The organism is Myroides odoratimimus, from assembly GCF_030326305.1.
Classification (GTDB): Bacteria; Bacteroidota; Bacteroidia; order Flavobacteriales; family Flavobacteriaceae; genus Flavobacterium; species Flavobacterium odoratimimum_A.
Map to the genome: position 1 here is coordinate 57672 of NZ_JACAKB010000002.1, position 57671 is coordinate 115342.

Sequence of the window (57671 nt, forward strand, 5' to 3'; positions counted from 1 at the left end):
AGATCCTTTGTAGGTTTTATCGTTTTTTTCTTATCATAAGCTCCTGCTCCTACTAGTGTAAATGCAGGTTGATAGTAATGTAATTCTGAAGCATCTATAATCCCAACTTCTATATTGCGATTACGCTTCTTTAGCTGAGCTGCTGTCATTATACCAGCAGTTCCTGCCCCTATAATAAGAATTTGATAATGAGTTTTCATGATTTACAATATTGTTTCGGTTAATATACTAAAATATCAATCATTCACAGAATGCATTGTAACAAATGTTACAATACTGTTTATAATTTATTAATCGAAATACATTATGTATCACGCAATACATACCCAATAAAACAAAAAAAGAGAGATGATCTCTCATCTCTCTTCATATATAAATAGAATAGCCTAATTCTTATTCCCCTTTTTTAGCTCTTCTAGATCTAGCTAATAAAGTATTCTTTAATAACATCGCTATTGTCATTGGTCCTACACCACCAGGTACAGGAGTGATAAAAGCAGCTTTCTTACTAACTTCGTCAAAGTCTACATCTCCTGCGATAACGTATCCTCTAGGATTAGTCTCGTCTGGTACACGAGTGATACCTACGTCTACTACAGTTACCCCGTCCTTCACCATATCTCCTTTTAAGAAGTAAGGCACTCCTAGTGCTGAAATGATAATATCTGCTTCTCTAGTAATCTCTGCAATATTCTTAGTGCGACTATGCGTAAGTGTCACAGTAGCATCCCCAGGATAACCTTTGCGGCTTAACAAGATACTCATAGGGCGACCTACAATGTGAGAACGACCGATAACTACTACGTTTTTACCTGCTGTCTCTACTTTATAACGCTCTAATAATTCCATGATTCCATAAGGTGTAGCTGGCAAGAATGTTTCCATCTCTAGTGCCATACGACCGAAGTTCGTTGGGTGAAACCCATCTACATCTTTATCCGCATCGATAGCTAATAAGATTTTTTGCTCATCAATGTGTTTTGGAAGAGGTAATTGAACGATATATCCATCTATAGCAGGATCAGCATTCAATTCTTTTACTTTAGCTAAAAGTTCTTCTTCTGTCGTCTCTTCTGGCAAAGAAACTAATGTAGATTCAAAACCTACTTTCTCACAAGACTTAACCTTACTTCCTACGTAAGTTAAACTTGCTCCATTAGTACCAACAATAACTGCTGCTAAGTGAGGTACTTTTTCTCCACGAGCCTTCATCTGTTGAACCTCAACAGCGATCTCATTCTTGATATCTTCCGATACCTTTTTTCCGTCTAGTAGTTGCATTAAAATAAAATGTGTGTTGTGTGTATGTAAATAAAGAAGGTTTAAACCTCATAATGAACCTTAAACCTTCTTCTTTAATTATCTTTGCATGCCTTTCATTTGCCCCATCATTCTCATCAAATTCTTTCCTTTTGCCCCTTGCATCATCTTCATCATTTTGCTCATTTGATCGAATTGCTTAAGCAATTGATTCACTTGTTGTATATCTGTACCCGATCCTTTAGCGATACGGTTCTTGCGTTTTACATCTATAATAGATGGTTTAGAACGTTCTGCAGGAGTCATTGAGTAGATAATAGCCTCGATATGTTTAAACGCATCATCTTCTATCTCTACATCTTTCATTGCTTTTCCAACTCCAGGTATCATCCCCATCAAGTCTTTCATATTCCCCATCTTCTTCACTTGCTGAATCTGATTTAAGAAATCGTCAAAACCAAACTCATTCTTCGCGATTTTCTTCTGGATTTTACGAGCCTCTTCTTCGTCGTATTGAGCCTGTGCACGCTCTACTAACGAGATAACGTCTCCCATCCCTAAGATACGGTCTGCCATACGATCTGGATAGAACACATCTATCGCCTCCATCTTCTCACCAGTACCGATAAACTTAATCGGTTTATTTACTACTGATTTAATTGAGATTGCAGCTCCTCCACGTGTATCCCCATCTAACTTAGTAAGGATTACCCCATCGAAGTTTAATCTATCGTTAAAAGCTTTCGCTGTATTTACGGCATCTTGTCCTGTCATAGAGTCCACTACGAATAGCGTCTCATGTGGTGTAATAGCTTTGTGGATATTAGCGATCTCCGTCATCATCTCCTCGTCTACTGCTAGACGACCAGCTGTATCGACGATCACTACGTTGAATCCATTTGCCTTAGCATGCTTAATAGCATTCTCTGCAATTAGTACAGGATTGTTATTTCCTTCTTCTGAATATACTTCTATACCTAATTGATCACCTACTACGTGTAACTGATTAATAGCCGCAGGACGATATACGTCACACGCTACCAATAAAGGTTTCTTATTTTTCTTTGTCTTTAAGAAGTTTGCTAGTTTACCAGAGAATGTTGTTTTCCCTGACCCTTGCAAACCTGACATTAAAATAACTGAAGGATTACCAGATAAGTTAATACCTGCAGCCTCACCTCCCATTAATTGAGTCAACTCGTCCTTAACGATTTTGATCATCAATTGTCCTGGTTGTAAAGTTGTAAGTACCTCTTGTCCTAAGGCTTTTTCTTTTACTACATTAGTAAAATCTTTAGCAATCTTAAAGTTAACGTCGGCATCTAATAGAGCTCTACGAACCTCTTTTAGAGTGTCTGCTACATTGACTTCTGTAATCTTGCCGTGTCCCTTAAGGATATGAAAGGCTTTATCTAATTTATCACTTAAATTATCAAACATATCGGTATTATTTTAATACTTTGAGTCGCCAAAGATACTATTTAACTCGTTAAGTCACAAAAAGCAAAAGCAACAAAACATACTTTTTTAAAAATTATTTGTTATTTCGGTTATTTATCACCAATTACCTTCTCTCTACCAAATCTTTTCAAAGGAGAAAAACTTATTTATAAACCGAATATCATTACCTTAGTTATTATAATAAATCCAAAACATGAAAAAACTACTTATACTAACCTCTGCCTTCATATTATCATATAGTCAAACGATATACAGTCAGGACTTACACACTAAAATAGATAGTATACGCAACCTGTACAACGTACCTGAAGTGGCCTTTGCCATTGTAACAAAAGATCAGACTGTTCAAAAAGGCATCTCTGGACATCACAAATTCAGTGAAAAGAACACACCTTCTAATGCTGACCTAAAAGACTACTTCCACTTAGGTTCTAACTCTAAAGCCATTACAGGGTTTATAGCTGCCAAACTAGTAGAACAAGGCAAAATCAAATGGAATACTACCTATTTTGATCTATTCCCAGAAGCAAAAGAATCTGCTAATCCTGCATACTATAACGCTACGCTGAAGGACTTCTTCTCTCATAGAGCTAAAGTACATGCCTTCACTAGTGGTACGGAACGCATTGGTCTGCCTAAATTTGAAGGAACAAAGCAACAACAGCGACAAGCTTTCGCTCAACATGTATTAACGATGTCTCCACTAGAGGCTCCTGATGGATATACCTATTCTAATGCAGGGTATAGTATAGCAGCTTCTATGTTAGAGAAAGTAGCTAACAAATCTTGGGAAGAACTAGCAAAAGAAATTCTAACCAACGAACTAGGTATAGACTTCGTCATCGGCTGGCCAAATCGCAATCTAGAAAACCAACCTTGGGGACATGCCCTACAGTATGATGTACTAGAATCTGTACCTCCTACTTATAACTATGCATTAACCCTTATAGAGCCTGCTGGTGACTTAAGTATGAATATAGAGAATTATATCAAATACATTCAACTCAATCTACAAGGTCTTGCAGGTCAAAACAACGCTCTTAAGGCAAGTACTTATGACTTCTTATTTAACAGTCAAAGCAAATATGCCATAGGTTGGGGGAATCTTATCAATGAGACTACTAAGCTATATGACCACGCCGGTTCTGATGGTACATTCTTTACCTATACACAGATAGACGGAATATCGAATACTGCCTATATCATTATGGCAAACAGCGGTACTGCTAATGCTCAACAGGCTGTAATGAAAATAGTGCAAGTGATGAAAGACGCTAATAAGTAAATACAATAAACATTAGCTTTAATTTTAAAACAATGCTCTTTCCCATTTCCCTTTTATCCTTAATTTTGCAGTCTAAAAATTAGAATTACATGTCTCAGCCTAAAGCTATCTTCAGAAAGTTTACCAGTGATGTGCAGTCTATAGCACTGCCGACTAAGTTTACTTTCCCTTTTTATTACGAACCTCATCCCCTAACCGTACTAGCAGCAGAAGAGTTACAACGCGAACTAAGTACACATCCTCTTATAGCACCGCTATTTGACACAAAGGATGAGAACTGTCTACCTACAGGTAAGATGTTTGGTGTACTAGTAGTAAAAAATGAAAAAGGAGAACTAGGCTATTTAGCAGGCTTCTCTGGTAAGCTAGGCAGTCATACAGACCTAGAAGGATACGTACCTCTAATCTTTGACCTGTGGAATGAGAACGGCTTTTTTGCAAGAGAAGATGTAGAGGTAAAAGCAATTAATGCTATCAATGCCAAAATAGAAAAACTAGAAGCAGATACTGTATATAGCAATGCCAAAACTTTGTTGAAACAACAGATAGCTGAAGAAAAAACAGCCATCGAAGAGAAGAAAGCACAGCATAAAAAACAAAAAAACGAGCGAAAAGCCATCCGAAAAGAACAGGAAGCTATACTTTCTCCTGAAGAATTTCAGCTTTTAAATGATGACTTAGTCAAACAGAGCTTAAGAGATAAATATGAGTTGCGCGTACTGACAGAATATTGGCAAGAGCAAATCACTACGACTAGAGATATCACGACAAGTATAGAAGAAGAGCTAAATAACCTAAAAGAAGAACGCAAACAAAAGTCTAATGGACTACAGCAAAAACTATTCGCTTCTTACAAATTCTTAAATTACAAAGGAGAAGAACAAAGCTTATTAGAGATCTTCGAAAAGACAGTATTACAACAGCCGCCTGCTGCTGCAGGAGACTGTGCCGCTCCTAAACTGATGCAATACGCCTATGAGCATAATTATACGCCTATTGCCTTAGGAGAATTCTGGTGGGGAGAGTCTCCGAAGTCAGAGATTCGCAAGCATCAGCACTTCTACCCTTCTTGTCGCAGTAAATGTGAGCCTATTTTAGGACATATGCTAGAAGGCTTAGAAGTAGATGATAATCCACTATTGATCAACCCTGCTCTTAACAGACCTATTGAGGTAGTCTATGAGGATGAGTACTTCGCTATTGTAAATAAGCCTGAAGACTTCTTATCTGTACCTGGTATTTATATACTAGACTCTGTATATGAACGTATGAAACTTCGCTACCCTAATGCTACAGGTCCTCTTATCGTACACCGCTTAGACATGCCTACATCAGGTATCTTAATCATTGCTAAGGATAAAGACTCGCATAAAGCACTACAGAGCCAGTTTATAAAGAAGAGCTTAGAGAAGAGATATGTCGCTATACTAGATGGTATCATAGAAGAAGACGAAGGGACTATAGAACTACCGTTGAGAATAGACTTTGACGATAGACCTAGACAGATGGTCTGCTATGAATATGGCAAGTATGCCAAGACTAGATACGAAGTGATAGAACGAAAAGATGGTAAGACGAAAGTGTACTTCTATCCTATCACAGGGCGTACACATCAGCTGCGTATGCATGCCTCACACCCAAAAGGACTAAACACACCTATAGTAGGTGATGACCTATATGGTACCAAAGCAGACAGACTATATCTACATGCAGAAAGTATTACTTTTAGACATCCAAAGACATACGAATTAATGACATTTACCATAAAAGAGAGCTTCTAAGCTCTCTTTTTTCATTACATTAGCTATAAATACAGCACTATGAATGAAAAGAAAAAACAGTTACAAAAGCATAAACGCATAGCTACTGGACTATTTATACTTATGGCTATCCTCTATATCTCTATGGTATATGTCATCAGACATTCACCTGCTTCGTGGATGGGATATGTCAAGGCATTCTCAGAAGCTGCGATGGTTGGGGCACTAGCAGACTGGTTTGCGGTGACAGCTCTTTTTAGACATCCGATGGGCATGCCCATTCCGCATACTAATCTTATTGTGAATAGCAAAAACAAGATTGGAGATAACCTAGGAGACTTTGTCACAGATAACTTCTTGACTTCAGATAATATCAGACCTTATGTAGAGAAAGTTGACTTAGCGAATATGATTTCTACTTGGTTAAACAAGCCTAATAATCAAATCATTTTGGAGCATGAGATTACTTCACTTGCCAAACGAATACTCGCTGAACTAGAAGATGAAACAATCATCGCACTGATGACTTCAAAAGCGAAAGAAGGCATCGCAACTATTAATATTCAAAGCTTTGTATCACAAGGGGTCACCTATGCTATCGAAAAGAATGAACACAACAGATTATTAGATATTATCTTGCCTAAGGCACAGCTCTATGTAGAAGAACACCGCCAAGAAATATATGATAATGTCGTAGAAAAAAAACCTATCTTAGGGCTTATCGGAGGTAAAGCGGTGACGAATCAACTTATCAATGGTATCAATACCTTCTTAAGTGATATAGAAAAAGACCCTAATCACAAAATAAGAAAAGAGATCACCCTGAGGTTAGAAATGCTAGCTGTAGATATAGAAGCTTCTCCTATGTGGAAAGCTAAGTTCGATGAAATCATAGGTCAATTCATTACTGATGATACTATTCATACGTATATGCAAGATCTATGGCACTCTACGAAGGAGAATCTACTCGTACAACTAGAGGACAATAACTCAGTACTGCGCAAGTATATCTCTAATAGCCTGTCTAAAATAGCACTAGACTTAGAAAATAACGAAGAGAATAAAATCAAGATCAATAAGTGGATACAACACACCATCTATAAAGTAGCTCTTAAAAACACAAAAGAAGTAGGGCAACTAATCAGAAATACTGTAGATAGCTGGGATGGTCGTGAACTAAGTGATAAGCTAGAACTAGAAGTAGGTAAAGACTTACAATATATCCGTATCAATGGTACTCTAGTGGGAGGGCTAGTAGGGCTACTTATTTATATTATTACTTCCTTGTTATAGTTACATTTTACTTATAATATCACTAGTCTATTTAAAGTATATTTGACTATAATCTATATACCTAGTTAACATTACTCTACGTCCTGTCTTCTCCTAAGATGATTTGAATTGAGTCCGTTATGCGTCCGCTATGTATCCGTAGTGTATCCGTTAAATCAAGTAAAAAAACGGAGACAATACCTACTTAAATCCTAAACAATAGCGAAATATCTGCAATAAGACTAAACTTAGAGTACTATAAAGCTAATACTAAAGGACAAAAAAAGCTGTAACATCACTGTTACAGCTTCATTATATTAGATAGTTTAGGATCTAATTATCAGATTGTCCTTTTAGGCTTACTTCATTTCCTTCATTATCTGTTATTAGGATAGTTACTTCATGTTCTACGTCAGACTCAGGATTATCCATTAAGATCGTAATCACATCATTCGTCTTTTTATCTTTAAAGTACAGTACTCTATTACCCATTGTACCTTGTATATCTTCAGTTCCTTCTAAGATTAGGTCTGGGATATCAGATACTAGCTTACCATCGTTCCATATTGTTAAGCGCATTACTTTCTCATCTTTTCTATCTATACGCCAGATATCTTGTCCTGTTTTTATAATAGCATATGGTTCTAAAAACTTATTCACACTTCTGTGCAATCTCTTCTTATCTGCCTGAATCATTTCTTCTCTTATCTTCTTCTCTAGTTCAGTCTGATCGATAATGCGATAAATATCTCCGCTCTCTGTCAACCACATTCTACCCAAGTCAAACATAATACCGCGCCATCCCATATGACTGTATTCTTCTATTACAGAGTTCGCTATCTTAGCTGAAAACTCTGGCACAAAAAATTCTTCAAAACGACTCACAAATTCGAACTCGGAAGTCACTGGTGGCAAAGGGTATTCTCGCTTCAGAGGATAGACTATTCTCTTGGCAATACCTTCTCTATCTTCATTCTCAAACAAAGTGATTAAGGATTTTATTCGTTCTACCGAAGCATCAGATAGATTACTCTCCTGACTATACCCACTTAATCCCATCATTAGGAATAAAACTGCTAATATTCTTTTCATATTTTTATTTTCTTTTTTAATCCTTCTAATCTATCGCGCATGTGCTCTGACAGTAGTTTCTGTACTTCTAGATCTGACTCCGTTTCTTTTAAATAATCGAAGTGCACTAATAATTCTTCTATTCTCTCTTGACTCAATTCTATATTAGCTGTACTCAAAAAAGTATCAAAAGAAATATGAGCTGCACATAGATAATCAAATAAATACTCTTTCCCTCCTCTTTCTAATAAAGTCTGTGCTAATAAATGAAACTTATTATACACTGAAAAGTTAAGTTTAGACACTGTCCCAATATGGATAAATAACTCTCTTAATAGAGGCAAATCTACAGTATCTAATTGCTGACAAACTAACTCTGCTATCTGAATTCTAAAAAGGTAATTATCATCTTTAAACTTAGCTCCATACTTTCCGTTCCAATCTAGGGCTAACCACTCACTATCAGATGAAGAATAATTATCTATAAAACTTTGAAAATCAACACTACTCACTTCCATATCTCCTTACTTTTTTTATTCTAATACGAATGATAAAAATACAATTAAAAATAAAAAAGCGAACAATTACTTTTCTACTATTTAAAAAGTAATTGTTCGCTTAGGATTATATCCTTATTCTTTACTGTAAGAGTGAGATCATCTCTTTATTATCTTGTAATACGGCATGGTCTAATGCTGTCTTGCCTCTGTTATCTTTTACTGTCTTATCTGCACCAGCCCTTAGTAAAGCACCTACAATATCAGTAGTCCCAAAAGTTACTGCAAAAATAAGAGGACTAGCATCATTACTATTCCTTCTATTGACATCTGCACCTGATTCTAACAACCAATTAACCAAAGTCAAATTCTTTTTAAACACAGCTCCTATCAAGGCTGTATTGCCCATAGCATCTTGTTTTTCTAGGTCTACTCCTGCTTCTAGTAGTACCTTCACTACCTCCTTACTATCGTTATACACAGCTATCGTCAAGGGAGTAAAAGAACGATCATTGACTTGATTTAAATCTACCTTTTGGCTGATCAGCTGCTTTACCTCCTCCGTATTATTCTCTCTTGCGGCTGTAAATATATCTTGTCCAAAACTAATATGAACACTACATAACAACAGTCCTATTATCATCCATTGTTTCATCACTAACACTAAAAATAGATTCAACACAAATACATATCCATAGAAGCAAATCTAGGTACAGAACAATGGTAGAAAGTAAATAATATAAAAATATAAGCTTGTACCTAAATCTGTTCTTCTATACTCTTTATAAAATATGATGTGGGGCTATATAGACTAGATAATGTATCTATGCTGAATCCTTGTTTATACTATATCTATTATTGAGCTAAATAAGGTTTAATCTCATCTAGCTTCATATCTACTGCTTTTAATAAGCGCGTACCATATTCTTTATCAGCTTGATAAAAATAAGCAATCATCTTATGTACAATCACCTTATTCTTAATCGTCTTAAATGCTCCGCTCAAATTCTTAATTAAATTATCTTGGTCTTTTTTAGAGAACGAGCGATATAGATCACCAGCCTGTTTAAAGTTATTCTCCTTATCTATCACATGCTGTGTAGTACTAACAGGTTTAAAGAACTCAGACTTAGAGTACATAAACTTAGCATTATCTACCACTTCAGGTTTATTAGTAGATGGCTGATAGTTCACATCACCAGACTGTACACGTGTAGACATATACCCATTCTGATTATAAGTAGTCGCTGTATTCTTAGGTGCATTAACAGGTATTTGTTGGAAATTCCCTGTTAAGCGGTGACGTTGTGTATCTGCGTAAGAGAATAGTCTTCCTTGTAACAGTTTATCCTCAGAAGGTTCTATACCAGGTACTAATGTACTAGGTGCAAAGGCAGCTTGTTCTACCTGTTGGAAATAGTTCGTAGGATTAGCTTTCAATGTCATCGTACCTACTTTTACAGACTTCGCGATCTCTTCTGGCCAAATCTTCGTTACATCTACAGGATTAAAGTCTAAGGCATCGAAGTCTTCTCTCTTTAACATCTGTACATATAAGTCCCAGATAGGATAATCACCTCGATCTATCGCGTGATATAAGTCTAAAGTCGCGTGCTCTACTGAAGTTGCTTGGATAGCGTTAGCCTCTTCTTGTGTCAAGTTTTTAATCTCCTGACGAGGTACCCATTTATACTTTACATACGTTACTTCTCCTTTATCATTCACCCATTTATATGCGTGTACTCCATTCCCTTCCATCTGTCTAAAGTTAGCTGGTATACCGTAATCAGAAAACAGCCAAGTAAACATGTGAGTAGATTCTGGCAAATTAGAAAAGAAGTCAAATACTCTATTCGGATCTGATGCTCCATTAGTCAAAGGAGACGGTTTAAAAGCGTGTACCATATCAGGAAACTTAATCGCATCTCTGATAAAGAATACAGGAAGGTTATTTCCTACTAAGTCATAGTTACCCTGCTCTGTATAGAACTTTACCGCAAAACCACGTGGGTCTCTATACGTCTCTGGTGACCCTTGCTGATGTGTCACAGTAGAGAATCTTACCATCACAGGTGTAGTCTTACCTGCTTGTGATAAAAAGTCTGCCATCGTCACATCCGAAAAATCGGCACTCGCTACAAACTCTCCGAAAGCTCCAGCTCCACGAGCGTGTACTACTCTCTCAGGAATACGCTCTCTGTCAAAAGCAGCTAACTTCTCTATTAAATGGATGTCTTCTAATAATACTTGTCCATTATTACCAATGGTTTTAGAATGTTGATTACTTCCTACAGGACTACCTGTATTCGTAGTCAAAACTTGAGCTTGAATAAATGATGATACTACTAATGCAGATATCAAAAAACTACGTTTAAGCATAAAATTAATATTTGTTGTTTAGATTTTTTCTTTACATCACAAATATATTATGCTCCTCCACGGTACGTCAGCCTTTACTAACGATAGATTTTATTCTATCATAGGTACTATTTATCATAAATACTATCTATTATAGATTCTTCTATATCACCTACCTTTTATTCGTAAAAAAACAAGTATAGTTCTAAATGTACTATAATACCTACGATCTATGTATCATATTCCTTCTCTATATAAACAAAAAAGGAGCAATAATCTTTTTAAAACTATTACTCCTCAGGGTTCAATTATATATATTCAATTGTAAGTGTCTACTTTTCTGACTAACTCATGACTACATTGATCACTGTTCTTCTAGGTTGAGATGAAGAGAACTCCTTATGACAAGTCCATTTGCTCCCTGACTCAAACCCTTCTATTGTATTTCCGTCTTCTATAACATCCCCTGCTTCCATTAAATAATAAGCATAATCCCATAGACGACCTGCTACCTCATTCACTATCGTATCATCATCAAAGAAAAACTGAAAATCAGAAATACCTAACGCATGTAACCCTACTGTATCCATCAATAAACTTCCATACTCAGGCTGATTCACATTATATAAACGGACATTAATCATTAAGTCTAATGCAACATAGTTAGGATCTAGACAGTCTCTCATAAATACTACTGGATCGATCAACTTCTCACCGTGCTCTGAAACAATGATAGTAGGCTGAGCTACCTTAGCCATCGCAAAGAGCATCTGCTGCATTAATACAATTCGTATGCGAGGCTCTAAGCTTCTACTCAAAAAATCAGTCACCAATACTTCATATTGACAATTCTTCAATACCTCTGCTCCCTCTTCCCAATGCCAATTCTGTTCTGTATATTTCTGGTCGATCTTCTTAATACTGTCATCCTCTGCATGCATCACGACACACTGTGCAGGTACAATACCCTCTTCGAACTCTACTTCACAATCAGGGAAAGTAAACACATTAGCCTCTTCTGCAAAGGTTACATTAGGAAACACTTGTTTTAATTCTTCTAATACTGCTTGTAAATCTATAGAAGGCTTCTGTTCAAATAACAATCTAAACATCATCATCTTTGGGTTATTACCTAGTTTTTTACTTCCCATATCTTATTGAAATATTATTATTGTATTGCAATTTTAAAATTACGGAATTACAACAATTAAAAGATGAGTATTATCACCTTATTTGCTATAAGTTTTTTTTAATAGCTTATCGATCTGATAACCATGCTGTACTAATAGGTCTAAACCGTCTAATTCTAATCTTACTTGCATTGGCTTCCACCCTTGTTCTAATCCATAATCTAAAGCTAAACGGATAAATAATGGTCGATTTAAATTCACCACTATTTCTTTTTCTAACGCTGTATTATACAATAGTACACCATGATTTAGTGGATTTCCCACATAATAGTCATCTAACACACGGAAGTGGAAGAGTAAAGCATACTTACTATATTTATCTACAAAGATACGCATAGTAAAAATGCTCTCCTCTGTATCTGCGATATAAGTAACTCCTATACTATATAGATACTCCGAGTTATCTACTCTTAATGTTCTTAGCTTCTTCTTCATAGGTATAAAAAAAGGTATGTGTAAGTAAACACATACCTTCTATATTTCAAAATAAACTATTCGTTATTTTAATTTAGCAATCAGTTCTTCTAATGATAATACCTCCTGCTCACCTGATGCTAATTCTTTTAGTGTATATTTCTGATCTGCGATTTCTTGAGATCCTACTAACACTGCATAAGGAATTCCCTTCTTATCTGCGAATTGGAATTGCTTACCTACTTTAGCTTTATCAGGGTAAACTTCTGTACGGATACCAGCATCTCTTAGCTTCATCACTGCCTGTACTCCATAGCTCATCTCTTCTTCTCCCATGTTTAAGAACATCACTTTAGAAGATGCACTTACTGTCTCTGGGAATAAATTTAACTCTTCCATCACTAAGTAGATACGGTCTAAACCGAACGAAATACCTACCCCACTCATATCCTTAAGGCCAAAGATACCTGTAAGGTCATCATAACGACCACCTCCACCTATAGAACCAATCTGTACTGTATCAGGTGCTCCAATCTCAAAGATCGCTCCTGTATAATAATTAAGTCCTCTAGCTAAAGTCACATCTAAGTTTAGCTTCGCTGTCTGTAGCCCGATAAGCGCTACTTTTTTTCCTACGAATGCTAATTCTTCTACACCTTTTAATCCTTCTTCTGATGATGCTAACATCGCACGTAGTTTCGCTAATTTCTCATCAAAGGTACCTGTGAAGTTAAACAATGCTTTTACTTTTTCAATAGACTCTGCAGCAATTCCCTTTTCGATCATTTCTGCTTTTACTCCATCTTCCCCGATTTTGTCAAGTTTATCAAGAGCTACTGTGAAGTCTATTAGTTTATCACTTGCATCAATCACCTCAGCAATACCAGCTAATATCTTTCTATTGTTTAGTTTTATAGTTACCCCATTTACTCCTAATGCGGTGAATACTCTGTCATATAAAGTAACGAACTCTACCTCTTGCCACAGTGATTTAGACCCGATCACATCAGCATCACACTGATAGAACTCTCTATATCTACCTTTCTGTGGACGGTCTGCACGCCATACAGGCTGCATTTGGTAACGTTTAAAAGGGAAGTCTAACTCATTCTGGTGCATTACTACATAACGAGCAAAAGGCACAGTCAAGTCATAACGCAATGCCTTCTCCGAGATCTGATTCGTTAGTTTTAAACTATTCTTACTCTCTAATACAGTCTCATCTACTTTACTTAAATAATCTCCTGAGTTTAAAATCTTAAAAATTAAACGATCACCCTCTTCACCATACTTACCAAGTAGTGTATCAAGGTTTTCGAAAGAAGGAGTCTCGATGGGATGGAATCCAAATTTCTCAAATCCATGTCGGATAGTCTGCATGATGTATTGTCTTCTTGCTACTTCTGTTGGAGAAAAGTCTCTTGTACCTTTTGGAATTCCAGGTTTCTTTGCCATCTCTAATTAATTTTTATGTATTATTATTAGACAAAACTACTACTTTTTTTAAAATCCTCCTATTGAATCAGAGGGGTAAGTATGAGTATTTGTCACTTATTTTAAGAAAAGAAGGTAACTGTGAAGTTTAAACTTTTTTTGTGTATTTTTACTTCTAACAACTATATTAATTACTCCTACCTCTATATGTTTAAAATCGGAATCGAAAACATGAGAATTGCCTTGACAAGTATTAAGAGTCAGATACTCCGTACTTGTATTACTGTGTTTATCATAGCGATCGGTATATGGGCATTAGTAGGAATATTAGCTGTAGTATCTGCTCTGCGCAATACAATATTAGATGACTTTGCTTCTATGGGGGCGAATACATTTACGATATTGAGATATGATGTCGCAGATAGAATGACAAAGAATCAATCTATAAAAAAAATTAACCCTGTTATTACCTACAGTGAAGCACAAGCATTTAAAAAAGAATTCTTATTTCCTTTCGCTAATGTGTCTCTGTCTTTTAACGCTGCTTCAAATATTGAAGTCAAAAATGACTTCATGAAAACAGATCCTGAAGTCCCTATTATTGGATGCGATGAGAACTACTTATCCAATAGTGGATTAACTGTCACAGAGGGTAGAAATTTTAGTTACACTGATATTGCTAATGATCACTTCGTATGTATTATCGGTTCTGACTTTTCTAAAAAGATGTTTAAAGACCAAAGTCCTATAAGTCAAATTATCTCTATCCGAGGGTACAAATTTAGAATAATAGGTATGCTGAAAGAGCAAGGAAGTACTTTTGGTCAAAATGAAGACCAAAGAATCTTTATCCCAATAAAGATTGCTCGTTCTATATTTAATACTGCACATGGTAATTATGATATTAAAATAGGTCTATTACAAGATAACTTGCTTAATCAAGCCATAGATCAGGCTACTATAGACTTTAGGAATATCAGAAAACTAACTCCTGCACAACCTTCTAATTTTGGTATCGAACGCAGTGATGATTTGATACGCTCTATGATGAAACAAGTGAATATGCTGAATGTAGCAGCCTGGGTAATTGGTCTAATCACAATACTAGGGTCGTCTATAGCGCTGATGAATATCATGCTCGTATCTGTCACTGAACGTACACGAGAGATAGGTGTACGCAAATCTCTAGGTGCTAAAAAGAAAACAATAGCAATACAGTTCTTTACTGAGACGATTATCATTGGTCAGTTAGGTGGGCTATTAGGCACCTTACTTGGTATCCTAACAGCTTATGCTTTAGCCCAAGTCATGAACTTTAGTTTTACAGTGCCGTGGACAGCTATCATAGCTGCTTTTACTACTACCTTTATCGTTGCTATAATCTCAGGACTGTACCCTGCTATGAAAGCTGCTAAGCTAGATCCTGTAGAAGCATTGAGATATGAGTGATGTTTATTTGTGAAATCGTGAAATCGTTTTTTTGTGATGGTGTGATGGAGAAATATCTCACTGACTTTGCGCCTTTATAACACTATTATCTTATTTACTATGACACGTAAGATATTGCCTCTACCTTATGTAGTGGACGTAATATACACAGTTAACTGTCAACCTAATAATACTGTTCTAAGTCAAAACCTAGTACAGCGTTATACTTGCGATACTGATCATCAATAGTGGCTCTAAGTTCTATGACCTCTTTCGTAACAGGATGTGTGAATTTCAGTTCTAAAGCATGTAATAACATCGCTCCTAATCCATGTGTATCAAGCCAAAGCTTATTCTGTTTATTACATCCATGTGGGCGACTACCTAGAATAGGATGAAAGATATGTTTAAAATGTTTACGCAATTGGTGTTGTCTTCCTGTCTCAGGATAAGCTTCTACCAAAGAATAACGAGAAGTCAAATGCTTTCCAAATGGCATTTCTATCTCTACTCTTTGCAAGGTTTTATAATATGTTTTTGCTTCTTGATTTTGGCCATTGTCATTCGTTAGAGCATAATCAATTGTCTCTTCATCTATCGTAAATCCCCTGACGATAGCAATGTACTGCTTCTCTACACTACGGGTAGCAAAGTCATCATTTAGTTGTTTTAAAATCTCTTTATCCAAAGCAAACAATAATACTCCTGATGTCTTTCTATCTAAGCGATGCACAGGATAGACATACTGCCCTATCTGATCTCTTAAGATCTGGATAGCATACTCCTGGATGTCACTTGCTATAAAAGATTTGTGTACTAATAAATCACGTGGTTTATTAATAGCTACAATATACTCGTCTTGGTAAAGAATTTCTAACATCTTGCAAAGATAAAAAAGCAATAAAGACAATCACTAAAAACAATACAACCTTATTAGTATTACTATAAAAATCACAAGCAACAAATAATTAATCAAAATAAAACACAATTAAATAAATAAACAATGTTAATTTTATTAATTTATACATATATTTACTTCTTTAATATAAAAAATATGATAGAAGAAGAAAAAACAGAAACAAGAAATACAACGTCATCTAGTACTACTAATAGAGTACACTTACAGAGTGACACTATTAATCTAGAGAGATTTAAACCTTCAGCGATATACATATTAGTAGCTTGGATAGCTTTAGGACTTGGAATCACTAGTTATTGCGTAGGTCTGTGGAATGCAGAGATTTTATTAAGTGAGAAAGGATTTTACTTTACACTTATATTATTTGGGTTATTTGCAGTAGTTGCTCTACAAAAGAGTGTTAGAGATAAGATAGAAGGTGTACCTGTTACCCCTATTTTCTATACGTTAGGATGGATTGGTACCATGGCAAGTATAACATTACTAACTATTGGACTAATTAATGCAGAAATGACTTTAAGTGAAAAAGGATTCTATGCTATTTCTTACTTATTATCTCTTTTCGCTGCTGTGAGTGTTCAAAAGAATGTACGTGATTTAGAAAATTTCAATAAATAGTTTTTATAATATCACTTTACCACAAAAGAAAACCTCCAATCTTAATTATTAAAGATTGGAGGTTTTTTATATTCTATTTAAAAATTAAATCTTACTGATACTAAGAATTGTGAAGGTCTTAGTTTAAAGTTAGTTGTTGATGTCTGTATACTATTGATTACTACTTGTTCGTATTCTTTTGTATTCAGGATATTATTCCACTCGAAGTCAAAGTCTATCTTCTTCTTATTCCACTTAAAGCGGTACATAACATCCATAAATCGATTAGTAAACTTCTGATTATTAAATACATTTTCTTTATAATCTAGCTTCCAAATAAAACTATGTGATTTAAAAGGGATAAGGTCTATACGCAAATTATGTGAGTTGCCATAAGAATGTGTTGACTGCTTCATATCCTTTCGCTCTGTCTCCATATAATTAAAATCATAAGTAAAGTTTAACCAATCAAAATAATTATTCGTCAATTGTAATCCATAATTATAGTTATAGGTATTCACATCTCTTAGATACTCATTTACTAATATCTCTGACTTACCTTTATTAACTGAGAAACTTCCTTTAATATTAGAGCTATACTCACTAAAGAACTTACCTAGGTTAATATTAGCACTTTGATTATTTGAAATGTTCTTTTGCTCTAAAGCTTCTAAAACAGACTGTCCATTCTCATCAATTGTCTGTGATAATATAATCTTTCTCTCTTGGTAGTTATTATTTAAAGACCCATTAAAGAATATTCCATTAAAAGGATTTTTAAACTCAAACCTAAACCAAGAAAAAATACTCTGTGTGTCTTCTATCTTCGCCTTATATGCTGTAAAGTTTAGTCCACTAAAAATATAGTGACTGTACAGTTGGTCAAGAGGGGTATAACTAGTACTCAAGTTACTTCCTCCTCTTAATGTCCACATATTATTAATCTTATATGACAGGTATAGTGATGGTGAGAAATCTACTGCATTCTTTGTAGTCTTCGTATCTATAGACTTATCATCTAGCTTCATAGATGACCATATAATAGGCACAGTAAATGTCATATCCCACGACACTCCCTTAAAATTAACACTAGAGTTTAAACGATTTACAAATCTATTGTAAGTCAAATCATTCTGATAATTATCCCCTAGCCAAACAGACTGAGCATTATATCCGTATAAGTCTGTCTCAAAACGCTTATTCTCATACAATAAACTATACTCTTCTGTAAAGGTCCACTTTCTGTACTTCCACGAAAGTGATAAAGCATTCTGTGTATAGAAAGTATTGTCTAAGAATGACTGATTTAATAAATCGTATTTCTTCAAATCTTGATCTGGGAAGTTCACATTGCCATTCGCTACCACATCATAATCTTGTTTATCTCTTGTAAAGTCAATGATAGACTTAAAGTTAGCAAACTTATTACTACCTACTGGTACTAAGGTACTCAAAGAATTCTGTAAGGTAAAAGAAGGAGATAATACACTCTGATTTATAGGATCGTTATTCTGCAATAATAGTCCTCTTTCTTTATTTCTACTTACATTAATCGTTATATAATCTTTTAAGTAATTATCTTTTGTATTCTTCGTAATCGTAAACTTAGAGTTAAATGCTTCTTTAAAGTATCTGTTCTCATCTTTTCTACTATATCTAATTACATCACTGACATTGCCATTTGCGTCTAAGTTTCTAATCTCTGTAGATTGTGCTCCTGATTGCTTAACCTCATCATTGTTATAAAAAGCATTCGTATTCATCTCTATCTTATCTGTAAACTTCACTAAGAAGTTAGCAGAAACATAATGAGATCTATTGTCTAAATAACGTGATTTAGCAATACCTGGAGCTGACGTTGTACTCATAGACAGCGCTTGGCCTGTACTCTTTGTATAATTATAAACATCAAAAGAACCAAAAGAGCCAAATGCTCTAAATTTATTAGTAAGGTCTTCTCCAGTATTATTAGTATCATAACTTACTAAGTACTGTAATCCTTTACTAAAAAACATCGGAGATATAGTACTATTCCATAAGAAGGGATCACCACCTACTCCTATCTTAGCACTACCACTTAAACTTATTTTATTCTTTAATCTAATATTAATAGCAGGACTCTCTGAAGGTACTTTTCCCTCTAGCATCTTAATCGGTTGATGATTTTCTATTACCTCTAGCTTGCTAACATGAAGATTAGGCAAGGCTTTAGTAATAGCACCATATCTTCCTTGCATCAAGTCTTTTCCTTCAACATAAAATTTATTTAGAGGCTTACCTTGATATTCTATTTCTCCATTACTCTTCACCTCCATTCCTGGCATCTTCTTTATCACATCTTCTAGTACTCTATCATTCTTCCCTGCAAATTTGCTAAGATCAAATACTAGGGTATCATTGTGTTGAGTAATAGGAGAAGCTTTAACGAATATTTCTTCTAATTGTGTAAACTCATCTACTAACTGAATTTGAATATCCTGAGACTTATTCTCAATCACTTTTTCAAATACACTGTAGTTCACTATAGATGCCTTGATCTTTAATGTTGTTAGAGAAGACTTGATAGGTATCTGATAAGTCCCTTTGCTATCCGTCATCTCATAAGCTATTACAGCATTAGTCTCTGGATTAAGTATAGAAACAATGACATTAGATAATGCTTGTTTATTCTCACCATTTACTTTTCCCTTTAGAACTACTTGTGCCTGTAAAGGCAGTACTATCATAAAGAAAAGTATATATATTACATATTTCATCGTTAATAAGGTCGTTTGGTTAATTACTAATAAAGCTCTATAGGGTTAGGCTCTTTGCCAAATTTCTTAGTCATAAAATCAGAAGGTTCTTTATCATCATTCATTAACTTCCCCCCTCTTTCTTGCATGAGTTGCATATAAGTTTTATTGGCGTTTAATGTTTTTAATCGATTTAATTGTTTACCTGTTACTTCCTTAAAAAAATCTAATTCCTTTAATTCAATCCAGTAATTATGTACTCTCATACTCTCAGTAAACTCAAATACATAGTCTTTATTTTTATCCTCTGCTTTTACTACAAAACCTGGCAGATTTTTAAACTTATAAGGTCCTTCTATTATAGGTATCTCAGTAGTAAACCATACTGTCCAATTACGCCCACTTAGTTCTCCAGTTGCCTTCTGTACTTTCATACCATGATACTCTTCTATCTCACTTGAGATAGTCCATTGAATAAGATTAAGAGGCTGTTTTACTTTATAAGCTTCTAGCGAATTAATCATCTCATAAAGAATAATGCTACCTGAGTCTTTAGAAACCATCCAAGGCACTTGAGAATTTTGAATATCTATTTCTATCTCTTCTAATTCAGCAACAAATTCTTGGTAAGTAAACTCATCATAGAACATAGAATTACTCCCGTCTATATCCAGATAGAACTTCTCTGTGATAGGAAGACTATCAGGCATTACTTTTACATCATAAGGCTTAAAAGTCAATGAGTACTCATACCGCATAAAGTCTTTTTTCTCTTGAGCCATACTATGAATAGATATTAAAAATAGTACAACACATCCTATTAAATACTTCATAAGTTTACTTTTTTAACCATTCAAGGTAATTACTACTATTTTCCACTTTCTTATTTAACATCTGTTGATTCTCAACAGTATCTTCAAAATAAACAATCATACCTTGACTATCTAAATTCTGCTTAACTGTCATATTCGCCTTAACCTCTCTTAGCTTGACTAACTCACTAGTTTTATATAATCCAGCCTGTTTATATTCGTTGAAGTCTACTGGTATTTCGACTTTCTCACTCTTTCTAAACTCAAAAACATAATCTTCCTTATCATCCTGTGCTTTGACTACAAAACCTGGCAGGTTCTTAAACTTATAAGGCCCTTCTATGATAGGAATTTCAGAAGTAAACCATAGTGTCCATATACGCCCATTCAGTTCACCTATAGCCTTCTGTACCTGCATACCTTCAAACTCCTCTACAGTATCATCTATATTCCATTTGACCTGATTAACTGGACTTTCTATCTTCAACATAGTACCACTCACATTCTGAACATAGAATAATTTATTAGCTTCCTTTACTAATACCGCTTCAAGCCGTGTCTGTTCATCAGCCATACTAAACAACTTACCTATTAATCCACTATTCTCTTTTTTAGCTAAACGTTCTACACGGCTAGCATATCCTTTAGAATAAAAACGAGAAGAAGTATCCCATACATCTAAGAATACAGAATCTGTAAAGATTTCGTCTGACTTAATAGATGGTTTAAACGTTGCCTCATATTCATATCTCATGACCTCTATTTTCTCCTGAGCTAATGTTCCTAAAGCAGTTAAAACAGTAACTGTAATACTAAATAAATACTTCTTCATAACTTAATCACTTTAGACTAATAGAACTCAATAGGTTTATCCTCTTTGCCTATTTTTCTATTCATTTCTTCTTGAACCGTTTTATCTTTTATTGAACTAATATCAATCTTAGTACCTCTTTCTTCAAGCATTTGAATCAAGTTTTTATTTGTTATAGCATTTCTAAGTTTGTTCCATTGTTCTTTAGTAATCTTTTGTGCACTACTAGATGATTTTGGCAACCAATAAGAAGTAATTACTTTTTCACTCTTTAAGAATTCAAATTTGTAATCTCCTGTACTATCCTCTGCTTTGACTACAAATCCAGGTAAATTCTTAAACTTATAAGGTCCATCTATCAATGGAATATCTTGAGTAAACCACACAGCCCAGGTACGTCCACTCAATTCCCCTACTGCCTTCTGTACCTTCATACCATTATAATCTTCTATATCTCCAGAAATATTCCATTTGATTAGATTATTAATTTCTTCTACATTATACATATTTAAACCAGTACTAAGATAGGTACTCAATTTTCCTTGATTAGCATAAACAGACCATCTAACTTTAGTATTATATTGTTTTAAATTACTTTTATTAGCAAAACCTCTTCCACCCTGTTTAATTTCTAATAGTTCTTCTACGTTATTACTTCCTTCACTAATACATCTAGATTTATTATTATAAATATCTAAATAAACAACTTCCCTTTTTCCAATTTCTGATTTCTCTGAACCTATTTCCCATGATGGAAAAACTAACTGATATTCATATCTCATTACCTCAATTTTCTCTTGAGCCACTCCACTTATACTAGTTATAAACGCAACTATACTAATCACTAACAATTTATTCATAATCTATAGTTTTTTATTATATGTGTTCCCCCATCTACTAATAGAACTCTATGGGTTTACTTTCTTTACCCATCTTCTTTTTAGTCATTTCATCCGTTATATCCTTTCCTTTTTCATCTACCATTTTAAAAGTCGCTGTACCTCCTCTTTCATTCATAATCTGTGAGAAGCTTTTATTTGCATTTACATTTCTAATCTTATCCCACTGCTTCTTATCTATTTTCATCGCTTTCTCTTGTTTATTTGACAACCAAAAATCAGTAGTAGCTCTCTCGCTCTTTAAGAACTCAAACTTATAATCACCTGTACTATCCTCTGCTTTGACTACAAATCCAGGTAAATTCTTAAACTTATAAGGTCCATCTATCAAAGGGATATCCTGAGTAAACCACACTGTCCAAGTACGTCCACTCAGCTCTCCTACCGCTTTCTGTACCTTCATACCATTGTAATCTTCTATATCTCCAGAAATATTCCATTTCACTAGATTATTAGCCTCTTCTACATTATAGGACTCTATACCAGAAGATGCATGGGTATTTAATGATGTACCATTCTTATATACCGTCCATTTTACTCTACTCTTAAATTGACTTAAAGCCTGCATACGAACTGCAAAATCAGCATCCTTCTTAGCTCCTGTAGAGAACTCCATTAATGTTTCTTCTCTGCCAATATTTCCTTCACTAGCACATCTAGACTCACTTCCTTTTATATCTAGATAAATAATTTCTGTGCTACTCTGAAGTGCTTCCTCATCTCCAGTAGCACTAGTAGTTGGTAATGTTAATTGATACTCATATCTCATTACCTCTATTTTTTCTTGTGCATTAGCTAACATCACACTGCATAATGCTGTTACTGATATGTACATCGTCTTAATCATATTCTCTAGTTATTTATGGTTTATACTAACTACGATTTGATTTTATTAACATTTTAAACCCTTTCGTAATGATCTAATTAAATAAATATAACACTAATAAGTAAAAATTAACAAACATAATCAAATCATTAAAACAAAATACTAACTTATTATCACCAATATTTAACAACCCAAACTAACAACTATTTATTTAGTTTTACAACTAATTAAATAGTTTATATACAAAATAATTATCCTTATAAAAATAAAATACTGTATTTCAATTACTTAAAAAAAATAAAAACACAAATAAAATATTCTATTTATAAATACCATTGGAATAAAAAAAGTGCTAAATCATATCTTAATTACATAATCAACTTATATTTGAATCCTAAAAATTCCCTAGGCAATTCATTAAGTATGTCAACAACAACATTTAAATCAAAAAACAATATATTTTCTCTGATCAAACAGTCCTTCTCTAATGAGAACTTTGATTTGACTAATATGTCTATTAATAAAGCTGTTTTTCTATTAGCCATTCCTATGATGTTTGAGATGTTAATGGAATCAGTATTTGCTTTAGTTGACTTATACTTTGTAGGACATTTAAAAGAGAGTGCCTACGCTATACAAAGTGTAGGATTAACAGAGTCTCTATTATCTATTATTTACGCCATATGTATAGGGATTAGTATGGCGGCCACAGCTATCGTAGCTAGACGTATAGGTGAAAAAGATAAAGAAAAAGCGGCACAAAATGCAGCACAAGCCATCACACTATCAATATTAATCACTATTGTATTAAGCGTATTAGGTTTTATCTATGCAAAAGACTGGTTACTGTGGATGGGGGCATCAGAAGCTTCTGCAGAATATGGATACGGATATACCAGAATTTTATTAGTCAGTTGTGTATCCATCATGCTATTATTCCTTATTAACGGAATATTTAGGGGTGCAGGGAATGCGGCCATAGCCATGAAAAGTCTTGGCTTTGGTAATATTATCAATATCATCCTATGCCCTATTATGGTTAGAGGCTGGTGGATATTTCCAGAAATGGGATTAGAAGGAGCTGCTTACTCTACAGCTATAGGACGTAGTATGGGAGTTGTGTATCAGTTGTATTATCTGTCTAAAAAAGATTCTCTTATCCAGTTAAAATTAAAGTACTTCAAAATACAATGGGATATGACCTGGAATATCATTAAAATCGCAGTACCAGGTATGGTACAGTATATGATATCCACTTGTAGTTGGGTTATTCTTGCCCGTATAGTAGCACAAAGCGGAGGAGAAATAGGCTCTTCAGGTTTCTTGACATGTTTACGCCTTCTTGTTTTCTTTATTCTTCCTGCATGGGGATTGAGTAATGCTGCCTCTACTTTAGTTGGTCAAAACTTAGGAGATAACAATCCCGACAGGGCATATAAATCAGTGATTGCAACTTTAAAATACAATGTCTTCTATATGGCTATTGTCACGATTATATTCTTTAGTATGGCCGAAATTTTAGCTTCATTCTTTACAACTGATGAAGCTATTAAAGCAGTTGCTAAGGAAGCAATGTATATAGGAGCTATCGGTTTTATAGCTTATGGAGCAGGAATGACCTTGATGAATGCCTTTAATGGAGCTGGAGATACTGTTACCCCTACAATAATAAATATAGTTGGGTTCTGGTTATTTCAGATACCTTTTGCTTATTTAATGACTTATCATTTTAATTTTGGTTCTACAGGAGCTTTTATAGCTATTCCCTCTGCCGAATTAGTAATCGCTATTCTTGCCTTTATTTTATTTAGGCGAGGTAAATGGAAGAAGAAAAAAGTATAATAAAAATGCCTTAACAGATGATGTTAAGGCATTTTATCTATTTAGTATATTCTGATGCTTTTCTAATCATATCCACATGTGGAATACCATCTTCTAAATACTCTTCAGAAGAGGCTACAAATCCAAATGAACTATAAAATCTCTTCAAATAACACTGAGCTCCAATCTGAATATCTTGAGCTCCAAACTCCTCTTCTATCTTATCTATAGCATGTTGCATTAAGATACGACCATAACCATCCTTGCGATAATCTGCATGTACAGCTACTCTTCCTATAGCTATTTCTGGATAACTAAGTCCAGGAGGGACAATACGAGCGCAAGCAACGACTTGATCTAACTTCGTCGCATAAATGTGTAAACATTTCTTATCCTTACCATCTAATTCAGGATAAGGACAATTTTGTTCTACCACAAATACATCCGTACGTAAACGCATAATATCATATAATTCACTCACTGTCAACTCATCAAAAGCTTTGGTATGCCAATGGATACTATTCATAACTCAATATTTTAAAGTCTATTACTCAAAGATAATTATTACAAATTAACATATCGTAATTTTTATTTAAAACACATTAATCATTTATAGTTAAATCCTCTTCACTTAATGTAACCTTCTAAGAACACCTATCTATTTAATAACACCAGTCACATACAATAATAACATAGGAATAGTATTATAGATTATATGTATCATACAATTATAACCAAAACCAAATCTCATCCGTATATATCCGAGTAGAAGTCCTCCTATGAACTGAGGAAGAAACAACAAAGGGCTATATACAAGTACTTCAGTATTAATTGTATAAAAGTTACTAATATGCATAATCATAAACAAAAATGTGTAACTGTAAAACACATACCCAAAATACTTCTCATGTCTCTCTTTAAGTATCACTATATTATTTCTATGTAGATAAAGATAGGTACACAGTATCACGTAGAATACCCCTCCTACTATGAAGGCTATACTCAGATTAATCCTATACAAGATCCAAAGGCTATATACTAATGTAAGAGGAGTACTTAACAACAAATACCAACTCTTAAACCTTAGAGCTAATCTAAAAGCAACCTCCTCTGCTAAAGGTCCTAATAATACAATAAACAACACAGCGACTAATAGTCCTTTGTCAGCTATAAAATCAAACAATCTAGCTGTCTTAGGTAATGGAACTATTTTATTAATACTGAATATATAAACTGTTATCACTATTAATGTAAAAACAACTAATACCAAGCTTCTTCTTACTTTCTCTTTCTTGCTAATATCTAACACTTCAGTATGAGGTTGTCGTATATAATGGATAAAATCACTAATGATTACTGATATACTCATTTTTATTAAGTCAATAATTTTACAATACAAGATAAACAAAAAAACAGTAATCACGTTTCCATGATTACTGCTTCAACAACTTATTATACTCTGAATTTGCCTAATTCAAAACACCCTAACTAATTTATTTTAACTGCTACTATTGTACAGACTCTAATTTAGAGATAGCTGTTACATCATTTGCATTTTCGATTGTAATACCTTTTTTAGCAATACCTGTTGCAACATCAATATTGTATACTTGGAAACGATTTGTCTTCTCTATTGGAGCTACATAGTGTACTGTTTTCTTATCTTTCTCTACATATATCTTTTGTTTATATGGCATTTGCGCATGCTCAGCGATAGTGTCTATCCATCTAATAGATTGAGTAGATACATTTACGATTGCTAACTTAGTCACACCAGACCAAGTACTTTCAATATTCTTATCTACAAAGAAGCTCACTAAGAACTCATTACCTCCAATGTACTCTGCACGAGATAACTTATGTCCTCCTGTTGCTTTTTGTACATCAAAGAAGTATCCTTTATCTATCTCGTGATTCTTAATTCTAATAAATGCAGAAGGATTCTTAGACTTCTCTGCTGGAGACCATGCATATACAGATCCATCTTCTACTTGCTGAACACCATTCATCCCAAACCAGCTTCCTATTACTCCGGTTCTATCATCTATAATAGTTTTACTAACTTTAAGACTTGGATAATCAACTACAGCAATAAACGTATTGTCTCTATACTTGGTATCTCCTTCTTTAGGTGATACAGAATAAGGGATATATATTTTATCCGTACCTACCGAAAAGATTCCATTAATGTTATATGCATTAGACTCTTCATCTTTATATTTCAACTTAGTAAAATCAATTGCTCCTTTATGAGTCATCTGCTTTAACTCTGTATTAATAGCAAATAAGTTTCCATCTAAAGTAGCACTTACAACCTCTGAATTTCCTATATTCCCATAACTTCCAATTGTTTCTGTAACTAACTTAGTTCCTTGCACTATTTCATTCTTAGCATTTAAACTATAGAATGTCAATGGGCTTTGTCCAGTGAATCCGTATACAGCAGCCATTAATTGATTGTTTTGTACGAAGAATGAATAAGAATCAGTTTCGATACCATTGTTCTTATCTATTTTTATCACACCTTCTGTCAATGATGACGCAGTCGCTATATATTTTGTTCCTCCTTCTTGTCCTGTCAAGGAGTTAATCACAAATACATAAGAACTAGCTTTTTTACCTTCTTCAGGAGTTGTTGGTTTTTCTGGTGATGAGTTGTCATCACTACTACATGATGCTATTAATACAAGTGATAATAGCCCTAGTGTTTTTTTTATGATATTCATATTATATTAATTATGTTTTTTATAAATTATATCTCAGTTTTAAAGTAACTGAACGACTTGGCTTTTGTAAACTGAAGTTGTCATACAATGTCTTATTAGCTAGATTCTTTACCTCTACTGCCACATTATATCTTCCATCACGAATAGCATAGTGCAAACTGATATCTTGTGAGAATTGCTCCGGTATATATCTCTTATACTTAGCGATACCAGCACTTGGTGCATATAAATAATACTTTTGTACATACATCATATTATAGTCTAAACGCAAACTATTCTTAGATCCAAATACTTCTTTAAAATTGAATGACACCATTCCATTTCCATATAGATATGGAATATTAGCCACTCTATCTCTATATAAAGCACTTACCTCCTCAGAGTTATTCTCATACTTCATATCGTTTAAAATATCTTGGTAAGTAACATTAGCCATCACAGAGAAGAAATCTTTGTAGCTATATCTTATCTCTCCATCAAAGGATTTTACTAATACCCCACCGATATTTCTATTAACTTTTTGAGCTGCGGTGCCTTGCCCTGTATTAACTTCCTCCTTTATATAATCTTTAGCTTTTCGATATAAGAAATTTGTCTCTACCCTAAATTGGTTTACTTCATTAATAGTAAATCCATACTGAACTCCCACATTGAAGTTATTACTAGACTCTGGTTTTAGATTGTAATTAGAAGCTAAGTTTACCTCATCTCCAAACATCTCATACGCTTCTGGCATACGTATACTGTGTTCAAAAGAACCTTTTACTTGTAAGTCTGCCAGTAAATTATAAGCCGCAGCTACCCCATATCCAGTAAAGTTCTGTCTATTGTCTTGTGTGAAGTAAGTCTCGTTATAATAGCGTTCTGAGTAATTATATTGGAAGTACTTTTTTAAAAATGCTATCGCATTCCACTTTTCATTATGAGTATATTGGTAACTAAAACCAAGGATAGCCTTATTAGATTTCTTAGGTAAATTATTATTCTTTAATGTCGCATCTAATAGATCCTCTCCTTTTCTATTAAATAAAGACAGATTATAGTTTACCGCAAACAGATGATGCTCATTTAATGCATAATTCGCATTAGCGATTACCGATCCATTATTATTCTTATACTTAAATCTTCTTCTCTCTATCTCCCCACCTTCTTTCTTTAAAGTATTTTTTATAATATAATCTCCATCCCAGTTATACAATCTATTCATGGTATCTATAGCTTGTTCACTACCTAGATTATAATTTGCATTTACAGACACATTCAGATTCTCTACTAAGAAATCTCTCTTTGTATAACTAAGGCTAGGCAAGATTAAGTCTCCTTTAGTAAATCTCCCTCCATAGACATCTTCCATTCTATTCCCAGTCTGAATTTGATTGTAATTCTTTCCTAATGTAATGCCAAATAGTAACTCATCAGCATACCACTTATTCACCATACCTCCTTTTAGGACGATTCCTTCATTGTGATAACGATCGTGGAAACGACGAACTCTCTTTGGCGTAAGTACTCCTGTTTCAAAATTGTGAACATCTACATCCACTTTATAATCATTGTCAGAATAGTTCTGATATGCGTTTAATTGAAACTTATATCCTTTATCTGTAGTCATTCCCATGTTCACAGATGAACGCACAGTATTAAAAGACCCATAAGAAACTGTGGCATCTAGATATTTGCTCTTCGTATTTTTTGTAATAATATTTAGAGCTCCACCTAGAGCATCCCCTCCTAAACTAATAGGAACTACCCCTTTATAGATCTCTATTCGCTCTATCATATTTACAGGGATATTGTTTAGTTGAAATGAAGATCCTACACCTTCTAAAGGAACACCATCTAAGTAGAATTTGATCTGATTTCCACTAAAGCCGTTTAAAGCAAAATTAAAGTTAGAACCAAGTCCTCCTTCTTCACGCACACGCACTCCAGCACTTCTGTTTAAGATCTGATTGACATCAGATACTGTATTGGCTAAAGCTTTTACTTCTACAGCGTTTACAGTATAAGCACTTTGTCTTACTTTTTCACTAGCACTCTTAGCTTTAATATTAATTTCACTTAATTGCTGTTGTTGTTCTTTTAATTTTACTGACAGCACTTTAGTAGTTTCTTGATCAAAAGTAATAATGCTTTTAAAAGAACTATATCCCATAAAACTAATCTCTATGGTCTCTTTTTTATTTGGAACTTTAAATTCAAAGTTTCCTTTTTCATCAGTCTGAGTAGACTGATTAGATTCTATACCAACGACAGTTGCATAAGCTATTGGTACATTTTTTTCATCTAACACTTTTCCTTTTACAGAATAAGCCAATTGTTGGGCATGGCAGAAAAGGGCAAAAGAGAATAAGAACGTAAGTAGTATATATTTTTTCATTTAAGATTGAATTGCTCAAAAGACACTAGAAAACAGATAATCTGCCTTTTGATTACTATATGTTGAATATTTAACTAAAATGTCAGTCACAAGGAAGAGTTTATCATTCCTCTTAAATATTTAACAGCTATTTATGTACTCCATAATTAACAACAACTTTTCAATAATCTAAAATTCAATTAATTGCAAAAAACAAGTATTAATTATTATTTAGACTAAATTTATATAGTTGCAAATATATAGTAAATCTTAACATAAAATCAAGTTATGAGAACTTTTATTTTTAATAATTCTAAATAATGCAAAAAGGCGGTTACTCACTATGTGAATAACCGCCTTTATATTAATGCGTTATAACGACTAGAACAATCCTTTTAATTTATCGATTGCCCCACCTAATCCTTCTTTTCCTCCTAGTAAAGATCCCAACATGTCTTGTGCTCCTCCTTGTCCTAGTCCACTAAGGATTGTAGACATATCAAAACCTGATTCTCCTCCTTGTATTTTAGCTACTATAGCTGATACCACTTGCGGTACTACATCATTAGCAAAACTTCCTGCTACACCTTCTGATAAACCTAATTTACCAACTAATCCACTGATAAGGTTACCTATCATACCTGTTACGATAGGATTAGATGCAATATTAGAAGTTTGACCTGATAATAGATTAGTCAATCCACTAATATCTCCAGAGCTAACACTATCCTTTAATCCATTGATAATACTGTCTCCTGTTTCTTTAGTAACTGCACTTGTAAGATCTGAAGTGATCCCTCCTTTAGCTACTTCATTAGAACTGATTTGTTCTACTAATTTTGTAATTTGCTCTAACATAGTTTTATTTTTTTAGATGTATAAAACTACTTATTATTTTCGCAATACTTGCATTTTATCGAAAATTTCATCCCATATTAACACTTTACTTTCATCTGTAGAAGCATTAATATTAGGCGATAAAGAAAAAGCGGGTTGCATCAGCACTTGAATAGCTGGATGAGGCTCCTCTTCAAATCTATCAATCCCAGCAAACAATACAGTTTCAGCATTTACCACATCCACTAAATCTACTTCGTTAACTGCCTCTGGGTAAGCACAATTAATCACTCCTATCAAGTTATGAGCATGACTAAACGCTTCTTTATCTAAGATATATTTTTGATAATGCTTAGTATGAATAGTGATAAAATGAGAATCGTGTAATAATCTATGCATATCTGTAGAAGCTAGATCTACTCTAAAATGTATTCCGTTAGGCAATACAAAGTCAGCTTTAACCTCTGGTACGGAAGCATCTGTATACAATACATTCATCCCTAAGGCTAATGCCTTTTGAGCAACCTTCTCACCTGCTGCATTTAAACCAATAATTCCAAGTGTCTTACCTGCTAGTTCAATGCCATTACTATATGACTGTTGTAGAGATTTAAAGCTAGCATCTCCTTCTAAAGGCATATTGCGGTTCGACTCTTGTAATAGACGACAACCCGAAAACAAATGTGCAAATACTAACTCTGCAGTAGCATTAGACAGTGCTTCTTCTGCCCATATTACCTTAATGCCACAACTTTTGATATAATCTATAATATCTAAATCTATCAAAGTACCTGCAAAAACAATAGCCTTTAGATGAGACATCTCATCTATCATTTTTTTATTCAATAAAGTCCCCTGCTGTAACAACAGAACCTCTATTTCATTTTTACTTGTATAGTTAATTAACTGTTCGTGAGCTACACGAACCTCTTTTACTTCAAATCCCAATCCCTCTAAGTCGTTTTTTACTTCTTCTGGGATACCATCATTCGCTAATACTCTCATCTGCGTTATTTGGTTCTTTATTAAATCTTTGATTTCATCGTATGTAGCACTTCTACTAGAGCATCTACGCTCTCTTGCTTCAAAGCATTATACAGAGAAGCGCGATATCCACCGGCTACTCGATGTCCTTTTATGTTTGTGATATTTGCCTCTACACATAAAGCATCGAAAATACTTTTCATTGCCTCTTCTTTAAAATCAAAGGTTACGTTCATCTTTGATCGATATACTACATCAGCTAGTCCTACTACGTAATCTAATTCATCAATAGCACCATACAGAGTAGCTGCTTTTTGATTATTAATCTTCTCGATAGCTTCTACACCTCCAAGGCAATCTAACCATCTCAAGTTTAACAAACTCGTATATACAGCAAAAACATTAGCTGTATGATAAAGACTTCCTTTATCGATATGCTCAGCGTAATCCATCATTTGAGGTATCGTGCGACCTGACTTACCAAGAACACTATCTTTTATCAAAACAACACTCACCCCTGCTGGGCCTATATTCTTTTGTGCACCTGCATAGATTAGGTCTATTTTATCACAGTCATACACTCTCGAATAGATATCCGAACTCATATCACATACTACTGGACACTCTGCTTTAGGCACATCACTAAACTGCGTACCATATATCGTATTATTAGAAGTGTAATGCACATAGTCTAGTCCTGCAGGAATAACTATATCTTCTGGAATATAAGCATACTTTCTATCCTTGGAAGAAGCTAATATTTCTACTTCACCGAATGTCTCTGCCTGTGTTATTGCTTTAGAAGACCAATTACCTGTATCGATATATCCTGCTCTTGTCTGCATTAGATTATATGGAACCCTTAAGAATTCCATACTTGCTCCGCCTTGTAAGAATAGAGCCGAATACCCCTTCCCTTCAAGTCCCAACAGAGATAGAGCCAAATGCTGCGCTTCTTCTAGTACAGCAATAAACTCCTTACTGCGATGAGAAATCGAAAGTATAGATAAACCACTCCCATTAAAATCCAATACAGCATCAGCGGCTCCCTTATATACCTCATCTGGTAATAAACAAGGACCTGCGCAGAAATTATGTACTTTACTCATATTGTTCTGTTTTTCTGTGAAACCGTGAATTTGTGAAACTGTGAAATCGTTTTTTTGTGATGTCGTTTTTTGTGATGTCGTTAAATCGTTTAGTCTATAATCCTAAAATTAATCTATCACTTGGCGCGGATTTATAATTCTTGCCATCACTAATCACTATAATCCTAACAAAAACTCAATAGTATCTACATTATCTGCATAATCCCATAACTGTGGTTCTTGTGTCTGTCCAAAAGCAATACTACCTTCTACCAGATTATTAGATACGATACATTGTATTTTATCCACATCCTCAGCTAGTCTCGATTTTACCTCATTAATATCAGTATAGTATTCATAAAATACAGATGATATAGGTGAAGCATATCCTTTATCTTCTTTCACAGTTAAGAATCCATTATCTAGAATCTTAAACTCACTCATTAAGAATACAGCCTTATTGTAATCATAGTTATTAGAATACTTTTCATATTCGATCACGTCTTTGTATTCAAACATACCTTGATAAAAACTATCAAACACATATCCTTCTGGTACGAATATCTTAGAGACATTACGACATCCTAAGCCATAGTATGTAAACACGTCTTTACCTAAGGCTACCATGTCTTCATGACTCTCAGTACCATCTAGAACAGCAACTGAGTTTCTATTCTTGCGTATAATATTAGGGACACTATTAAAGTAATAATCAAAATAACGAGCTGTATTATTACTTCCTGTAGCTATTACTGCATCAAATCCTTCCATCTTTCCTTCAATAAAGTCAAAACGACTAGCAAATCCAGGTTCTACAGCTACTAAATAATTAGCTAAAAAAGGAAGTAATTTCTGGTCATTAGAAGACATTTTTACCTTAGCGATATTACCCGAAATCAATACACTGATAAAATCGTGAAACCCAACTAAAGGAATATTACCTGCTAAGATCAATCCTACACGCTTATTAGGCTCACTAGAAAAATCATATTTTGAAGTCCACTTATCTAAATTATCTTGTGTCAACGCACTTGCCCAAGAGTTGATCGAGATCACTACTTGTTCTAATGTGAACCATCCATTATAGTTTACTGAGCTGTGAATCAGTTCTTCAAACTTTGAAAAAAATTCATCATTATGACATACATCATTGTTTTTTACAAATTCATTTGCAGCGAATTGGCTCAAAAATTGACCTAACTTAACAAATGCATTTTTTTTAACATCTAAATTCATATTGACTTGTTTGTGAATTGTTTTGGGTGTAAATTTGCATACAAAGTTAATACATATAAAACAAAATATAAGCTATGGCAATCATTATAACAGACGAATGCATAAATTGTGGAGCTTGCGAACCTGAATGTCCTAACACAGCGATATATGAAGGAGCAGATGACTGGAGATATAAAGACGGTACAGCCTTAACAGGTAAGGTAGTTTTACCTGACGGTACTGAAGTTGATGCTGAAGCAGCTCAAGAACCAGTTTCTGATGAGTTCTACTACATTGTACCATCTAAGTGTACAGAGTGTAAAGGATTCCACGAAGAACCTCAGTGTGCGGCAGTTTGTCCAGTAGATTGTTGTATTCCTGACGACAACCATGTCGAAAGCGAAGAAACTCTTTTACAAAGACAAGCATTCTTGCATAAGCACTAAGCAACATATAAAGCTACTCCTAGGGAGTAGCTTTTTTCATTTATCACCATAGCCATAAACTGATATAATACTCTTCTAGCTCAAGAATTCTCAAAGGATTCTTGAGCTTTTTGTTTTTGTATTTTGTAACAACACCATACCGCTGTATATAAAAAAACATCTTATAACACTATATTACAATAAGTTATAAAAATATTTTTTATTAACTTTATAGGTAATTAACACAAAAAACAAAATCATTATGAACAAATCTCATGCATTCTGGATCACAGCTATGATCCTTATCACGACCTCAGCCTTTGCAGATAGTCCCTCCATCAAGATATGGGGAGGAGGACTTACACTAGGTTCGCTTATCGCAGTATTTCTATCGTGGACAAGAAACAAGTCTATTCTTTGGGCCATTGTCCATTTCTTTCTAGGATGGTTATATGTGATTTATTATTTCTTTAGTAACAATTCTAAATAGCATAAAAAAATAGGCTCTGATGACTAGTCATCAGAGCCTATTTTTAATCTATATCTCTATTGCCTTGTTTTAATGAACTAATTTCTAGTCAAATTTCATTTACAATGCTTATACTTTATCAATTACTATGATATTTCCTTACTTCAAGTGCTTCAAATGAAATAGGAATAGTATAGCTATGATTATAATAATTACCGTACAAATCTTTATTAAAGTGATACTCTTCTATTTTCAAATTATTTAGAGAATTAAGAATACTTATCATTAAATCTGAGTACAAATGATTACTTATTTTATAGTCTTTAGGGGCAGAAAATGTCACAAACCATTTCTTACTTGGATAATCCGCTTCTATATTCAGTAAGATATAAGGAGGTAATCTTCCTGTAGAGCTAGACAAAACATTATATATTCTCTGTTTTATTTCTCCTCTTAAATTCTCAAATTTGTTTTTTGGCACTTTAGAATAAGTATATAACAGACATCCCTTATCATTTAGCTTAGCTCCATCTTTATCATAACAGCCAATAGTCTCCTTCCCTTTATCCTTCTTATACTCTTCTACTAGACCTCCTTTTAAGAATTTTCTTTTTATAAAGATCTGTTTCTTTCCTTTCTTATCTAATAAAGTTCTTTTACTCTCTTCCTCTTTAACTAATTTTCTTGTTTCTATATCAAGCTTATAAGTCTTAGTCAGTAGTAAATATTGATTATCCTTTAGCCTTTTCCCTACGTACTTCACTACTCTATCCCACTTAGATACAGAATCAACAGCATTAATACTATTAAAGTATCTAGTAAATAATGTATCCTTCTCTTGTTTATGTAACTCTTTTACAATATCATATCCACTCAGATACCCTTCATATGATTTAAATGTAACAAAAGCTTTCCCATTCTGACCATATCCTAATATTGAAATTAAAAAAAGTATGAAAGCCGTTATTCTATTTAATTCTATTGATCTCATTATCATATCTATTTCTGAATTTTATAATTCAATTCCATATCCTTATAAAATATTTTTTACTTACTTTATTGTCTAAATATCCTTTATTTTAGGTTACTCTAGTTTTAAAAGACCTACTACCTAGATACCTATTACTATTCTCTTAGATCATCCCTTCTACAAAGCATTATATTTTTGATCATGTAAAGTCCTTTAGTCTCTAGCTGCTCCTATCTTTTAAAAATCAATGGGATAAACATAGTTCTATTATAATAATTACCATTAATATCTTTCTCAAAATGATACTCCTCTAATTTCTCTTTATTCAATACATGAGCTATAGCAGCTACTAAACTAGTATGCATATCAGAACCTAACCTATAATCCTTAGGAAAGTCTAAAGCTAGATTCCAACGCTGACTCTCGTAATCTGCCTCAATAGCCAATATGATATAACGTGGTAATTTACCTCTACTGTTGGTAATTAAATTAGTTATTGTTTTTTGTAAATTGCGTTGAAACTTTTCTGTTTTTTCAACTGGGAAAGGAGTTTGAGAGTAGCGAAGGCATCCTGTTTCATTCAGCACATTTCCATCCTTATCTATACATTTGGCAGTGTACTTTTTATTCTGATGAACTACTTCTTCTACCAGTCCCTCTAACAGATATCTTCTATTCAGTATATAAGTAGCATCTGATTTATTCTTATGATATATCTTCTCACTTTCAGTATTTAACTTTAGCTCCCCCGCATTCTTTTCTTTAAGCATACTCTGGGCAGACAGCTTATATTTATTATCGTCCAGTTTTTCTCCTGTGTACGTTACTTCCTCTCTCCATAAACGTGTAGAGTCTACCAAGAAGCTGCTTAAATAATGTCTCGTAAAAACCGTATCTCTTCCCGCTTTTACTAAATCTTGAATAACATCATTGCCGCGATATACCTCAACACTATCATACTGCTTTACATTTCTTTTCTTTTTTTGACCATATACAGTCATAGTTGTAGTAGCTAATACCATTGCTAATACAATGTTTAATAATCCTCTCATGTGTGATGTCTATTGATTTTTACAAGCGAATCCAAAACTATAAAGTCCATTTCCTAAATCCTAGACATTATCTGACAGATTCACTACTTTTTGGATTTATTCTTAACTTCCTGCTCAAGGAGAATAGTAGGTCAATAAAAGGATACTCGTTCGACTAACAACCTCTTTTCCCCACTAAATACGGCTTATTGTCCACTAACTGTCGAAGGAATCGAAATCAAGCCACTGTCTATAAGACTTTAAGGATATATGATGATAGTATCCATTCTAGACAAACAACAATTAAAAACCTATAAATCAACACATTAAACAAAAATCACTCTTAAAAAAAATGACTTCTTTTTTTAAAAGAATAGCTCATTACAGGGCTTTAAAGAGCCTTTTAGCAGAAAAAAAGAAGTATAACCTATAAAAACTCTTCATAAAAGGTCAATTATTGAATCAAAAAGTAAAAAAGTGAATTTATTATTTTTAAGATTACACCTCTTATAAAAAGTTTATTCATTGGCTTAGATGTCTACAAAGAGCCCTATGTTTTGATCTTAAAGACTAGATTAAAAAGAGTCTAAAAAAATGGGGATAGACACTAACCTGTCTATCCCCCTACCAAAAACTAAAAAATGTAAGATGCTTACAAAATTTACTTGTATAAAACCTAGTCTAATATAGATATCGGTTTGAAATTATCATTTAATGCTACGAGTGTGAATACTCCTGTCACTACCTGGATGCGTTCATCTTCCCTCATCTTCTCTCTGTACACATTGACACGGATGCGAATACTCGTATTACCTATAGACTCTACCTCGCCTACCATCTCTACTAATGAGCCTGCTGGTATTGGCTTGCTGAAGTCAATCTTATCACTGCTAACAATCACAAAGTTCTTTCTACAAAAACGCGTAGCGGTCATAAATGCTGTCTCAGTCATCATCATGATTACTCGTCCACCGAACATGGTATTATGATGATTAGTAGTATCTGGAAATACTACCTTAAAGACACTAGTGATTGCCTTCGATTTGCGTTCTTCTATCTCTGTTTCTATTAACATAGTTATATTCGTTAATCCTACAGTATTCAGACAATACTATAGACTAGATAGAGAACTATCAAACTGCTATTCGAAAAAATGATTTGGAATTAAATGAAAAGGTACAATGTGCTTATCCAAGATTATACAGACTATAATCTCATGGATTAAATAATAAACACATTCCAACTTGACATAAAGCTCTAAACCGCGAAAGCATAGTCTATAAACAGAATTAGGCAGGTCTCCTGACTTGTAACTATTTTTTATCGTCCTTCCCATTACTTAAGTAATAACAGTGGATCACTTGGATAAAAAACTAATGAGTTACTTACAGTTGCGCGACAGTTCGTGATTCTCACACGATTCCCTTTTCATATACAACTAAGTATAACCTATTTCTATGGAATTAATACTGTATTATTTTCTAATACTGTGGCGAAGATAGTAATTCTTTTGAAACATACAACACATTTTAATCAAACAAAGCCACATAAACAATGAAGTCTATATGGCTTTTATCAATAAGTAAGTCAATACATCTATGCTAATCTATTTTCTTCTTTGCCCAATTTAGGACATCTATATAGAGAATACTTCTTACATAGAATCTATTCTTATAAAGTTCTTCAGTTTCTTTTACAAATCGCTCTAACACCGCCTTTTGATCTTTAATTGAAGCGCCCAATAGCCCTTCAAACAAACTCATAAAGGTATCATGTATCTGTGTTCTATTTTTCATCTTTTTCATCAAGGTTCTATTAGCTTTAATAAAGTCCTCATAATACTGATCATGTCCAGACTCATACTGCGCCATTAGAGACAAGATACGAGTATGAAATAGTAAATCTTCTTGTACAGAATAGTCATTTTTGCTCAAAATACGCTCTGTATAAGCAAGTGAGTCCTCATACTTCTTGTACCCAAAATACAAAGAAGCTACTTTAAAATATAGAATATGGAAATGATGTTCATCAATCATATTTCTATATTCATTAATACCACGCTGTAATTGCTTTACAAAAAGTAAACTTCCGTTATAAGTCTGCTGTATAAACTCTATATTCAACTTATTACTAAACTGTAATAAGAATCGCTGAGAATCAATATTCATAGACTGAGGGAAGCTCTCTAGAGCCAATTGTTCTTCTAATTTAGCATTCCAATAGATGTATTTATCCACAGATTTAAACAACAGTAAAATCTTAAATAGATAAGAATTTCCTTTTAAATACCACACAGGATGACTCTGTATCATCTTAGGGTGTTCATAGAATAGCGTTACCCATAGCTTAGCATATTTATAAGCATTGTGGTAATCTTGAATTAAAAAACATAGCCACACATGCGCTTTAAAGTACCACAACTTCTCTCTAAAGTTAAGCATCTTCACATCTATATCTAGCAACTGATCACTAAAACGGGTAATCAACTCTTGCTTATCTTCCTCGCTCTTAGCATACCCTGAGGTAAGCATCTCGTTATAGAACTTCAGCGATAGATTAGACAGTTTGGTTGCATAATAGTTTTGTATAATCAGGTCATTAGACTGTGCGATAAGCTCATCAGCACGCCCTGTAATACTACGAGTGATATACTGAGATTCGATTACCTTTTCTAGTTCTATAATCTCTAAGGCAAGGCTCTTCTCTTCTACATCTAAAGCAATTTGTTTTGCCTTGTCCAATATTTTTAAACCTTGTTTATGCAAGCCTTTTTGATATAAAATGGTAGCAAAATCTAATTGCTCACGTATCTGTATTCTTACATTTTTCTTACTGGGATTCATGCGAAGACTAGCCAAAATAGCTTTATACAGATTTGCTTTTAAGTTAGATAGTTGTTGTTTACTTGTTATCTTCTGTCTGAGAATAACTTGTTCATCGTATTCCTCCATCTTATCCATGGCATTAAACAAAGAGATGAATTTAGCATCTGCATTATTCTGCAACCTATTCACATATAAAGTAAATTGACGTTTCTCTGACCTTGTCAAAGATTTTATCAATATAAATAACCAGTCTTTTCCCCAATTTGACATTGTAATAAAAAATATTTTAACAAACTAAAAAACAACAACTTAGGTATTGAAATCAGTTTTTTAACATTGTAGTTTTTGTTTTTTTGATAAAGTTAACAAAAAGCTTTTATACACTTTTGTTTAAAGTTATTTAAAAACATAAAATATGAAAACTGAAAAGATTGAGATTTTTGACACCACATTAAGAGACGGAGAACAAGTACCTGGTTGTAAACTAGATAAACAACAAAAGTTGGCTATTGCTCAGCAACTCGATGAATTAGGTGTTGATGTAATTGAGGCAGGTTTTCCTATTTCCAGTCCTGGTGACTTTGAGGCTGTTCAGGCGATTAGTAAAATCGTTAAAAACGCTAAAATATGTGCACTTACTCGTGCGAATACGAAAGATATAGATTCGGCAGCTAAAGCACTAGAGTATGCACAGAGACCAAGAATACACACCGGTATCGGTACATCTGACTCACATATAAAATATAAGTTTAACTCTACACAAGAGGCTATTATAGATCGTGCAGCAGAAGCTGTAGCTTATGCTAAAAAATATGTGCATGATGTAGAGTTCTACGCTGAAGATGCTGGAAGAACAGATAATGCTTATCTAGCGAAAGTATGTGAAGCAGTAATCCAAGCTGGGGTGACAGTGATCAATATTCCGGATACTACGGGATACTGCCTACCTACAGATTATGGAAACAAAATCAAGTATCTAAGAGATCATGTCAGAGGAATAGAGAACGTCATCCTATCATGTCATTGTCACAATGATCTAGGAATGGCAACAGCTAATTCTATAGCCGGAATAATCAATGGTGCTAGACAGATAGAATGTACGATCAACGGTATAGGTGAACGTGCAGGTAATACTGCTCTAGAGGAAGTGGTCATGATTTTAAAACAACATGAAAATCTAGGCTTTCATACTGATATCAATACAACGATGTTAAATCACTTAAGTCAGCTTACCTCTTCTACGATGGGAATGGTAGTACAGCCGAATAAAGCTATCGTAGGTGCAAATGCCTTTGCTCACAGTTCTGGTATTCATCAAGATGGAGTGATTAAACGACGAGATACTTATGAGATTATAGATCCTAAAGATGTGGGTATAGATGCTTCTTCTATCATTCTAACAGCACGTAGTGGTAGGTCAGCTTTAGCATATCGCTTCAAGAATATCGGATATGATGTAACTAAAACTGAACTAGATACTTTATACGAATATTTCTTAGGCGTAGCAGATACTAAAAAAGAAGTAACTGAAGTAGACTTATTTGCTATCATGAATATGTACACACAAAACCAGATTATTAAACACGCCTAAACAAACAAAGAAAATGAATAAAACACCAAAAACATTATTTGACAAGGTATGGGATGCCCATGTCGTAGAAAGTATTGAGAACGGTCCGGATATATTATATATAGATAAGCATCTAATTCATGAGGTAACGAGTCCACAAGCCTTTGATGAACTAAAGAAGAGAGATATCCCTGTCTTTAGACCACAACAAATCATCGCTACTGTGGATCACAATGTACCTACTCTAAATCAAGAATTACCAATAAAAGATCCTTTATCAAAACAGCAAGTAGAACAATTAGCAATTAACTGTAAGGAAAACAACATTACTTACTATGATTTAGGACATCCATACCAAGGGATAGTGCATATTATCGCGCCCGAACTTGGTATTACTCAGCCAGGTATGAGTATGGTCTGCGGAGACAGTCATACTTCTACTCATGGCGCATTTGGAACCATTGCATTTGGTATTGGAACCAGCCAAGTAGCACAAGTATTCGCTAGTCAATGTATCTTAATGAATAAGCCTAAGACTATGCGTATCACCGTAAGTGGTAAACTTAATACCCACGTACAGCCAAAAGATGTGATCTTATATATCATCTCTCAAGTAGGTACAGATGCAGGTACAGGATACTTCTGTGAATATGCTGGTAACGTATTTGAAGAGATGAGTATGGAAGGGAGAATGACTGTATGTAATATGAGTATAGAGATGGGAGCACGTGGAGGAATGATAGCTCCTGATGAGACTACCTTTGACTATGTAAAAGGTAAAACCTTTGCGCCTCAAGGAGAAGAATGGAATCAAAAAGTAGCATATTGGCAGACGCTACCAACAGATAAAGATGCAAAATTCGACTGTGAGTATCACTTCAATGCTGAAGATATAAAGCCGATGATTACTTATGGTACTAACCCAAGTATGGGAATAGACATAGATACGTTCATTCCATTCAATAAAAATGAGTCTGAAGAGAAGGCTCTTAATTATATGGGGTTAATACCTGGTCAGGCTATTGATACGATACCGATTAAACACGTTTTTATAGGTAGTTGTACGAATGCGAGAATAGAAGACTTTAGAGTAGCTGCTTCTTATATTAAAGGAAAACAAATTTCTAAAAACATCAATGCGTTAATAGTACCTGGTTCACAGAAAGTAGTGGCTCAGATTAAAGAAGAAGGACTAGATACAGTGTTCCAAGAAGCTGGTTTTATCATTAGACAGCCAGGCTGCTCTGCCTGTCTAGCAATGAACGAAGACAAAATACCTTCAGGTGAATTCTGTGTATCTACATCGAATAGAAACTTCGAAGGAAGACAAGGACAAGGAGCTCGCACTTTATTAGCAAGCCCTTTGACTGCCGCTATCGTAGCTGTAGAAGGAAAGATTACTTACTCTAAAATGAATGAATATGCAAGCCTTAACTAAGATAACATCTACTGCTACTCCATTAGCAATAGAAAATATAGATACAGATCAGATTATACCTGCTCGCTTCTTAAAAAGTATAAACAGAGAGGGCTTTGGTGATAATCTATTTAGAGACTGGAGATACAACAATGATGGCAGTGAGAAAAAAGACTTCTCTCTAAACAATCCTAAATACTCTGGTGAGATATTAATAGCTGGTAACAATTTTGGGTGTGGGAGTAGTAGAGAACACGCAGCATGGGCATTATCTGATTATGGCTTTAAGGTCATTGTGAGTAGTTACTTTGCAGATATCTTTAAAACGAATGCGCTAAACAATGGTGTACTTCCTATTATGGTAAGTAAAGAATACCTCTCTTACTTATTTAATGAAGTACAAAACAATCCTAGTGTACAGATAGATGTAGATGTAGAACAACAATCTATTACTGTCAATAATCAAAAAGAACACTACGAACTAGATCCTTATAAGAAAATCTGCTTATTAAATGGTTATGATGATATAGACTTCTTAATTGCTAAAAAGGATGCAATAAAATCCTTTGAACAAACTAAATCTTACTAGACATGATAAATAAATACAATATAGCTGTATTATCAGGAGATGGCATAGGCCCAGAGGTAATCCACGAGACAATAAAAGTATTAAACGCAGCGGCACAGACCTATGTATTCCAATTACAATATCACGAAGCACTAATCGGAGCTATTGCTATAGATGAAACAAATAATCCTTTGCCACAGGAAACATTAGCTAAATGCAAGGCTTCGGATGCTGTGCTTTTTGGCGCTATTGGGGATCCTAAATACGATAATGATCCTTCTGCAAAGATACGTCCTGAACAAGGATTACTTGCTCTTAGAAAAGAATTAGGCCTTTATGCTAATGTACGCCCTGTAAAAGCGTATCAAAAGTTAATCAATAAAAGTCCTTTAAAAGAAAACATCATTCAGGGAACTGATATGGTAATTTATAGAGAATTAATTAGTGGTATCTACTTCGGAGACAAAAGCACTTCTGCTGACGGTAAGTCAGCAGTAGATATCTGTTCGTATCATCAGGATGAAATAGAAAGCATCGCTCGTCTAGCTTTTAAAACAGCTAAACAACGAAATAATAAAGTTACACTTATAGATAAAGCGAATGTATTAGAGACTTCTAGACTATGGAGAAAAGTAGTAAAGACTATTGCTATGGAGTTCCCAGAAGTTGAACTAGATTTTATGTTTGTAGATAATGCTGCTATGCAATTAATCTTAAACCCAAAACAGTTTGACGTTATCCTAACAGAAAATATGTTTGGAGATATTATTTCAGATGAAGCTAGTGTAATCGGTGGTTCTATTGGCTTATTGCCTTCTGCATCTATCGGAGAAGAAAGTGCATTATTCGAACCTATTCACGGTTCTTATCCACAAGCAAAAGGGTTGGGTATCGCTAATCCTATTGCTTCTATACTAAGTGGAGCCATGATGTTAGAACATTTAGGTGAACACGAAGCTGCAGAAGCTATAGAGGATGCAGTATTACACTGTATTAATGCAGGTGTATTAACTACTGACTTAGACAAGACTTCTAAGTTTATTACATCTGACATCGGTGATTATATTTGTAATCATATACGATACAGAACAGGATATAGATATAAAGATAATATCCCATATCACAAATCAACGATTATATAAATAGTAAATAGCTCCTTAGTGGAGCTCTTTACTATTTCGTTCTACTCATTTGATGAGCTTGTATATCTTCGTATATTTTTATCGTCTGCATAGTAGTAAAAGTCTTCATTTTACTCAGCATATATTGTCCATGCTCTCCCAATTCTGGTTGTACTTTCAGTTTTCGCTTATCACTTCCTACCCAAGTATAATAATACGGTTTATCATTCTCAATCGCTACTACCCCTAAAGAATCGGCTATATAGTTATAATCATTAAGAGCGAATCTGTAAGGCTCAGTACTACAGAACAGATTATCTCCTGTATATTTATAATTCGCATCAGATAAACTTAGATTAAATATAGTAGGAAAAATATCTTTATGTGAAGCTAAAACATGTTCATCAAAAAAGGCTGGTTTATACTTCTCTGGTATATAAAACAGAATGGGTACACTTCTCTTCATAAAACTATCCTCTGCTGTATATTCAAACACCTGTCTAATATTATGATCTCCTGAAGCCACTATAATAGTATTCTCACCATAAGGTGACTCTTTTATCATCCTAATCAATCTAGCTAACTCAGAAGCAGCATATTGATGAGAAGCAAAATTAGCATAAGCTGTAGCTTCATCTACTCTTATATTTTTTCTGACTTCTTCTGGCATTCTAATCGGTTGTACTTTAAAATTGTTTGGTACCTCAAAAGGAGTATGATTACTAATCGTCAAACCAAAGATAAACTTAGGTTTATTATCTCTTTTCTTTAATGTATTAAAAATATAATCAAACAAATAGCCATCGTGTACCCCCCATGCAAACTGTTCTGCTTTAGGATTAAACTCTAAGATGGCATTATTTCCTTCCAAATGATCAAAATGTTGTTGCTCTAACATCTTATCAATATTCCTCCAGGATAAATTAGCTCCTGTTAAAAAATAAGTTTCATATCCGTTCTCTTTAAAAGGAATGGCTACCGATGTACTAAAAGGTGTATCAAAATAAACAGACTGAGAAATAATGGTCTTAGGAGTACCAATAATAAAATTTTCTAAAGTCTGAATAGTTCCATTAAATGCAGACATAGCATTCTTAAAGTAATACAGATTAGGTAACTCATCTTTTAAGTCCCCTATCAAATTAAACTCCTTAGTATTCATCTCAAAATAATGATTACTCATACTTTCCATCTGAAGAAATATGACATTAGGAGGGTTCTTTTCTAAAAAAACATTATGAGCAGTTTTAGTAGTAAGGTCATTATTAAAAAGCACTTCTCTTGTCTCTAAATATGCTCGATGAATATCGTCTATCGTGCTAAAGCCTGAGTTAACTATTTCTTTTTCAATATCAGGTACAATTATATTATCCTTTCGTTCTGAATTAGCAAATTTCAGACTGTAGATAGCATTATACCCTAATGAGTTGACAAATTCATTTGTAGAAACATTCGTATGCTCACGACGCAAAGTAAACTCTCCTAAAGAACCACGCATTCCTATAAAAAACAGAGGTATTACTAGTAATAATAAGTAATCTATCTTTCTGATAGTAGACTTACTTTTACTTCTGACATAACGATTGACTATAAATCTATATATTCCTATCAAACATAAAATAACACTAATATATAGAGCTATAATCTTCAAAATAGGATAGTCATTCCACACAGAGTCTAATACTGCTGAAGTATCATCATAAAAAATACCAAAAAACAATAAATTGATATGGGATTGAAAGAATTGATAAAAGTAAAAATCAATTATAATAAGCGATAGAAATAAAACTAAAACTACAGATAAAATGATAAAAGAAAAATTATTATAAATCTTTAAAAATTTGCTAGACCTTTTCTTAGAAATAAATAATGAAGCTATCCAAAATAACAATAAAGGTAAAAAACCGTAACAAACAGCAGATACATCAAATCTACTCCCTGCTATAAACGCCTTCAATACACTACCTTTTATCTCAGCTAATTCTTCAAAATTTCCATAAGTAAACAAGAAAAAAAGTCTACTAGAAAGAAAAACCAAAAAGAAGAATACAAAATACACTCCAGTTATCTTAAGTACTCTCTTATATAAATCTATATTCATAATCACTATTCTTAAATAATTATCAATGCGCAAAACTAGCAAATAAGTTTACAATAAATTAACATTTTTATAATTTTTAAATAATATTGAAGTTATATTCCTGCATTCTAAAGTAAAAGAAAGAAGTTTGAAAATATTTTTCAAAAACGTTTTGTAAGAGTAAAAAGACTTTTATATATTTGCACTCGGTTTTTAAGCAACAGCTAATTCAAATAAACCAGTTAGATTAGTAAAATTAAGATTTAAAGATAAAAGCAATGAGCAAAAGAACGTTTCAACCATCGAATAGAAAAAGAAGAAACAAGCATGGTTTCATGGATAGAATGTCTACTCCTAACGGTAGAAAAGTATTAGCTGCTAGAAGAGCTAAAGGAAGACATAAATTGACTGTTTCTTGTGAAACAAGACATAAAAAATAATGTTTGATTCAAACATAAATAAAGGTGTTACTATTAGTTGTAACGCCTTTTTTTATACTTTGTCGTAAAACATACCATCTATCACACACAACAACACTAAACTTACTTCATTCACAACGAAGTATTTAACATAACAACACAATTAAAATGCCCAAAGACAATTCTATCAAAACTGTATTAATCATTGGTTCAGGACCAATCATTATCGGACAGGCTTGTGAATTCGATTACTCAGGTTCACAATCAGCAAGATCTTTAAGAGAAGAAGGAATTAAAGTTATTTTGATTAACTCTAATCCTGCTACAATTATGACTGACCCTTCGATGGCAGATCATATTTACTTAAAACCACTGACAACAAGATCTATTATTGAGATTCTTGTAGCTCATCCAGAGATTGATGCTGTATTACCAACTATGGGTGGTCAAACAGCACTAAACTTATGTTTAGAATGCGATGAGAAAGGTATATGGGCAGACTTCGGAGTTCGCCTAATCGGTGTTGATATCAACGCTATTAACATCACTGAAGATCGTGAGCAATTCAAACAACTTTTAGAGAAGATAGATGTTCCTGCAGCTCCTGCAAGTACAGCTACTTCTTTCTTAGAAGGAAAAGAGATCGCTCAAAAATTTGGTTTCCCATTAGTTATTCGTCCTTCTTTTACCTTAGGAGGTACTGGAGCTGCTTTCGTTCACAAAGAAGAAGACTTCGACGATTTATTAACGTATGGACTAGAAGCCTCTCCTATCCATGAAGTTTTAATTGACAAAGCTTTACTTGGGTGGAAAGAGTACGAATTAGAATTATTACGCGACAAAAATGATAACGTAGTAATCATCTGTACTATTGAGAATATGGACCCTATGGGTATCCATACTGGAGATAGTATCACTGTAGCACCTGCTATGACATTATCAGATAGAACATTCCAAAGAATGCGTGACCTATCAATCAAGATGATGCGTAGTATCGGTAACTTCGCAGGGGGATGTAACGTACAGTTCGCTGTATCACCAGATGAAAAAGAAGATATCGTAGCTATTGAGATCAACCCACGTGTATCTCGTTCTTCTGCATTAGCTTCTAAAGCGACTGGTTACCCTATCGCTAAGATTGCAACTAAACTTGCCTTAGGATATACACTTGATGAATTACAAAATCAGATTACTAAATCTACATCAGCTTTATTCGAGCCAACTTTAGACTATGTAATCGTTAAAATACCTCGTTGGAACTTTGACAAATTTGAAGGTGCTGATAGAACATTAGGACTTCAAATGAAATCTGTAGGTGAGGTTATGGGTATCGGACGTTCGTTCCAAGAAGCTTTACACAAAGCAACTCAATCATTAGAGATTAAACGAAATGGTTTAGGAGCTGACGGTAAAGGATATACTAACTATGATCAAATTATCGATAAACTTACTAACGCTAGTTGGGATAGAGTTTTCGTAATCTATGATGCGATCCAACACGGTATTCCATTAAGTAGAATTCACGAAATCACAAAAATAGACATGTGGTTCTTAAAACAATACGAAGAACTATACATGTTAGAAAAAGAGATTTCTAAATATACATTAGAAACATTACCGAAAGATTTATTACTTGAGGCTAAACAAAAAGGGTTTGCTGATAGACAAATCGCTCATATGCTAAATACACTTGAGAGTAAAGTTCACACATTACGTGATGAAATGAATATTCAACGTGTGTTTAAATTAGTAGATACTTGTGCGGCTGAGTTCCCTGCTAAAACTCCTTACTACTACTCTACATTCGAGGCTGAAATCGAAAGACCTGATGGTACACGTTATGTGTCTAACGAAAGCATCGTAACAGATAAGAAAAAGGTAGTAGTGTTAGGTTCAGGACCAAACCGTATCGGTCAAGGTATCGAATTCGATTACTCATGTGTACACGGAGTATTAGCTGCTGAAGAATGTGGTTATGAAACAATTATGATTAACTGTAATCCAGAGACAGTATCTACTGACTTTGATACAGCGAACAAATTATACTTCGAACCAGTATTCTGGGAGCATATCTATGACATCATCCAACACGAAAAACCAGAAGGGGTAATCGTACAGTTAGGTGGTCAAACAGCACTGAAACTAGCTGAAAAACTAGAGAAGAATGGTATTAAGATCTTAGGGACTAGCTTTGACGCATTAGACTTAGCAGAAGACAGAGGTCGTTTCTCTGAATTATTAGAGCAATTAGACATCCCATTCCCTCAATTCGGTGTTGCTAAAACAGCTGAACAAGCAAATAAATTAGCAGATCAATTAGACTTCCCTCTACTAGTAAGACCTTCTTATGTATTAGGAGGACAAGGAATGAAAATCGTTATCAACAAAAAAGAATTAGAAGAGCACGTAATCGAATTACTAAACTCTATTCCTGGTAACTCATTATTACTTGACCACTATTTAGCAGGAGCTATTGAGGCTGAAGCAGATGCTATCTGTGATGGTGAGAATGTACACATCATAGGTATTATGGAGCATATAGAACCATGTGGAGTTCACTCTGGTGATAGCCACGCTATGTTACCTCCATTTAACTTAGGTGAATATGTGTTAAACCAAATTAAAGACCACACAAGAAAAATTGCTGTAGCTTTAAAAACAGTTGGTTTAATCAACATTCAGTTCGCTATTAAAGATGATATTGTATATATCATCGAAGCTAACCCTAGAGCATCTAGAACAGTTCCATTCATCGCTAAAGCGTATGGAGAACCTTATGTAAACTACGCTACGAAAGTAATGCTAGGACACAACAAGGTAACTGACTTTGACTTTAATCCACAGTTAAACGGATACGCGATTAAAACACCTGTATTCTCTTTCAACAAGTTCAAAAATGTAAATAAAGCATTAGGACCTGAAATGAAATCTACAGGAGAGAGTATCTTGTTTATCGAAAACTTAAGAGACGATCAATTCTATGAAATCTATTCACGTAGAAAAATGTACTTAAGTAGATAATATTTATTACAGAAAAAAGAGGTAAGTTTCGCTTACCTCTTTTTTTTGCTATAAACCATAGCAACTTCAAATAATATATCCACACAATATTTAGTACTTTTGACGTAAAACTTTAGTAAACGAATCATGTCACAAGAAATATTAATAGGCTTATTAGCTATACTAATCATCATTGCTTTTTTCATTGGTAAATCTGGTAAAAAAGAAACTAGCACTTCCGGAGATCTTATTAGACTACAAGCAGACAGTGACTTTAAAGATAAACTAATAGATCAGCTAAAAAGTGAAAAAAAAACAATAGAAGAAAACTTAGAGATTATCCGATTAGACAATCAGGAATTAATAGCTCGTATATCAATACGTGACACAGAATACAACAATCTTCTAGAAAAATTCGACTCTCAACAACAAGAGACAGCTAATCTTCAAGAAAAGTTTACAAAAGAGTTTGAAAACCTTGCTAATCGTATATTGGAAGAAAAAAGTGATAAGTTTACTAAACAGAATAAAGCTAGCTTAGAAACGCTATTATCTCCTCTACAAGAGAAAATACAACACTTCGAACAAAAAGTAGAACAGACACATAAAGAAAGTATTGATCATCATGCTGCATTGCGTCAACAGATATTTGGGTTACAACAGCTAAACCAAAAGATGAGTCAAGAAACCCTTAACCTAACTAAGGCTCTGAAAGGTGATAACAAGATACAAGGGAACTGGGGGGAGATGATCTTAGAAAGTGTCTTAGAAAAGTCTGGACTAGAAAAAGGTCGAGAATATGAAACACAACAAAGCTATACATCTGAAGAAGGTAATAGATTACAACCCGATGTCGTTATTTACTTACCTGACAACAGACATATGGTAGTAGATTCAAAAGTATCTTTAGTTGCTTATGAACAGTACATCAATACTGTAGATACAGAAGAACAAAAGCGCTATTTACAAGAACACTTAATATCTTTAAAAAGACATATAGAAGGATTATCCGAAAAGAATTATCATGAACTTTACAAAGGAACAAGTCCTGATTTTGTATTGTTATTTATCCCAATAGAAACAGCTTTCTCAATAGCAATTAACGCAGATAATACCCTATACACAAAAGCTTTTGAGAAGAACATTGTCATCGTTACCCCATCTACTCTATTAGCGACTTTGCGTACCATAGAAACGATGTGGAGTCAACGTAAGCAACAAGAGAATGCTTATGAAATAGCCAGACAAGCAGGCTTGCTGTATGATAAATTTGTTGGACTAATCACTGACTTACAAAAAGTGGGAAAAAAGATAGATGAATCTAGAAATGAATATGACAATGCCTTCAATAAATTAAGTGAAGGAAAAGGAAATTTGATTACTTCTGTGCAAAAGCTGAAAGAGATGGGAGCTAAAGCTAAGAAAAGCTTAGATTCACAAATTTTAGATAATGCTATTGATAACCTATAGTTTAAATAGATAAAATCTTAAGAGAAGTTTATTTTATTAAAAAATCATTAGAAATTTTAAAGTACACTTAGTATAGATTACCTTTGCATAGTTTTTAAGAAAATATTTTACTAACTACTTCATAAACTTCGATCTATGACTTTTAAAGACATGCACCCAGCAGATATTGCTGAAGCAATTACAGAGATGAAAAGAACCGATAGAAACCTTGCGTTTCTAAAGCTTTCACCTGACTTAAAAGTTGAAGTATTCTCCTTTTTAGATATTAATATTCAAGAGGAAATAGTACGTAGCATGACTAGAGAAGACTATGCCGATGTACTAAATAACTTAGAACCTGATGACCGTACTGAGTTATTAGAAGATTTTCCGGATGAATTAATTAAATACTCTATCAACTTATTAAACGATAAAGAAAAACAAATAGCACTTAACTTAATAGGTTATAAAGAAGATAGTATTGCACGTTTAATGACTCCTTTATATATACAAACGAAAGCTAACAAGACAGTTAGACAAGTTTTAGATCATATTAAGATATATGGTAAAAAGGCAGAAACATTAAACTATATTTATGTAGTAGACGATCACAATAGATTAATTGATGACTTAAAACTAGGTGAATTAGTTCTAGCAGATGAAAATACACTAATAGCAGACTTAATAGACAATACATTTGCTTCTATTACAAGTACAACAAAAACAGAAGATGCTTTTGATATATTCGAAAAATATGATCGTTCTGCACTACCTATCATAACAGAAAGTGGAGTACTTGTAGGGATAGTAACTTTCGATGATATCTTAGATGCTATTAAAGATAGAGATACAGAAGACATCCAAAAGTTCGGGGGTATGGAAGAGTTAGATTTATCTTATACACATACACCACTATTCGAATTAGTACGAAAAAGAGCTGGTTGGTTAATTATCTTATTTTTAGGAGAAATGTTAACTGCTTCTGCAATGGGGCATTTTGAAGATGAAATAGAGAAGGCAGTTGTATTAGCGCTATTCGTTCCTCTAATTATATCTAGTGGAGGTAACTCTGGTTCTCAAGCAGCTTCCCTTATCATACGTGCTATGGCATTAGGGGAATTAAAACTTAGTGACTGGTGGTATGTAATGAGAAAAGAGATTGCGTCAGGAGTTATGCTAGGAGGTATTTTAGGAATTATAGGTTTTGTAAGAATCTTCATTTGGCAAGAAGCAGGAATATATGACTACGGAGAGCATTGGATTGCTATTGGACTAAGTGTTTCTGTTTCCTTATTATTCATTGTACTATGGGGTACCTTATCTGGTTCGTTAATCCCTTTTATATTGAGAAAATTTGGAATGGATCCAGCCACAGCATCAGCACCATTTGTTGCTACTCTAGTGGATGTATCAGGTTTAATAATCTACTTCTCTATAGCAGCAATGTTCTTATCAGGAAAGATATTGTAATAAATAAGTATAACTAAAAAAGGCGAGTAAACACAACTGTTCACTCGCCTTTTTTATATTAATTTACTTCAAGGTAAGAGGTTTTTCAGCTTCTAATACAGGAGCATTAGAGTTATTATAAATCTGAGGTTCATTATTTTTATTATAACTAACTAAAGCTTGCTCATACTCTTTTTTATACTTGTCTTTATCTGAAGTCAATTTATCTTTTGTTCCACAAGAAATAAATAATATACTTATCGATAGTGTAATATACGCTACTTTCATAATATCTAGGTTAAAAGTTGATTCTCTTAAAGATACACTTTAAATTAATAGATACTACTCCTCTTCTCTAAATTTGACTTTTTTCATATTTGGTAACAGAGCGGCTATAATACCTATTAAAGGTAAATAAGCACAAATCATATAGATATTCTCAATAGAAGTACGATCAGCCCACCATCCTAGAACAGCAGATCCTAAACCTCCCATACCAAAAGCAAAACCATAAAATAAACCAGATACCATACCTATTTTACGTGGTAATAGCTCTTGTGCATATACTAAAATAGATGGGAATGCAGAAGATAGAATTAAACCAATAATAACAATTAATATACCTGTCCATTCTAAAGAAGCATAAGGTAGTAACATCGTGAACGGAGCTACTCCTAATACTGAGAACCAAATAATGTATTTACGTCCTACCTTATCACCAAAGAAACCACCTATTAAAGTTCCTGCTGCCACAGCTAACAAGAAATAGAAAAGGTAAACCTGCGCTTGTACTTCACTAATTCCAAACTTATCCATTGTATAAAATTGGAAGTAACTAGAGATACTAGCTACATAAAAATACTTAGAAAAAATTAGTAATAATAGAACGACAATAGAAGTCCACACTCTTAACTTAGAAAGTTCTGGAATACGAATAACTTTCTTCTTTTTTCCTACTTGACTCTTTAATACATCTTTATACCACCCTCCAATAAAAGCATATACAAATTGAGCAATAAAACCAACAACCAAAAACCATAGTAAATGTTGTTGTCCTTTTGGTAAAACTACCCAAGCCACTAATAATGGAGCTAGAGCTGTTCCTGTATTTCCACCTATCTGAAAAATAGACTGAGCTAAACTGCGTTTACCTCCTGATGCTACATAGGACACTCTAGATGATTCTGGGTGAAAAATAGATGACCCCACCCCTATCAATATCACAGCACATAATACCATAGCATAAGAAGGCGCATAACTAAGTAAGATTACCCCTAACATAGAGCAAATCATACCAATCATTTGTGAATAAGGTTTTGGATGTTTATCTGTATAAGTACCTACTAAGGGCTGAAGTAAAGAAGAAGAAACTTGATAACAAAAAGTAATCATCCCGATTTGTGCAAATGTCAAGTTATAGTTAGTCTTTAAAAGTGGATAGACTGCTGGAACTATAGCTTGTAAAAAATCATTACATAAATGTCCAAAGCTTATGGCCAATAGGATTGGAAAGACTGTTTTTTGATTTACTGTTTGTTCATTGATTTTGTTTACTAATGTTTTGGGTGCAAAAAGTTTAGTATTCATTACGTCGTTTTTCGTTAAGCCCAAATATAATAGGTTGTATGCATACTGACCTAACCGTTCAAATAAATTTCGAAATATACCTATTTTTAGTACTTTTACCTTTTATCATTATACCAACACAATAGATTCTTAAAAATGTCACAGCATAATTATAATAAATCAGCGTTAACTGAAAACAAAGGTATTGAACAACCTAATACTACAGATCAAGATGCTATAAGTAAGTTTCAAGCTAGACGTAGGCAAAAGATATCTACTGATGAGATCATCCAAAGAATTATAGCCAAAGATAAAGTAGCTTTAAGTCAAGGAATTACACTTATCGAGAGTTTAAATCCATTACATCACACACAAGCGGATGAAATAGTTCAAGGATGTCTTCCTTATGCTAATAAATCTGTACGTATTGGTATAACGGGTGTTCCTGGTGTTGGAAAGAGTACATTCATAGAGACTTTTGGTCTATTGCTGACCAGCCTAGGTAAGAAAGTAGCTGTACTAGCTATTGATCCAAGTAGTAGCATTACGAAAGGAAGTATCTTAGGAGATAAAACACGTATGGAAGAGCTAGTAAGAGAAGAAAATGCTTTTATACGACCATCAGCATCAGGAGATAGTCTGGGCGGAGTAGCTAGAAAAACAAGAGAAAGTATAATCTTATGTGAAGCATGCGGCTTTGACACCATCTTAGTAGAAACTGTAGGTGTAGGACAAAGTGAAACTGCTGTACAGAGTATGGTTGACTTTTTCTTACTACTTAATCTAGCAGGCGCTGGTGATGAACTTCAAGGAATAAAAAGAGGTATTATGGAAATGGCTGATGCTGTTATTATCAATAAAGCTGATGGGGAAAATATAAAAAGAGCTCATATGGCTAAACTAGATTACAATAGGGCTTTACATCTATTTCCTAAAAAGCCTTCTGGATGGACACCAAAGGTGAGTACATGTAGTGCTATCGAAAACACAGGAATACAAGAGATCTGGGATATCATTATACAATACATTACATTGACTAAGGAAAATGGTTACTTCGATAACAGACGTCAAGAACAAAATCAATATTGGATGATGGAAACGATTAATGAGAATATACTGATGAATTTCTATAATCATCCTGAAGTAAAAACAATGCTTACCAAAAATAAGACAGCAGTGCAAAACAGTGAATTATCACCATTTGCAGCTGCTCATAAGATCTTGGATTTATATTTTAAATCACAAGCCTAAATAATTTAGTAAGATTTAGCTTATTTTAAATTAGTCCTCTTCGTCTAACTCTTCATCATCTACATAACGCTCCATTTCTCTTTCGTAAAACTCTCCTGCTTTTACGATTAACCCTTCCATTTCAGCTTCTATTTCAGCTTCTTCAGACTCTTCTATTGCTTCTAAGAATTCAACCTCATCAGTATTTAAATTGATGATAAATCTAGGAAATTCTAAATGTATGATAAAAATATCCTCAGGATACTCAGTATTATCAGCTAGTACAAATTTTGGTAACTCCATATTATTTCTAATTATTATTTATTAATCTATTTGACAATGTATGAAAACGCCAATAAAGGCATATTGCAGCAGTAGTTAATCCTGCTAAAAGGCCTATCCATATTCCAGCAGCTCCAATACTTGTATATAACCCCAAATAAATAGATATAGGGAATCCTATAATCCAGTATGATACAAACGTAATTCCCATAGGAACATTTACATCTTGAAGCCCTCTTAATGCACCTAGTGTCACTACCTGTATACAATCAGATATTTGAAAGACCGCAGCTACAAGCAATAATATTCCAGCTAATTTAATCACTTCTTGATTCATTACAGCATTTTCAATACTATTATTATCTAAAAATAACATTGGAATATATTGGTGAAATAAAACAAAAAGAAGAGCAAACCCCGTATAAATAATTATAGCCATTAAAATAATCGATCGTGCTACTACTCTTAACTTCACATAATCCTTTAAACCTCTCTGATTACCGACTCTAATCATAGCAGCAACACTTAATCCACTTGCAAACATAAAAGTCATTGAAGACATACTCAATGCTATCTGATTAGCTGCCTGTGCTTCTGTACCTATCATTCCTGATAACCATACTGCTCCTACAAAAAGTGCTACTTCAAAAAAACTCATCATTCCTGAAGGAATTCCAATTTTGGTAATTTTAAGTAACATCTCCTTTTTGATTTCATGAAGCTTAATATGTGATAAGAAAGGTTTAAATATTTCTTGTTTCTTCAAAGCGAAATGCATGTAAACAATCATCACAATACGCGAAATAAGTGTACCATAAGCTGCCCCTAGCATCCCCAATTCGGGGAAAATCCACACACCATAAATCAGCAAATAATTAAACAGTATATTCGTTAAATTTGCAATTATCGTTGCATACATAGAATTTTTAGTCTGTGATTTACCATCTGCAAATTGCTTATAAGATTGATACATTACTAATGGAATCAAAGACAAAGCTACAATATCTAAGAATGGTTTTGCAAGTATCGTTACCTCCTCTGGTTGCCCCATATGCATTAATAGAGGCTTTGCAAAAAAGATAATACTAAATAACACTACTCCTAAAATAGTACATAATGCTAAACCATTAATAAAGATACTTCTTCCTCCTTGTACATCTTTTTCAGCATCACTATGCGCTACTAAAGGAGTCAAAGCTGTTGAAAATCCGACACCTAAAGCCACTGCTATAAAAACAAAGCTATTAGCTAAAGATGCTGCAGCTAATTCTGTAGCCCCTATTTTCCCAACCATTATATTATCAATCACTCCGACTATGGTATGTCCAAGCATCGCTAATATAATAGGATAAGCTAAACGTATATTATACTCAAATTCTTTATAGTATACAGATAAATTCATTTACAAATTTTTGTGCAAATATAACGACTGTAAGTGTAAACTCATTCCTCTAATTACATGAATAAACAAAAACGTCTTTTCAAATGGCAAGTTTATTGCAGTATATTTTTCTCAAACAACAAAATAAAGACACAATCCTCATGATTAAACTCACTAAAAAAATTTCACTTACAGTGTTTGCACTAAGTGCTATTTTAGTTGCAATGCCAGCTGCAGCTCAAAAGAAAGACAAACCTTACTATCCTAAAGGATTTAGAGTAGGTTTTGGTCTAAACGGAGGCATGCCTTTAGATTCTAAATATGATGCTGCACTTGGTGTAGATACTAGAATCCAATATG

At 33.8% G+C, this 57671-nt stretch carries 51 protein-coding genes and 1 riboswitch (2 of these 52 cut by a window edge); of the genes, 18 read left to right on the plus strand and 33 right to left on the minus strand.

Annotated features, from left to right (window positions below):
- The 3 genes from HX049_RS01910 to ffh all read right to left on the minus strand — a co-directional run.
- Window positions 1–200, minus strand: the 5' end (the start) of a protein-coding gene (locus HX049_RS01910) for an NAD(P)/FAD-dependent oxidoreductase (protein WP_286413598.1). The gene continues 1057 nt to the left of window position 1, outside the view; the window shows 200 of its 1257 coding nt (coding positions 1–200); its start codon is at window positions 198–200; its stop codon lies beyond the left edge, outside the window.
- Between the two features lie 193 nt (window positions 201–393).
- Window positions 394–1281 (minus strand): bifunctional 5,10-methylenetetrahydrofolate dehydrogenase/5,10-methenyltetrahydrofolate cyclohydrolase, encoded by an 888-nt coding sequence (locus HX049_RS01915; protein ID WP_006256929.1) that lies wholly within the window; start codon window positions 1279–1281, stop codon window positions 394–396.
- A 78-nt stretch (window positions 1282–1359) separates the two neighbouring features.
- Complete coding sequence (gene ffh / locus HX049_RS01920; protein WP_131540649.1) at window positions 1360–2700, minus strand: signal recognition particle protein; 1341 nt, start codon at window positions 2698–2700, stop codon at window positions 1360–1362.
- A gap of 214 nt (window positions 2701–2914) precedes the next feature.
- Between ffh and HX049_RS01925 the strand changes: the two genes are divergently transcribed.
- The 3 genes from HX049_RS01925 (at window position 2915) to HX049_RS01935 (ending at window position 7059) form a co-directional block, all read left to right on the plus strand.
- Window positions 2915–4006, plus strand: coding sequence for a serine hydrolase domain-containing protein (locus HX049_RS01925; RefSeq protein WP_286413601.1), 1092 nt, complete (start codon window positions 2915–2917; stop codon window positions 4004–4006).
- Window positions 4007–4095: 89 nt separating this feature from the next.
- Window positions 4096–5787, plus strand: a complete 1692-nt coding sequence (locus HX049_RS01930) for an RluA family pseudouridine synthase (protein WP_286413603.1) — start codon at window positions 4096–4098, stop codon at window positions 5785–5787.
- 39 nt (window positions 5788–5826) lie between these two features.
- The gene (locus HX049_RS01935) at window positions 5827–7059 is read left to right on the plus strand and encodes a DUF445 domain-containing protein (RefSeq protein WP_286413606.1); all 1233 of its coding nucleotides are present in this window, start codon (window positions 5827–5829) and stop codon (window positions 7057–7059) included.
- Between the two features lie 312 nt (window positions 7060–7371).
- On the opposite strand, the gene HX049_RS01940 is transcribed toward HX049_RS01935, so the two are convergent.
- From HX049_RS01940 to hisS, 7 genes are all read right to left on the minus strand, one after another.
- Window positions 7372–8130, minus strand: coding sequence for a hypothetical protein (locus HX049_RS01940; RefSeq protein ID WP_286413608.1), 759 nt, complete (start codon window positions 8128–8130; stop codon window positions 7372–7374).
- Window positions 8127–8627 (minus strand): hypothetical protein, encoded by a 501-nt coding sequence (locus HX049_RS01945; protein ID WP_286413610.1) that lies wholly within the window; start codon window positions 8625–8627, stop codon window positions 8127–8129. The genes HX049_RS01940 and HX049_RS01945 overlap by 4 nt, the downstream gene beginning before the upstream one ends.
- 121 nt (window positions 8628–8748) lie before the next feature.
- A complete protein-coding gene (locus HX049_RS01950; RefSeq protein WP_286413611.1) occupies window positions 8749–9261 on the minus strand; it encodes an ankyrin repeat domain-containing protein in 513 nt (170 codons plus the stop codon).
- Window positions 9262–9461: 200 nt separating this feature from the next.
- Window positions 9462–10985 (minus strand): catalase, encoded by a 1524-nt coding sequence (locus HX049_RS01955; protein WP_286413613.1) that lies wholly within the window; start codon window positions 10983–10985, stop codon window positions 9462–9464.
- 323 nt (window positions 10986–11308) lie between these two features.
- Window positions 11309–12115: a DUF4261 domain-containing protein gene (locus HX049_RS01960; protein WP_131540643.1), complete on the minus strand. Its 807-nt coding sequence runs from the start codon at window positions 12113–12115 to the stop codon at window positions 11309–11311.
- 78 nt (window positions 12116–12193) lie between these two features.
- On the minus strand, window positions 12194–12589 hold the full coding sequence (locus tag HX049_RS01965; RefSeq protein ID WP_286413615.1) for a hypothetical protein: 396 nt from the start codon (window positions 12587–12589) through the stop codon (window positions 12194–12196).
- Between the two features lie 63 nt (window positions 12590–12652).
- Window positions 12653–14023, minus strand: coding sequence for a histidine--tRNA ligase (gene hisS, locus HX049_RS01970; RefSeq protein ID WP_286413616.1), 1371 nt, complete (start codon window positions 14021–14023; stop codon window positions 12653–12655).
- A 186-nt stretch (window positions 14024–14209) separates the two neighbouring features.
- Between hisS and HX049_RS01975 the strand changes: the two genes are divergently transcribed.
- A complete protein-coding gene (locus HX049_RS01975; RefSeq protein ID WP_286413618.1) occupies window positions 14210–15451 on the plus strand; it encodes an ABC transporter permease in 1242 nt (413 codons plus the stop codon).
- Window positions 15452–15614: 163 nt separating this feature from the next.
- Here the strand turns inward: HX049_RS01975 and HX049_RS01980 are convergent, their stop codons facing one another.
- A complete protein-coding gene (locus tag HX049_RS01980) occupies window positions 15615–16310 on the minus strand; it encodes a pseudouridine synthase (protein WP_286413619.1) in 696 nt (231 codons plus the stop codon).
- Between the two features lie 174 nt (window positions 16311–16484).
- Between HX049_RS01980 and yiaA the strand changes: the two genes are divergently transcribed.
- Window positions 16485–16967, plus strand: a complete 483-nt coding sequence (yiaA, locus tag HX049_RS01985) for an inner membrane protein YiaA (protein ID WP_006263070.1) — start codon at window positions 16485–16487, stop codon at window positions 16965–16967.
- Between the two features lie 77 nt (window positions 16968–17044).
- On the opposite strand, the gene HX049_RS01990 is transcribed toward yiaA, so the two are convergent.
- From HX049_RS01990 to HX049_RS02010, 5 genes are read right to left on the minus strand one after another with little or no spacing between them, the layout of a single operon-like run.
- Window positions 17045–19672, minus strand: coding sequence for a hypothetical protein (locus tag HX049_RS01990; RefSeq protein ID WP_286413620.1), 2628 nt, complete (start codon window positions 19670–19672; stop codon window positions 17045–17047).
- Window positions 19673–19728: 56 nt separating this feature from the next.
- Window positions 19729–20514, minus strand: coding sequence for a GLPGLI family protein (locus HX049_RS01995; protein WP_286413622.1), 786 nt, complete (start codon window positions 20512–20514; stop codon window positions 19729–19731).
- A gap of 4 nt (window positions 20515–20518) precedes the next feature.
- Complete coding sequence (locus HX049_RS02000; protein WP_286413624.1) at window positions 20519–21325, minus strand: GLPGLI family protein; 807 nt, start codon at window positions 21323–21325, stop codon at window positions 20519–20521.
- A 17-nt stretch (window positions 21326–21342) separates the two neighbouring features.
- Window positions 21343–22164 (minus strand): GLPGLI family protein, encoded by an 822-nt coding sequence (locus HX049_RS02005; protein ID WP_286413626.1) that lies wholly within the window; start codon window positions 22162–22164, stop codon window positions 21343–21345.
- Window positions 22165–22201: 37 nt separating this feature from the next.
- A complete protein-coding gene (locus tag HX049_RS02010; RefSeq protein ID WP_286413627.1) occupies window positions 22202–23050 on the minus strand; it encodes a GLPGLI family protein in 849 nt (282 codons plus the stop codon).
- A gap of 402 nt (window positions 23051–23452) precedes the next feature.
- Between HX049_RS02010 and HX049_RS02015 the strand changes: the two genes are divergently transcribed.
- Window positions 23453–24871, plus strand: a complete 1419-nt coding sequence (locus HX049_RS02015) for an MATE family efflux transporter (RefSeq protein ID WP_041889706.1) — start codon at window positions 23453–23455, stop codon at window positions 24869–24871.
- Between the two features lie 37 nt (window positions 24872–24908).
- On the opposite strand, the gene HX049_RS02020 is transcribed toward HX049_RS02015, so the two are convergent.
- The 8 genes from HX049_RS02020 to HX049_RS02055 form a co-directional block, all read right to left on the minus strand.
- Window positions 24909–25376, minus strand: a complete 468-nt coding sequence (locus HX049_RS02020) for a GNAT family N-acetyltransferase (RefSeq protein WP_041889703.1) — start codon at window positions 25374–25376, stop codon at window positions 24909–24911.
- Window positions 25377–25508: 132 nt separating this feature from the next.
- Complete coding sequence (locus HX049_RS02025; protein WP_286413629.1) at window positions 25509–26219, minus strand: CPBP family glutamic-type intramembrane protease; 711 nt, start codon at window positions 26217–26219, stop codon at window positions 25509–25511.
- A gap of 139 nt (window positions 26220–26358) precedes the next feature.
- The gene (locus HX049_RS02030) at window positions 26359–27576 is read right to left on the minus strand and encodes a DUF4374 domain-containing protein (RefSeq protein ID WP_286413631.1); all 1218 of its coding nucleotides are present in this window, start codon (window positions 27574–27576) and stop codon (window positions 26359–26361) included.
- A 19-nt stretch (window positions 27577–27595) separates the two neighbouring features.
- On the minus strand, window positions 27596–29956 hold the full coding sequence (locus tag HX049_RS02035) for a TonB-dependent receptor (protein WP_286413633.1): 2361 nt from the start codon (window positions 29954–29956) through the stop codon (window positions 27596–27598).
- Between the two features lie 360 nt (window positions 29957–30316).
- Window positions 30317–30793, minus strand: a complete 477-nt coding sequence (locus HX049_RS02040; RefSeq protein ID WP_286413636.1) for a hypothetical protein — start codon at window positions 30791–30793, stop codon at window positions 30317–30319.
- Window positions 30794–30826: 33 nt separating this feature from the next.
- A complete protein-coding gene (locus tag HX049_RS02045) occupies window positions 30827–31777 on the minus strand; it encodes an NAD(P)-dependent oxidoreductase (protein WP_286413637.1) in 951 nt (316 codons plus the stop codon).
- Window positions 31778–31797: 20 nt separating this feature from the next.
- Complete coding sequence (serC, locus tag HX049_RS02050) at window positions 31798–32865, minus strand: 3-phosphoserine/phosphohydroxythreonine transaminase (RefSeq protein WP_286413639.1); 1068 nt, start codon at window positions 32863–32865, stop codon at window positions 31798–31800.
- Window positions 32866–33021: 156 nt separating this feature from the next.
- Window positions 33022–34080 (minus strand): acyl-CoA reductase, encoded by a 1059-nt coding sequence (locus HX049_RS02055; protein ID WP_286413641.1) that lies wholly within the window; start codon window positions 34078–34080, stop codon window positions 33022–33024.
- 74 nt (window positions 34081–34154) lie between these two features.
- Here HX049_RS02055 and HX049_RS02060 point away from each other — a divergent pair, with 74 nt between their 5' ends.
- Both HX049_RS02060 and HX049_RS02065 read left to right on the plus strand, forming a co-directional pair.
- Entirely contained in the window at window positions 34155–34505 is a 351-nt protein-coding gene (locus tag HX049_RS02060) for a 4Fe-4S dicluster domain-containing protein (protein ID WP_006256958.1), read from the plus strand.
- 241 nt (window positions 34506–34746) lie between these two features.
- A complete protein-coding gene (locus tag HX049_RS02065; protein ID WP_006256959.1) occupies window positions 34747–34974 on the plus strand; it encodes a hypothetical protein in 228 nt (75 codons plus the stop codon).
- 118 nt (window positions 34975–35092) lie between these two features.
- On the opposite strand, the gene HX049_RS02070 is transcribed toward HX049_RS02065, so the two are convergent.
- From HX049_RS02070 to HX049_RS02085, 4 genes are all read right to left on the minus strand, one after another.
- On the minus strand, window positions 35093–35944 hold the full coding sequence (locus HX049_RS02070; RefSeq protein WP_286413643.1) for a hypothetical protein: 852 nt from the start codon (window positions 35942–35944) through the stop codon (window positions 35093–35095).
- A gap of 209 nt (window positions 35945–36153) precedes the next feature.
- On the minus strand, window positions 36154–36975 hold the full coding sequence (locus HX049_RS02075) for a hypothetical protein (protein WP_286413645.1): 822 nt from the start codon (window positions 36973–36975) through the stop codon (window positions 36154–36156).
- A 655-nt stretch (window positions 36976–37630) separates the two neighbouring features.
- Window positions 37631–38029 carry an acyl-CoA thioesterase gene (locus HX049_RS02080; protein ID WP_131540623.1) on the minus strand — a complete coding sequence of 133 codons (399 nt, stop codon included), beginning with the start codon at window positions 38027–38029 and terminating at the stop codon, window positions 37631–37633.
- A 200-nt stretch (window positions 38030–38229) separates the two neighbouring features.
- Window positions 38230–38422: riboswitch (cobalamin riboswitch) on the minus strand.
- A gap of 133 nt (window positions 38423–38555) precedes the next feature.
- The gene (locus HX049_RS02085) at window positions 38556–40049 is read right to left on the minus strand and encodes a hypothetical protein (RefSeq protein WP_286413647.1); all 1494 of its coding nucleotides are present in this window, start codon (window positions 40047–40049) and stop codon (window positions 38556–38558) included.
- A gap of 145 nt (window positions 40050–40194) precedes the next feature.
- Between HX049_RS02085 and HX049_RS02090 the strand changes: the two genes are divergently transcribed.
- From HX049_RS02090 to leuB, 4 genes are read left to right on the plus strand one after another with little or no spacing between them, the layout of a single operon-like run.
- On the plus strand, window positions 40195–41370 hold the full coding sequence (locus tag HX049_RS02090) for a 2-isopropylmalate synthase (protein WP_131540621.1): 1176 nt from the start codon (window positions 40195–40197) through the stop codon (window positions 41368–41370).
- Between the two features lie 13 nt (window positions 41371–41383).
- Complete coding sequence (gene leuC, locus HX049_RS02095; RefSeq protein WP_286413650.1) at window positions 41384–42787, plus strand: 3-isopropylmalate dehydratase large subunit; 1404 nt, start codon at window positions 41384–41386, stop codon at window positions 42785–42787.
- Window positions 42771–43355 carry a 3-isopropylmalate dehydratase small subunit gene (gene leuD, locus HX049_RS02100; protein ID WP_286413653.1) on the plus strand — a complete coding sequence of 195 codons (585 nt, stop codon included), beginning with the start codon at window positions 42771–42773 and terminating at the stop codon, window positions 43353–43355. Before leuC ends, leuD begins: the two co-directional genes overlap by 17 nt.
- A 2-nt stretch (window positions 43356–43357) precedes the next feature.
- Entirely contained in the window at window positions 43358–44476 is a 1119-nt protein-coding gene (gene leuB, locus HX049_RS02105) for a 3-isopropylmalate dehydrogenase (RefSeq protein WP_131540618.1), read from the plus strand.
- A 31-nt stretch (window positions 44477–44507) separates the two neighbouring features.
- Here the strand turns inward: leuB and HX049_RS02110 are convergent, their stop codons facing one another.
- A complete protein-coding gene (locus tag HX049_RS02110) occupies window positions 44508–46556 on the minus strand; it encodes an LTA synthase family protein (RefSeq protein WP_131540617.1) in 2049 nt (682 codons plus the stop codon).
- Window positions 46557–46813: 257 nt separating this feature from the next.
- Here HX049_RS02110 and rpmH point away from each other — a divergent pair, with 257 nt between their 5' ends.
- The 4 genes from rpmH to mgtE all read left to right on the plus strand — a co-directional run bounded on the left by rpmH (window position 46814) and on the right by mgtE (window position 52873).
- Window positions 46814–46975: a 50S ribosomal protein L34 gene (gene rpmH, locus HX049_RS02115; protein WP_006256972.1), complete on the plus strand. Its 162-nt coding sequence runs from the start codon at window positions 46814–46816 to the stop codon at window positions 46973–46975.
- A 147-nt stretch (window positions 46976–47122) separates the two neighbouring features.
- Window positions 47123–49975, plus strand: coding sequence for a carbamoyl-phosphate synthase large subunit (gene carB, locus HX049_RS02120; RefSeq protein ID WP_286413655.1), 2853 nt, complete (start codon window positions 47123–47125; stop codon window positions 49973–49975).
- Window positions 49976–50101: 126 nt separating this feature from the next.
- Window positions 50102–51424 (plus strand): DNA recombination protein RmuC, encoded by a 1323-nt coding sequence (locus HX049_RS02125; RefSeq protein ID WP_286413656.1) that lies wholly within the window; start codon window positions 50102–50104, stop codon window positions 51422–51424.
- Between the two features lie 135 nt (window positions 51425–51559).
- Complete coding sequence (gene mgtE / locus HX049_RS02130; RefSeq protein ID WP_286413657.1) at window positions 51560–52873, plus strand: magnesium transporter; 1314 nt, start codon at window positions 51560–51562, stop codon at window positions 52871–52873.
- Window positions 52874–52936: 63 nt separating this feature from the next.
- Here the strand turns inward: mgtE and HX049_RS02135 are convergent, their stop codons facing one another.
- On the minus strand, window positions 52937–53140 hold the full coding sequence (locus HX049_RS02135; protein ID WP_286413660.1) for a hypothetical protein: 204 nt from the start codon (window positions 53138–53140) through the stop codon (window positions 52937–52939).
- Window positions 53141–53194: 54 nt separating this feature from the next.
- Window positions 53195–54439, minus strand: coding sequence for an MFS transporter (locus tag HX049_RS02140; protein WP_286413662.1), 1245 nt, complete (start codon window positions 54437–54439; stop codon window positions 53195–53197).
- A gap of 135 nt (window positions 54440–54574) precedes the next feature.
- On the opposite strand from HX049_RS02140, the gene meaB reads away from it, so the two are divergent.
- Window positions 54575–55669: a methylmalonyl Co-A mutase-associated GTPase MeaB gene (gene meaB, locus HX049_RS02145; protein ID WP_286413664.1), complete on the plus strand. Its 1095-nt coding sequence runs from the start codon at window positions 54575–54577 to the stop codon at window positions 55667–55669.
- Between the two features lie 30 nt (window positions 55670–55699).
- On the opposite strand, the gene HX049_RS02150 is transcribed toward meaB, so the two are convergent.
- Window positions 55700–55951 carry a hypothetical protein gene (locus tag HX049_RS02150; RefSeq protein WP_286413666.1) on the minus strand — a complete coding sequence of 84 codons (252 nt, stop codon included), beginning with the start codon at window positions 55949–55951 and terminating at the stop codon, window positions 55700–55702.
- Window positions 55952–55958: 7 nt separating this feature from the next.
- Entirely contained in the window at window positions 55959–57332 is a 1374-nt protein-coding gene (locus HX049_RS02155; RefSeq protein WP_286413667.1) for an MATE family efflux transporter, read from the minus strand.
- A 140-nt stretch (window positions 57333–57472) separates the two neighbouring features.
- Between HX049_RS02155 and HX049_RS02160 the strand changes: the two genes are divergently transcribed.
- Window positions 57473–57671: the beginning of a hypothetical protein gene (locus tag HX049_RS02160; RefSeq protein WP_435793523.1), read on the plus strand. The gene runs 329 nt beyond the window's last position; 199 of the gene's 528 nt are visible here — the first part of the coding sequence; its start codon is at window positions 57473–57475; its stop codon lies off the right edge, out of view.

Excerpts from the sequence above, each read along its gene's own strand:
- HX049_RS01915 (WP_006256929.1), bottom strand. The coding sequence starts at position 1,281 with ATGCAACTACTAGACGGAAAAAAGGTATCGGAAGATATCAAGAATGAG.
- ffh (WP_131540649.1), bottom strand. The coding sequence starts at position 2,700 with ATGTTTGATAATTTAAGTGATAAATTAGATAAAGCCTTTCATATCCTT.
- HX049_RS01925 (WP_286413601.1), top strand. The coding sequence starts at position 2,915 with ATGAAAAAACTACTTATACTAACCTCTGCCTTCATATTATCATATAGT.
- HX049_RS01930 (WP_286413603.1), top strand. The coding sequence starts at position 4,096 with ATGTCTCAGCCTAAAGCTATCTTCAGAAAGTTTACCAGTGATGTGCAG.
- HX049_RS01935 (WP_286413606.1), top strand. The coding sequence starts at position 5,827 with ATGAATGAAAAGAAAAAACAGTTACAAAAGCATAAACGCATAGCTACT.
- HX049_RS01940 (WP_286413608.1), bottom strand. The coding sequence starts at position 8,130 with ATGAAAAGAATATTAGCAGTTTTATTCCTAATGATGGGATTAAGTGGG.
- HX049_RS01945 (WP_286413610.1), bottom strand. The coding sequence starts at position 8,627 with ATGGAAGTGAGTAGTGTTGATTTTCAAAGTTTTATAGATAATTATTCT.
- HX049_RS01950 (WP_286413611.1), bottom strand. The coding sequence starts at position 9,261 with ATGAAACAATGGATGATAATAGGACTGTTGTTATGTAGTGTTCATATT.
- HX049_RS01955 (WP_286413613.1), bottom strand. The coding sequence starts at position 10,985 with ATGCTTAAACGTAGTTTTTTGATATCTGCATTAGTAGTATCATCATTT.
- HX049_RS01960 (WP_131540643.1), bottom strand. The coding sequence starts at position 12,115 with ATGGGAAGTAAAAAACTAGGTAATAACCCAAAGATGATGATGTTTAGA.
- HX049_RS01965 (WP_286413615.1), bottom strand. The coding sequence starts at position 12,589 with ATGAAGAAGAAGCTAAGAACATTAAGAGTAGATAACTCGGAGTATCTA.
- hisS (WP_286413616.1), bottom strand. The coding sequence starts at position 14,023 with ATGGCAAAGAAACCTGGAATTCCAAAAGGTACAAGAGACTTTTCTCCA.
- HX049_RS01975 (WP_286413618.1), top strand. The coding sequence starts at position 14,210 with ATGTTTAAAATCGGAATCGAAAACATGAGAATTGCCTTGACAAGTATT.
- HX049_RS01980 (WP_286413619.1), bottom strand. The coding sequence starts at position 16,310 with ATGTTAGAAATTCTTTACCAAGACGAGTATATTGTAGCTATTAATAAA.
- yiaA (WP_006263070.1), top strand. The coding sequence starts at position 16,485 with ATGATAGAAGAAGAAAAAACAGAAACAAGAAATACAACGTCATCTAGT.
- HX049_RS01990 (WP_286413620.1), bottom strand. The coding sequence starts at position 19,672 with ATGATAGTACTGCCTTTACAGGCACAAGTAGTTCTAAAGGGAAAAGTA.
- HX049_RS01995 (WP_286413622.1), bottom strand. The coding sequence starts at position 20,514 with ATGAAGTATTTAATAGGATGTGTTGTACTATTTTTAATATCTATTCAT.
- HX049_RS02000 (WP_286413624.1), bottom strand. The coding sequence starts at position 21,325 with ATGAAGAAGTATTTATTTAGTATTACAGTTACTGTTTTAACTGCTTTA.
- HX049_RS02005 (WP_286413626.1), bottom strand. The coding sequence starts at position 22,164 with ATGAATAAATTGTTAGTGATTAGTATAGTTGCGTTTATAACTAGTATA.
- HX049_RS02010 (WP_286413627.1), bottom strand. The coding sequence starts at position 23,050 with ATGATTAAGACGATGTACATATCAGTAACAGCATTATGCAGTGTGATG.
- HX049_RS02015 (WP_041889706.1), top strand. The coding sequence starts at position 23,453 with ATGTCAACAACAACATTTAAATCAAAAAACAATATATTTTCTCTGATC.
- HX049_RS02020 (WP_041889703.1), bottom strand. The coding sequence starts at position 25,376 with ATGAATAGTATCCATTGGCATACCAAAGCTTTTGATGAGTTGACAGTG.
- HX049_RS02025 (WP_286413629.1), bottom strand. The coding sequence starts at position 26,219 with ATGAGTATATCAGTAATCATTAGTGATTTTATCCATTATATACGACAA.
- HX049_RS02030 (WP_286413631.1), bottom strand. The coding sequence starts at position 27,576 with ATGAATATCATAAAAAAAACACTAGGGCTATTATCACTTGTATTAATA.
- HX049_RS02035 (WP_286413633.1), bottom strand. The coding sequence starts at position 29,956 with ATGAAAAAATATATACTACTTACGTTCTTATTCTCTTTTGCCCTTTTC.
- HX049_RS02040 (WP_286413636.1), bottom strand. The coding sequence starts at position 30,793 with ATGTTAGAGCAAATTACAAAATTAGTAGAACAAATCAGTTCTAATGAA.
- HX049_RS02045 (WP_286413637.1), bottom strand. The coding sequence starts at position 31,777 with ATGAGAGTATTAGCGAATGATGGTATCCCAGAAGAAGTAAAAAACGAC.
- serC (WP_286413639.1), bottom strand. The coding sequence starts at position 32,865 with ATGAGTAAAGTACATAATTTCTGCGCAGGTCCTTGTTTATTACCAGAT.
- HX049_RS02055 (WP_286413641.1), bottom strand. The coding sequence starts at position 34,080 with ATGAATTTAGATGTTAAAAAAAATGCATTTGTTAAGTTAGGTCAATTT.
- HX049_RS02060 (WP_006256958.1), top strand. The coding sequence starts at position 34,155 with ATGGCAATCATTATAACAGACGAATGCATAAATTGTGGAGCTTGCGAA.
- HX049_RS02065 (WP_006256959.1), top strand. The coding sequence starts at position 34,747 with ATGAACAAATCTCATGCATTCTGGATCACAGCTATGATCCTTATCACG.
- HX049_RS02070 (WP_286413643.1), bottom strand. The coding sequence starts at position 35,944 with ATGAGATCAATAGAATTAAATAGAATAACGGCTTTCATACTTTTTTTA.
- HX049_RS02075 (WP_286413645.1), bottom strand. The coding sequence starts at position 36,975 with ATGAGAGGATTATTAAACATTGTATTAGCAATGGTATTAGCTACTACA.
- HX049_RS02080 (WP_131540623.1), bottom strand. The coding sequence starts at position 38,029 with ATGTTAATAGAAACAGAGATAGAAGAACGCAAATCGAAGGCAATCACT.
- HX049_RS02085 (WP_286413647.1), bottom strand. The coding sequence starts at position 40,049 with ATGTCAAATTGGGGAAAAGACTGGTTATTTATATTGATAAAATCTTTG.
- HX049_RS02090 (WP_131540621.1), top strand. The coding sequence starts at position 40,195 with ATGAAAACTGAAAAGATTGAGATTTTTGACACCACATTAAGAGACGGA.
- leuC (WP_286413650.1), top strand. The coding sequence starts at position 41,384 with ATGAATAAAACACCAAAAACATTATTTGACAAGGTATGGGATGCCCAT.
- leuD (WP_286413653.1), top strand. The coding sequence starts at position 42,771 with ATGCAAGCCTTAACTAAGATAACATCTACTGCTACTCCATTAGCAATA.
- leuB (WP_131540618.1), top strand. The coding sequence starts at position 43,358 with ATGATAAATAAATACAATATAGCTGTATTATCAGGAGATGGCATAGGC.
- HX049_RS02110 (WP_131540617.1), bottom strand. The coding sequence starts at position 46,556 with ATGAATATAGATTTATATAAGAGAGTACTTAAGATAACTGGAGTGTAT.
- rpmH (WP_006256972.1), top strand. The coding sequence starts at position 46,814 with ATGAGCAAAAGAACGTTTCAACCATCGAATAGAAAAAGAAGAAACAAG.
- carB (WP_286413655.1), top strand. The coding sequence starts at position 47,123 with ATGCCCAAAGACAATTCTATCAAAACTGTATTAATCATTGGTTCAGGA.
- HX049_RS02125 (WP_286413656.1), top strand. The coding sequence starts at position 50,102 with ATGTCACAAGAAATATTAATAGGCTTATTAGCTATACTAATCATCATT.
- mgtE (WP_286413657.1), top strand. The coding sequence starts at position 51,560 with ATGACTTTTAAAGACATGCACCCAGCAGATATTGCTGAAGCAATTACA.
- HX049_RS02135 (WP_286413660.1), bottom strand. The coding sequence starts at position 53,140 with ATGAAAGTAGCGTATATTACACTATCGATAAGTATATTATTTATTTCT.
- HX049_RS02140 (WP_286413662.1), bottom strand. The coding sequence starts at position 54,439 with ATGAATACTAAACTTTTTGCACCCAAAACATTAGTAAACAAAATCAAT.
- meaB (WP_286413664.1), top strand. The coding sequence starts at position 54,575 with ATGTCACAGCATAATTATAATAAATCAGCGTTAACTGAAAACAAAGGT.
- HX049_RS02150 (WP_286413666.1), bottom strand. The coding sequence starts at position 55,951 with ATGGAGTTACCAAAATTTGTACTAGCTGATAATACTGAGTATCCTGAG.
- HX049_RS02155 (WP_286413667.1), bottom strand. The coding sequence starts at position 57,332 with ATGAATTTATCTGTATACTATAAAGAATTTGAGTATAATATACGTTTA.